Origin of the sequence: Pseudomonas sp. TTU2014-080ASC (genome assembly GCF_001446935.1) — a bacterium.
GTDB lineage: Bacteria > Pseudomonadota > Gammaproteobacteria > Pseudomonadales > Pseudomonadaceae > Aquipseudomonas.
On record NZ_LKKK01000002.1, the window covers coordinates 173015 to 230685 of the forward strand.

Consider the following 57671-nt stretch of genomic DNA (forward strand, 5'->3'; position numbering starts at 1 on the left):
GGTGAGGCGTCCAGCAGGGCCTGGATTTGCGGGTAGATTTTGCTGTAGTCGACCAGGTGATCGTAGAAGTCCACCTGAATCAGCGCCGAGCTCAGTTCACGGTCCACATACAGGCCGTAAACCATCGGATTGTTCAGCACCGCCTGACGCAGCTCGATGATTTCCGCCTCAGATGTCGGCACGTTCGGCCACATCATCGGCTTGGTCTCAATCCCTTCACTGGAGGCGTTAACGCGCTTGAGCTTCTTCGACGCCAGCGAGGTGATCTGCATCGGGTTTACACCTTCGACCTTCTGCAAGTCGTAGGTGATGCGCCGCACTTCTTCGAGGATCTCCGGTTTGAAGATTTCCCCTTCACGCGCTTTGACCAGAATGGTGACGCGGTTACTGGCAGCAAAGCTGTCCTGATACTTCTGATGCACCTGCACATACGGGTGATCGTGCGGGACCATGTCACTGAAGCGGGTGCGGATATCCAGGCCACTCAGCGACGCGGCAAACGCGATGGTCGCCAGAGCAATGGCGATACACACCGCAATGCGGTTGCGGATAGACCACGCGGCCAGGCGCGCGGTGTAATTAATAACGCCAGTCATTACTGGTTCTCCTTGATCAACAACCGGAGGTCTTCTGCGCCCAACAGGCCAACCTGCTTACCGATCAGCAGTACGCCGCGATCGGTATTGAGCAGACGGCTGTGGTAGCTCTTGTCGAGCCCGGCAGGGCTCCAGCGTTGCCAGCCTTTGGCAGGAACAGCCTCACGGCTCTGATACAGGGCACCGCGGTCGCCGGTGACGATCCAGCGGCCCTCGTTAAAGGTCACGTCGTAGAGATGCTCTTCGGTAAAGGCGGGTACTTCGCGCCAGCTTTCGCCCGCGTTCTCGCTGAGGTAGAAGCCACCGCGGTTGCCCACGGCTACGCCCACCTGGCCGTTGAACTTCAGAGCACGCAGGCTCTCGCTGCCCAGCTCTTGCACCTGCCAGCTCTGGCCGTGATCGACGCTGTGCAGCAGGCGGCCAAACTCGGCAGCAATCCACAGGTCATCGTTGGCACCGGCAGTAATGCTGTTGAGGGTGACGTCTTCATCAATGCTCAGCTGCTGCCAGTTAGTGCCATCGGCATCGCCACGCAGCAGGCTGCCGATCTCACCGACCACCCAGAAGTGGTTGTCGATAAAGGTGACGTCCAGCAGCTTGGCCACGGTGTCTTCACCCAGCACTTGCTGCTCTTTCCAGCTGCCGTCGTCCTGCTTAACCCACAGACGACCCTGGTTACCGACCACCACCACAGTGCCTTGCGGAGAAACCGCAATACCTTGCAAGTTATCTCGGCCCGGCACCTCTTCGCGGCTCCAGCTCTCACCGTTATCCAGCGACTCCAGCAGTGCGCCGTTCTGGCCAACCGCCCAGATGTGCTGGCCGTAAACTTCGGCATCAAAGAATGCATCGCGGTTTTCCAGCAGCGGCTGGTTCAGCGGATGCGGATTAACAGTGGGTTGTACGAACAGTGCAGCGTAAGAAAGGCTGCCGATGATCATCCACGGCGACAAACGCCCAACCCAGCTCAGACAGGTATTAAGCATGCTGCACCCCCTGCGCAACCTGGCGCTGTAACCAGCGGAAGGAATGGCCACCCAGCGGTGTTTCAGTCAGCGCCTCCACACGCTTGACGGCATCAACCAGTGCCAGACTGTCGATACCGGTTTCAAAGCCCATGGCATTGAGCATCAACACCAGGTCTTCAGTGGCCAGATTGCCGGTTGCGCCCGGTGAGAACGGGCAGCCGCCCAGACCACCGATAGAGCTGTCGAACTCACGCACACCGGCCTGCAATGAGGCCAGTACGTTGGCCAGAGCCATGCCGCGGGTGTCGTGGAAATGGCAGGAGAGGCGGCCAGCTTCGCTGAACGCCTGCAACGGCGTCAGCACCTTGCGCACCGCCAGCGGGTTAGCGGCACCAATGGTGTCGGCAATGATCACTTTGTCGGCACCGGCATCGAACATGCGCTGAGTCAGGGAGATCACGCGCTCAGCCGGAGTAATACCTTCAAACGGACACTCGAATGCCACCGCCACATAGGCGCGCGCCTCAAGCCCGTCCTCACGCGCACGCTGCATCAGCTCCGTGCACACCGCAGTGGTCTCATCCAGACTCATGCGGATATTGCGCTGGTTCATGGTTTCAGTGGCTGACAGCACCACCGCCACAGACTTAACCCCAGCCGCCTTAGCCAGCTCGTAGCCTTTGGCATTGGGGATCAGCGCCGAATAAGCGACCTGATCTGCCATCGGCAGCTGACCGAACAACTCATCAGTGCCGGCCATCTGCGGGACCGCTTTTGGCGATACGAAACTGCCGACTTCAACGCTGCGAATACCGGTATTGAGCAGCATCTGGATCATCTCCAGACGCTGCGCCACGCTCAGGGTCTTACCCTGGCTTTGCAGGCCGTCACGCGGCCCGACTTCATTAACGATTACGCGCTCGACCATGGCTCAGCCCACCACTTTTGCAGTGCGCAGCTCAGCGATGCGCGAATCATCCAGACCCAGCAGCGACTTCAGAACTTCGTCGGTGTGCTGGCCCAGCAGTGGCGGCGGGGTGTATAGCTCTTCGTTATCCACAGAGAGCTTGATTGGGTTGCCCGGTGCGTTGACCTTGCCACCTTCTGGGTGCTCAAGCTCAACCACCATCTTGCGATGCAGCACCTGCGGGTCAGTCAGGGCCTGCTCGAAGTTATTAACCGGGGCACACGGCACCCGTACGGAACTCAACTTCTCTACCCAGTAAGCGGTTGTCTGAGTCGAGAACACATCGTTGAGGATGCCTTCAATCAGCGCCTTGTTGGCGAGACGTTCAGGCTGCGTCTTGAACTTAGGGTCCTTGAGCGCTTCGATATCGAACAGGCTGATCAGGTTGTCCCAGAAGCTGTCGAAAATCACCGCGATGATCACGAAACCATCGCTGGTCTTGAAGGTGTTGTACGGCACGTGAACAAAGTGGCCGTTGCCCAGCGGCGTCGGGTTCTGCCCGCTGAGGAAATACATGGTGGCCATGTAGTTGAGCATGCTGATCTGGCAATCCAGCATGGAGATATCAACGTGCTGGCCGTGGCCTTTACTGGTACGCGATTGCAGCGCCGCCAGAATGCCCATTACCGCAAACATACCGCCGCCCAGATCACCAATCGGGATACCGGCGCGGGTTGGTTTGTCGGCGTTTTCACCGGTGATCGACATACCGCCACCGATGCCCTGTACCACCTGATCAAACGCCGGACGCTGGAAGTTCGGGCCGTCCTGACCAAAGCCGGTCACGGAGCAGGTGATGATGCGCGGGTTGACTGCTTTGAGGTGCTCGAAGTCGATCTTCAGCTTCGCTGGTACACCGGCACTGAAGTTATCCAGCACCACATCAGCGTTGCGCACCAAGTCATAGAAAAGCTCAAGGCCTGACTCGCTCTTGAGATCAATGCACACGCTCTTCTTGTTACGGTTAAGGGTCAGGAAGTACGCGCCCATACCCTTCAGAGAATTGTTTGGGTCTTTCGCCAATAACGCGCGAGTCCCCTCACCTGCCAGCGGCTCCACCTTGATGGTTTCAGCACCGAGGTCTGCCAGGATCATGCCGGCGTAAGGACCGGACAGCATGTGGGTCAAGTCAATGACCCGAATCCCCTCTAACGGCTTGCTCATATTGTTTCTCTTATTGGTGAGACTGGTGGTTCTGAGCAAGCCATTGCAATTGCATTGCCAACTTTTCTTATTTCATTTAACCAACTGATTTATATGTATTTTTTATTTGTATGCGCGATAAAAAAGAGCGACCTGCAACAGGCTTCATTTCAAGCTGAAAAGGTGAATTTCAGAGTGAGTGCAAAAGCTGGAGAAACTAAGGAACGCGCCTGGCGTTATTTACAGAAGGCTCAGCGAAACAGCCTAAGCAGCGCTAAAAGGGCTACTGGATGAAGGGCACTTCAAACGCCAGTGAATGGGGTATATCTGTGAACATCTGAGGAAGGATGACGTCTCACCACAACAGCACAGCGCAGACCTTGGACAGACACTGCTAGCCCTACCTCCTACCTGAAGTAGCGTTACACACAACAAGGAATCCAACCGAGTGAGTCTGGTGCAACGCCTTCGTGGCTGGGCCAAAGCCCTCAAGCGGCAAGTCATGGTGCTTTGGTTCAGCTGCCGGCACCCTGAAACGCCCTGGCTGCCCAAACTCGTTGCGCTCTTTGTCGTGGCTTATGCCCTGAGCCCGATTGACCTGATCCCCGACTTTATCCCGCTGCTGGGCTATCTGGATGACGTGATCCTATTGCCTCTCGGCATTGCCCTGGTGATCCACCTGCTCCCTGCACACGTGCTTGAAGACTGCCGCCAGCAAGCAGCGCAATGGGAGCACAGCCGGGCAAAACGCCCTGTAAACCGAATCGCTGCGGCCATAATCATCCTGATCTGGCTTACGTTGCTCGGCGCACTCTGGGTTTGGCTTAGTCGCCAGCTTCAATAGTGGGTGGTGTTTGGCTAAATGCCGCGATGTGCTGAGGAATTAAAAAACGCTAACGATGTGCCATCTATCAGCAATAAAGACTCAATTGAACTTTGCATTAAGCAAAACTAATTTACCCGATCGCTATGGGAGTCTCTGGCCCCGCAGTTGAAGCCGTCCGCTGCTAGAGTCCCGCACACTGGCCAACTTTATAGAGCGCAAATCATGAGCAACGCATATGCAGAAACTAACCACGCACTGGCTGCGCTCTATCTCGAAAGAATCGGCTTTAACGGAGCGTTTTCGCCCACGCTGACTAACCTGCAAAAGCTGCTGTTCCAGCATGTCACCCATATCCCGTTCGGCAACACTGCATCCTTCCTTGGCGCAGGCGTACCGCTGGACACAGAACACCTGCAAAACAAACTGCTGGTGCAGCACCGGGAAGGCTACTGCTTCGAACAAAGCCTGCTGGCTCAGCAAGCCCTAAGCGCCCTGGGCTACAACGCTGTAAACCGCCTGGGCCGTGTGTACTTTATGGCCACGCCGGACCAAACACCGTCGCTATCCCACCTCGTCACTGTTGTGGACGTGGATGGCGAAGAGTACCTCTACGACCCTAACTTCGGCGGCATGAGCCCATCCGCGCCACTGTCCCTGAGCCGCATCGGCGAAATACAAGAAACACCCCACGAACCCTATCGCCTGATCCCCGTCAGCGAAAGCGGCCTCAACCCCGACACCCTCACCGGCATGCGCTACATGCTCCAGGCCTGCGTACTGGACGAGTGGATCAACCTCTACGCCTTCGATCCCGAGCAGCCAGTGGCAGCTAACGATGTAAAAGTCGCTAACTGGTACATCGCCACCTCACCCGATTCCCTCTTCACCCAACACCTGCTCATGGCCCTCGCCACCCCGGACTCACGCATCAACCTGATGGACAACAACGTAAAAATCCACAGCCCGGCAGGCACCACACAGCAGCTGCTGGAGACGGCGGAAGACTTTAAAGCGTTCCTCGAAGAAAGCCTGAAGATTGCCCCGGGGCATATCGATTACCAGGCGCTGGCAGGAAAAATTGCAGACCTGCTGAAATAAATTCGCGACCTGGATTGCATACACCCAGGTACACCCCAGCAACTAATACAGCGCGAACAGAAATAGGACCAGATGCTCCTCGCAGACCTTTGCGCCAACAGCGCAACAGTGCTGCATGAATCATTTCTGAACATTATCCCGTTATTAATTCGCAACTTTTCCGGATACAGAGGCTCCTAGAACTCCCGTGCGCGTTACCCCACGCGCCAAAAGAGTTTGGAGTACATGATGTTTAAGGTTCGCCTACTGAGCCGTTTCAGCCCCCGACAGCGCATGAACACGCTGTTTGGGCTAACGCTGACGGCGCTAGTGGTTTGCGCAGCGACAGCACTGATGCAACCCCAGGAAATTGAAGACTTGTCTGAAGACAACAGGCACGAGCTGCCCCATCTGCTGGATCAGTGGGAAGACGGAAATGTCATCGTCCTGCTCAGACACTTAGAGCGCTGCGATAAGGAAGACTACCCCTGCCTGCACGGCAACAAGGGTGTTACTTCAAGATCCTTATCTGTTGGCCACGGCCTGGCTCAGAGCTTCAGCCAGCTAGGCTTGGACAATGCCGATATCTACAACAGCCCGCTTACCCGGACAGCACAAACGGAATCGATCGTCTTTGGCGATGCAGGCATCGATAAAGATTGGTTGTACAAATGCCGGGAGTCCATGTTGGAAGATGCTCTAAAGACTAAAACCCCCGGTAAAAACCTGATCCTGGTTACCCACAGCAGTTGCATTTCAAGATTTGAGGAAGCGCTGGGATACGAAAGTGAGCGGCCTGAATACGGCACATCTCTGTTCTTTACCGAATCTGCTAAACCTGACGAGCTGGATGTATTGGGCTTTCTCGACGCAAACGACTGGACGGTTGCGCTGGAGGCTCTGGGGCGTAAAGCAGAAGACACTAACAATCGGTCATAACTGCTGTGATCAACCAATTCTGGATACCGGTTTAAACCGCTAGGTTTGGCTGCGGTGGCTTCTCGGCGAGTCGCCGGCAAAACGGCGAAACACCCGGCGAAATGCCGCCGGATCGGCATAACCGACCCGCGCCGCCACTTCTTCCACCGAGGCCGCGCTGGTTTCCAGAAGGTGTGAGGCGTGGGCAACGCGCAAACGCTGCACCAGTTCATTGGGCGTCATCCCCAGCCCGGCATGAATGCGCCGGGCAAGGGTCCGTGATGACACCGCTGCTACGCTGGCCAGCTCATTCAAGCTGATCTGCCGATGCAGGTTTTCGGTGACATAGCGCTCTACCTTCTGCAACGCCGGGTCCGACACGCGCAAGTGCTCAATCGCCATATATCGGGACTGTGAGGGTCTGTTATCGAGCAGCAGGTAGCGCGCCACCCATTGCGCCAGTGTTGGGCTGGCGATCCGCGCCATCACAGCCAGCATCAAATCGGCATGATCAAAAGCTGAGCCGGCCGTCAGCACATGAGGCGCTTCGACTACCATGCGCTCCGCTGTCAGAGACACCAGCGTTCAGGGGCTGGCCGCATTACCACCCGCATTTACGGCGTTGGGCAGTACAACGCTGGGGCCAGACGATACAACGCTGGATCAGATCGCCCTGGCCGCCTATCCGCAGGCTGGCGTTCTCCGCCATGTGCACACCGCCGGTAACTCCAGCGGCATTGTCGATGGAGCCGCCGCAGTGGCTGTTGCCTCCCATGACTATATCCGGGCCCATGGTTTAACCCCGCGTGCGCATATCCGGGCTGTCGCAACCGTAGGCAGCGAGCCACTGATCATGCTGACTGCGCCGGCTTCAGCCAGCCAGAAGGTGCTGAAAGCTGCCCGCATGCAAGCCAGCGACATTGATCTGTGGGAGATCAACGAAGCCTTCGCTGCGGTTGTATTGCAGACCATTCGCCGCCTCAACATCGACCCGGAGCGGGTCAACGTCAATGGCGGGGCCATTGCGCTGGGGCATCCGCTGGGTGCCACCGGAGCCATTCTGATCGGCACCGTTTTGGATGAGTTGGAACGACGCGACGCCTCAACCGCACTGGTGTCGATGTGCATCGGTGGCGGCCAGGGCATTGCCACTTTAATCGAGCGTCTATAGCGCAAGGAGACACATCATGTCCCTACACACACACGCAAGTCCTCTGCCTGTGCTGGCCAGCCTGGCGGCGCTGACCATGACATCGTCTTCCCTGTGGAATACTGGTACGCCCTCAATGGGCAGTTGCCAACCCTGCAATTGGTCACCTTCCCATGCGCCTGGCATGGACCTCAGCAGCAGTATCCATTGGCTGCTGCCGGCTATATCGCCAGTTTCGTTAAATCCAGCGACGGCTAAGCGCTTACGCAGGGCCCAGGGAAAATAAAAAAACCTGCCAGCTTCTGTCGGAAGACAGCGAGCGTGCTGGCAGGGAGGGAAAGCTTAAGTACGGGCAACCGCAGACGGTTGCAGCTGGCTGAGCAGAATCCCGGCGAACACCACAACCGCGCCTACGATCTGCCACAGCGTCAGCGCCTGCCCAAGCAGGAGGAAGCCGATACAGATGGCAGTTAACGGGCTCAGCAGAATAAATACCGACAGCTGAACCGGATCGAGTCGCGGCAACGCCTTGAACCACAGGTAATACGGCAATAGCGTGCCGAACAGGGTCAGGAATCCGTAGCCGGAGACCTCACGCCAGGTGGGCAGCGGCAGGGGAAACTCAAACAAGGCGGCGAACGGCAGCACCATCAGGCCTCCGAGAAACAGCTGCCAACCCACAAACGGCAGCGGCGCAATCTCCAGCTTCCAGCGTTTCATCAGCAACGTGCCCAAGCCCATGCTGGCGGAGGCCAGCAGTGCAGCAATCGCCGCCGGCATATCCCACTGCATGCGGCTTGGAGCAACCAAAACCATAGTTATGCCGAAGAAGCCCAATAACGCGCCGCAACTGATAATCCAGTTGGTCCGCTGGCGAAACAGCACCCAAGCCATCACCCAAACCAACAACGGTTGGGTACACACCAGCAATGCAGCCAAAGGACCAGCCAAACGCGATGCGCTATAGAACAGGCAGGCGTGCATCAGCCCCATGCACAGCAGGCTGATCAATAGCAGCGGCCGCCAGTGCTGCGGGCGCGGCCAATAGCGCAGCAGGCACAGCAAAATCAGTCCCGGCACCAGCAGACGAATCATCGCCGTGGTCAACGGGCGCTCAGTCCACAGCACTTCTGTGGTCAGCCAGTACGTAGTTCCCCAGAGAATCGGCGGGATGACCGCACACAACAGCAAACGGATCGACATGACAGATACTCACCCACACAGGCGGTATTGCGGGACCACTTGGTCCCGCAATTGATGGACGATCAGCAGGTCAGCTTCGGCATGACCTTTTCACCGAACATGCGAATGCTCGGGACGAAGTCCGGGATGCTGAAGAGAATGCCGTCGACACCGGTTTCTGCAGCAATGTCATCGATCTTGCTGGCAACAGTGGCGGGTGAGCCGTGGATAACCGGCATGCCCATAAAGGCCAGGTTGCCGTCTTCGAAGTTGCGCTCAAGGCCAGTCAGCATGCGGTCAGCGGTGCCGCCCGGGTTGGAGTCCAGCGCAGCACTGGCGAGGATGTTGGCAATCGCGCCCTGATCAGCACCGGCAACGATGGCTTCACACTGCGCCTGGGCTTCTGCGTCGGTCTCAGCCAGCACCAGCTGGAACAGTGCGTAGATACCAACCTTGCGACCGGTTTTACCGGCTTCGCTGCGCATCAGATCGCAGGCGTTTTTCAGTGCGGACTTCTCTGCCATGATGAAGCTGTGATCACCGTGCTGAGCGGTGAACGCCAGACCAGCCGGGGATTGGCCCGCGCACACGATTGGAATCTGACGGCCCGGACGCGGGTTGACCACGCAATCCTTCACATCGAAGAACGGGCTCTTGTAGGTGACGGATTCTTCCGTCCAGAACTTCTTAACCAGCGACAGATAATCTGCCGCGTACTCATAACGACGACCGTAGTAATCATCGCCCGGCCATACGCCCATTTGCGTGTACTCAGGGCGGTTCCAGCCGGTCACTACGTTCAGACCGCAACGACCGCCGCTGATGTCATCAATGGTTGCCACCATCCGCGCGACAACAGCCGGATGACGTGCCAAAACAGTCACAGTTGGGAACAGACCAATCTTGTCTGTCACTGCTGCCAAACCCGCCATCAGGGTGAAGGTTTCCAAGCAGGAATCCCAGTAGCCGGTCTCACCGCCAAAGCCTTTGAACTTCATCATCGACAAAACAAAATCGAGCCCCTGACGCTCCGCCTCCAGGGTGATTTGTTTGTTGTGCTCAAAGGTTGGCAGATACACCGGGCTGCCCTTGGAAGGGATGTAGCCATTACTGCCATTGGGGAGAAAAATACCGAACTTCATTAACGCACCCTCATTGTTATTAGCGGTAGTTTTTGGACTTATAAGCCGTATTGGAACGCGGGAATCTTTTCAGGCAGTACGCTGCGAATACAGGTAAAGCCTTTGATATAGGCCTGCAATAACTGCAAGGTGTGATCGATACGCTGGCGTGTTTTCAGTACTTCTTTATCCGCCTCAGTACTGCCGATAACGGCTTGCACATCGCGAATAACCAAGTGATCCGGCATGTAATTGGGGCGGAAGTTCTTAAAGGAAAACGTACGCAATTCGAGCACCGGATACAGACCACCGGCACCACCGGAAACACCACACAGCAATACCGGCTTATGCGCCAGCCACTCCAGGTCCAGATACAAAAACCAGTTCTTCAGCGCAGGTGTCGCCATGCCGTGCCATTCCGGGGAAATCAGGATCACCGCGTCTGCATCAGCCATGCTCTGGGCGTGGGCATAACGTGCGCCCTCCTGCCAGAGCGGCAAAGGCTCAGCGCCCAGATCATGCACCGTGACATCCTCTGCAGCGCTGATTGCCAACTCCTGCAGACGCGCCTTCAAGTAACCTGCCAGGCGCGCTGACTGGCTGTCTGGGGAATGACTGCCTGAAACAATCACGATTTCATTGGACGACATGAGCGGCGTATTTCCATTAAGTTAAAAATGACTTAATGGGATTCAGCAATTATCAGGCCACTCAGAAAAGTCCATTCAATTCATTAACTTACGCAAATAGTAAGAACAGTTAGCGCGCACTTTGAAATCGATATTGCAAAGTGAAAGAAGGCATCTGTATTACACGCCCCAGACCTTTGCAGCACTGCTGTGGCGCATTTGAATATGCGAGAATAATCCACTTATAACGTCCAACTGACAGAGATTTGTACATGACCTACAACGGGGATGACGCGGAAAGTTCGTTAGTCGATAAAGCCGTCAACGGCATTCTCGAAGGGATCATGGAAGGACGTTTTGCTCAGGGCCAGCGTCTGGTCGCAGCCGACCTTGCCGAGCAGTTCAATGTCAGCCGCGCGCCGATACGCGAAGCCTTACAAAAGCTGGCCGGTGATGGTGTTGTCGAACTGCTGCCAAACCGTGGCGCTCGCATTCGTCGCCTGAGCCTTGAAGACCTGGTCGAGTTCCTTGAGTTTTCCGAAGCGATCTTGGTGCTGGGTATTCGTCTGGCGGCCCCAAAACTCAAAGAGCAGGACAACTACGCGGTGCTGGTGGAGGCCTTTAACGAGATCGAAGCCACCGCCCAGGCCCGTGAGCCCTTTGCCTTTGTACGGGCGCTGTATCAATACCATGTGAAGCTGCACGGACTGGCGGGCAACGGCTTTCTTGAATTGTTTTACCGCCGCCCGGAGATTCGTTTCTATTCGCTGTTTCTGGCCAATATCGTGCCGGGGGAATCATGGGAACGGTATCTGGAAAACTACCGGCAGATTCACGAAACCCTGCTCGAAGGCGACCCCCATACGGCGGTAGTGACCTTCAGCTCACACCTGCGCTGGGTGGTGAGATTGATGCGGTCGCAGAATCCTGAGATTTAAGATCTGAGCGCGCCTTGTTGGGAAAACTTTGTGGAGTGTGTTGGGCGCTGCTCTTTCGGTCAGCAAGCAACTGAGTTGCTAGCGTCTGAGTGCTCAATCCAACGGTGGGTAAACTGCTCCGCAGTCTTACACCACCCTACAGCACGCAGGCGACTTGTAGGGTGGTGTAAGGCCGTCAGGCTTACCCACCACGGGCAGTTGATTCAATACAACACTTGCCTTTTTCACCGTCTTTAAAGCACCTTCCGATAAGACAAAAAGGCCGACCTGATCGACTGCAAACTGATCAGGCCGGCCTTTGTACTGCTACAGCGGTTTACTGCTCGACTTGTGTCACCACCGACAGATACGCATCGTCGTTCGGCTTGCCGGCATCCGGGTCTTCGTGGTCTTGGGCGATGATGCGCAGGACGTTGCGCAGCAGTTGCTCACGCTTAGCGTCACGCTGATCACGCACCGCAGCATCAGCCACGTAGCCATCCACGCAGCCTTCAGGCAGCACACCTTTGCTCACCAGCAAACGCTCCAGTGTATCCACACGGTCTGCCAGTACCGAGACTTCACCTACCAGCCCCATAAGCATGGCCAGCAGCTTGTCTTGCGCCGGGTCTTCAAAGAAGTAAGGGCGAGCGCCTTTGGCTTTTTTCGGCAATACAGCTTCAACTTGCTCAGTCATTATTTCCACGCTCCATACACATACCACTGACCACCACCGCCAAAGTCACCGCCCTGGAAGACATGGGTGTAACGCTGGCTGAGTTTTGCTTCAAAGGCGCTCGGCGCCAGGATTTCGAAAACCTTGTCCTTGCTGAAACCCGCTTCAACGCAATCGCTGAACGGATCGATCAGATGGCTGCCGCGCCAGAACGGTTCGTTGTTGTTGCGGGTATCCCAATCGAGCATGAAGGCATCGTAGGGCGGCAAGTCCTTGTAGGGCGGGGTTTCGCCATGAAGCATCACGCCGCCTTCGCGCAGAACGCGGTGGCATTCCTTGAAGATATTGCGCGCCGCTTTCTTCGAGGTTTCGTGGATCAGGATGCTGCCGTTGACCACGTCGAAGTGATCATCCGGGAAGTCCAGGAACTCAGCGTTCATCTGGATGAAGTGTACTTTCACGCCCAGCGATTCAGCACGGGCATGGGCATAGCGCAACACCGGAGCACCGACGTCAATGGCGTAGATTTCCGCATCCGGGTAGAACTCGGCCCAGGCCAATGTGGAGTGACCTACGGTGCAGCCCAAATCGAGGATGCGCTTAGGCTGGAAGTCCGGGTAGTTCTCCTTCAACCACTTAGCAGTGGAGGCACCGATGTCGTCGTTCAGCGGGCCCATACGGCCCATGGCGTAGACATACACCGCGCGGTCGTAGACAGCACCAGCCGCCACGTCGTCTTTGCAGAATTCAGAGTGATAACCGCCCGGCATGCAGTGAATGTCGATGGCAGTGTGATAATCCGGCGTTTTCAGTTCCGGATTCAGCTTGAGGCTACCCAGCTTCGGTTTGGCCTGAGCAGCGCTGGCTTTCTCAACCAGTTTCGGCAACTGGCGCTGCACCGGAATCTGTACCGAGTTCCACATCATTTCCTGACTGCAGCGCTGCAGGCTGCTCCAGAACTGGTAGTACTCCTGCTGTTTCATCAGACGGTCGATCTCAACCAGGCTCTGGGCCTTGCCCGAGGCTTTCAGTTGCGGCTCGACTTTCTCTTCGAAGACCTTTTTGTTGCCGGGGGATACGTTCTGGGCCAGATAGAGCTTGAAGCAGCGCACGAAATCCTGACGTGCTTCTTCATCGTGGGTCATCTGAACCAGTACGTCGTGACGATACTGCGAAGTGGTGTCATTTATTGTTTGCATTGTTTTTACCTCGTCTGCGAACCGCCATTGTCAAAATAGCCTGCCTATCGGAAGTACTCGCGGATCACTTGAGCCATATAGGCAGGCTCCTGATCCAGCACATACGCACCTGCTTTGAGCTCCAGCACCTGAGCATCCGGGCGCGCATCACACGCACGCTGGAAGTAGGGATAGAGCACATCAGCTTCACCGCAGATCATCAGCAGGGGGCATTGAACCTGCGCCAGATATGCCGGGAAGTCTTGGTTAAACACCGCTGCGTAGGCCTCGTGCCAGCGATCGCCGGCGATCAGCGTGTCGATCGCCTCGCGGGTCGCCAACGCCACTGATGGCGGATACGCAATGGGTTGTTGATCTAGGTGGGTTACACGCTGCCAGACCTCATTAAGGTGCGTGGCTTGGGCGTCGATAGTCAGCGGTTTGACCGCGCTGCTGCGCCACGCGCTGCGCTCTTGTTCGGTAAGTTGGACCGGGCCGATCATGGCCAACTTACGCACGCGCTGCGGATACTTGGCCGCCAGCTCGCAGGCCAGTGCCGCGCCGGTGTGGTGGCCGAACAGGTTGAACTGTTCGATGCCCAGCGCATCAATCGCCTGCAGCAGGCTATCGACGTAATACTCGGTCGTCGGTGCTTGCGACGGGCGATAAGAGCCACCAAAGCCGGGCGTATCCAGTGCATACAGCGGAGCCAGGTCTTCAAGCTGTTCCATCACAGCCTGATACATGGCCGATGAGCTGGCAGTCTGGTGCAGGAACACCGTCGGCACGGCACCGTTGCCGCTGACATAACGCAGGTGAATCTGCCCGTCAGCTACGTCTACGTAAGCCTTCTTAACTGTCATGGTCTTACTCCAGCCCCAACGAACCGGGGTTCATCAGACCTTTTTCATCCACCGCACGCTTCACCTTCTGCAGCAGCTGACCGGTGGCCGCGTTGCCGATGGACTCTTGGTACGGGTAATACTTGCCCAACTGCAAATGGCAGGCACCGAGTTTGTAGTACAGCTCGCGCAAGCCTTCGCGCAGCTTAAGCGCCACTTCACGGGTCTTCACATCAGCCGGGATCGCGCCCCATTCTTCACGGTATTCAGGCTCGATCAAATCAAGTCGGAACTCACCCAGTTCATCGAACCAATACAAGCTCGGCTCAATCACAAATTCGGCACCGGAGAAGCAGGTGAGGTAGGAGGACTTGATGTTGTAGGTCCTCATTAACTCAGCATGTTCAGCAAAATAACGCTCGGTGGTCAGCGCAGCATCGACAGCACGGGAGAGCGGGAAGAAACCATGTACCGGAATCCAAACTTCACCCTGGCTGCCCAGCAAAATCGTGCGCACTCCGCCGAACGGTTGAGCCCGGAAAGCCAGCGGAATCGCATTTCCAATCGGTGCGCCGCCGTTTCTGGTGACGATGTTTTCAGCAATCAGCAACATGCTGGCGGCGGCTTCTTCGGTCGGGCCATCCACCGCAATGTGCAGGGAATAGTTGATGTTGCTCAGAACCTTTTTGCCCTGAGTCGCCATCTTCACCGCGTTCTTAAGACCACTGAGCAGACTCTTACCTGAGCTGGCCACATCCGCCAGCACTGACAGGCCTTCTTTCAGGGTAAAACCTTTGTCTTCAAAACCGGCGTTGTAGAACGGATCGAAGCCGTAGCATTCGCTGGCGATACCTTCTCGGGCGATGGCCGTTTGCGCTTGCAGCATGGCCTCCAGGGTTTCAAAACCGTAGGAAGCACACAGGGTCGCCGGAGGCATCTTGATCAGACGCAGGCAGGCTTCGACTTTAACCCCGAACGCGCCGGTGTCGGCGGTGAATAGCCCAGTCAGGTCAGGGCCAAAGTGGCGGTAAAAACCATTGCTGTGACGGTGCGCCGACGATCCTGTCTGCAAAATCTGCCCGTCTGCCAACACCACCTTCAAACCCAGGCAGCTTTCTGCTGCGGTGTGATGGATACCCGAGCCATGGAACAGACTGTTTTGCGAAAGGGCACCGCCCACAGTGGCATACATACCGGAAAGCGGACCGTAGTAGGGCGTACGCAGCCCTTTAGCTTTTAGTGCCTCGTACAGGTCACTCCAGGTGCAGCCGGTCTGTACCCGTACGTACATATCCTGTTCATTGATTTCGAGAATCTGATTCATCCCGCGCATGTCGATCAGCACGCTGTTCTCACGGGTAGGCACATAGCCGCGGGTGTAGGACATACCGCCGCCACGCGGCACCAGTGCAATGTCATGCTCGTGGCAATAGGCGGCTGCCTTTGCCAGGGATTCGACTGAGGTGGGTTTTAGCACCGCTGCGGCAACAGCCTCAGGCTCAAAGCTCAAGTCTGTTGAAAAATAGAGACGGGAGGCTTCGTCAGTGAGTACTGACTCCTGCCCGAGGATGCTGCGCAAGTATTCGATATGGCGTGTTTCCAGCATGTGCCTGTTCCTAATCAGTCAACGTTCAGGTCAGGAGCCTCATTAACAGCGCTCTTAGATTGCATACAATTTATAACCAGCACATTAGCGCCAGTCAACGCTTTGCATGCAATATATCTACTAAAACCACTGAATAGCTTAAAAAACACTCAATCCGCACAGCAAAACGACCAGCAATCACAGATTGCCGGTCGTATTTTTGCATACAATATTTGCCATCCTTGGCGAGCACATCTAATAAATCAATATCGTTACTCGAATGCCTCGCGGGACAGCGGACCGTTGAACTGCTCAATCGCACCCGGCTCGATGTAGCGCTGCCAGTTGTCGAAGATCTCGCGCCCAGCCAGGAAGCCTTCGAAAATCGCGTGGTCGGTACGGCGCGGCGTCACGCAGTCGCCAACACGGTGAACATTCGGCAGCGCGTCTTTAAGGTCGAAATACAGCTGCTGCTGCGGCAGATGACGGATGCACAGGACGATGCTGTCGAAACCGCTCAGGGTTTCTTCGTCGGCGGTGTACAGGTTGAAGATATCCACATCGCCGCCACGAATCTGGCTGACCCAGGCGTTCAGGGTGTAAGTCAGGCCCTGAGCAAACAGGTTGGCGTACACAATCGGCTGATCCAGCGTCACGCCCAGCTTGTGGAACAGCGCGTTCCAGCGAGTCAGTACGTGCACCTGATGACCGTTCTCAACCAGCTTCTCGGTGATACCGGCGGAATAACGGGTGCCTTCATCGTCGATGACCAGCACGCGCTTGCCGAGTTTTTCCGGGTGATCCAACACGTCCAAGGCGGTGAAGACGTGATCGGCGTCGATACCCGGCACTTGATCCACCAGCGGGTTCACATCGGAGTAACCGCTGCGATCCGGCAGGGAACCGGTAGCCACAATCACGCCGTCCGGCGCCAGTGCTTTAACCGAATCCACAGTCGCAGTGTGATTCAGACGCACGGTGACACCGGCCTTGGCCATGTGCACTTTGAGGTCTTCGGTGATCCAGGCGAAGGAGTCACGACGTGGCATGCGAATCACGTAGTTAACCTGGCCGCCCAGCTCGTTGGATTTCTCCAGCAGGGTGACGCGGTGGCCACGCTTGGCCAGACCTTCAGCCGCCTTCATACCTGCAGGGCCGCCACCAACCACCACCCAGTGTTTCTGCGCCGGTGCCAGTTTTAGGGTCTGCACGCCGAACACTTCTTCACGACCGGTGCCTGGGTTGATCTGGCAGGTCATGGAGGTGCCTTGGAACAGACGCCCTACGCAACCTTGGTTACAACGCAGGCAGTGATAAATTTCATCTTCACGGCCTTCTTTGGTTTTCTTGGCAAATTCCGGGTCAGCGATCTGAGCACGGGTCATGGCCACCATGTCGGCGTCGCCACGGGCCAGAATCGCTTCCGCTTCGCCCGCGCTGCCGATACCGGATACCACGAACACCGGAATGTTGACCGAGCGCTTCAGGCGCGCAACCGGATCAGCCAGCCAGCCATTCGGTACGTCGTACGGCGGCATGATGTAAGTGGCGGACTGATAAACACCCGCGGTGGTCATCACATAATCGATGTCGCCGGTGGCTTCGACGGTTTGTGCGACTTTGATCCAGTCCTGCACTTCCATGCCGCCCGGAACCATTTCATCAGCACTCATACGGATGCCGACAACGAAGTCCTTGCCGACTTCTTCACGCACCGCACGGATCACTTCCAGCGGGAAGCGCATGCGGTTTTCGTAACTGCCGCCGTACTCATCAGTACGCTTGTTAAACAGCGGCGAAATGAACTGGTGTAGCAAATAGCTGTGGGCCAGATGCACTTCTACGCCGTCAAAGCCAGCCTCTTTCGAGTACCGCGCCGAGCGCACCCAGCCTTCGACGATTTCGTCCATGTCCGAGCGTTCCATGGCCTTGGCCATTTCACCGAACACCGGAGACTTAATGTTGGAGGACGACCACAGCACGCGGTAGTCGTCCATTGCATGGGTTTCACCCATCACGCCGAAGTGGTTGAGCTGGGCAATGATGTGCGAGCCGTATTCGTGCACGGCGTCAGTCAGCGCGCGGTCGCGCTCAACCATCTCAGGACGATAACCGTAGGAGTATCCCCGGCAGAAGGTGTTGGAGGTCGGATGGATCAGGCGGTTGCCGGTGATCATCAGGCCGATGCCACCTTTTGCACGAGCCACGTGATAGTGGATATCACGGTTGTTGGTCAGGCCGTCCGGTGAGTTGAACGACATGGCGTGCGCAGACTGCATGATGCGGTTGCGAACAGTGATATTGCCGATCTTCAGCGGCTCGAACAGGTGAGGATAACGCTCTACGGTCATGGTCTTTGTCTCATCAATCAGACAGGTAAATTTGTTTTTATCGGGTACTGCTAATCAGGGTCTCTCGCCACTGAAGGTCAAAGCCTTCGAGCTCGCCCTGTTCAATAAAGCGATTCGGGTCATCCAGAATTTCGCGACCGGCCAACATGGCCTCATAGATGCTGTCCTGCAGCGGACGCGGCAGACGCGCATCACCGATGCAATACAGCTTGTTCACGCGGCCTTGCAGCTGCTGATAGAGGTCGTCTACTGAGCGGTGGCCGGCGGCGATGATGAAGCTGTCGGCGTCCAGCACGGCTTCGTTCTGATCAGTAAACAGGTTGAAGATCTGTGCCTTGTTGCCGTCGATGCTACGCACCCAGCTGTTGAGGGTGTAACGCAGGCCTTTGGCGAACACGTGGCGGTAATTCACCGGCAGGTCCAGGGTCAGGGCCAGATTGGGTGACAGCGAGATAAAGCGGCTGATGATGTGCACATCATGGCCACGATCGAGCAGGTACTCAGCTGTGCCCAGCGCATAGCGGCCGCCGTCCTCATCGAACAGCACCACACGCTTGCCCAGCTGAGCGCCTTGCAGCACTTCAACCACGCTGAACACGTTGTCCTGTTCGGTGCCTGGCACACGATCCACCGCTGGGCGGGTCGAGGTGAAGGCAGTCTTAAGCGGTGTAGAACCGGTGGCGATGATCACGCCATCAGCCTTAGCCGCGACAATTTCATCTGCACTCAGGCGTGTGTTCAGGCTGATCTCGACACCAGCCTTACGCAGCTGACGCTCAAGGTCGCGGGGGATAAAGCCAAACTTGTGACGACGCGGCAGTTTTGCTGCCAGATTGATCTGGCCGCCCAGCTTGTCGCTGGCCTCTACCAGGCGTACGGAGTGACCACGACGGGCCAGCTCAAGGGCAGAACGCATACCCGCCGGGCCACCGCCCACAACCAACCATTTGGCGGCTACGCTGGCTGGCTTGAAGGTATGGCTACCAAAGCGTTGTTCGCGTCCGGCTGCCGGGTTAACCACACAAGAGATGGCATTTCCCGCCATCAAGCGAGCAATACAGGCCTGGTTACAGCGGATGCAGTGGTTGATCTCGTCTTCACGGCCTTGCAGCAGCTTATTCGCAAACTCTGGATCGGCAATCTGCGTGCGGGTCATGGCGATCATGTCCGCAGCGCCTTCAGCCACCAGTGACTCGGCTTTGGCCGGGTCGACAATGTGACCCACGATAAACACTGGGATATCACGAATGGCTTTAACCGCTTTGCGCAGGCGGGCGCCGTCTTCCACCAGCCAGTTTTCCGCGTAATCGCCTGGCGGAATCTGGTCTGCGTGAGCCGCGTAGGTTCCCGCAGTGGCGCTGACGTAATCAATCAGGCCGGTCTCAACCAGCTTGCAGGTCATTTCGGTGGCCACATCGGCCTTCATGCCATCGACGCTGCACTCGTCCATAGACACGCGAATGCCGACGACAAAATCCGGGCCGACGGCATCGCGCACCGCCTGCATGGTTTCAATCGGGAAGCGCACGATGTTATCCAGCGTGCCGCCGTATTCGTCGGTGCGTTTGTTGTAAACAAAAGAAAGAAATTGCTGGTGCAGGTAACCGTGGGAGTAGTGCAGCTCGACGCCATCAAAACCGGAGGCCTTGGCATTCATTGCGGTCTTGGCAAAGTACTCGGAGACTTCCTGCATCTGCTCACGGGTCATTTCCCGCGCCCACTCGTTATAAGCCGGGGACTTCATAGTGGAAGGGCCCCACAGCTCACGGTAATCGTCCAGTGCACCGCTGCGACCCTGCGGGCCAAAGTGGATGATCTGGGCAATGATGCGGCCGCCAAACTCATGCACCGCCCGCACCATCTCGGCGTCGCGCTCGATGATCTCTTCGCGGTTACCGCGGGCCAGCGAGCGATTTGGGCCAGTTGAGGTCGGGTGGGTGTGGCGGGCGCCGGTGACGATCAGGCCAATGCCGCCTTTAGCGCGCTCAGCCTGGTAATAGATATCGCGGTTGTTGGTCAGCCCTGCGCCTGAGTGGAAGCCTTTGGCGTGGGCCGTTTGCATGAGTCGGTTACGTACAGTGATGTTGCCAATGCGCAACGGTGAGAACAGATGGGGATAGGTGTTTTCACCCGGATTCTTATTGTTCTGTGTCATGTCGTGAACCTTGCTTTTGAGAAAAAAACGGGCCGTTACCGGCCCGGAAGCACATCAGCGGAGCACGTTTTCACCACTCATGAAGACAAAAACACGTTTGAAGCGACCGTCTTCGACGTACCAGAAGTTGCAGTTACGCAGACGGGTTTCATTACCTTGTGGGTCTTTCAGGTACACGTTGAAACGGGCACAGACTGTTTGAGTTTCCTCATCGGCTGCGGTCTCAAAGTCGCCGTGCCAGATCTCGTCGTAGTTGGAGAAGAGGTTGTCGAACATCTTTTCCACACCGGCCACACCCGGGTGGGTCAGGTTGTCGGTCTGGATGGTGAAAGCGACATCGTCGTGGAAGCAGGCCAGCACACCAGCCATGTTCTTGTTGTCGACGTTGGCAAAGTATTTCTGCTCAGCCAGTTCAATCAGTTGTGCGCGGGTCAAACGGGACATGCGTAATTCCTCTCAATCGAGCGTCAATCAAAGGCCAGTAAATGCGTGGTAAGCCGCATCATTGGGCGCTTGCGGAGCGGGATAGGCTTTGCGGCTCTGTTTCAAACCGAGCGACAACATCAACTCACAGAGCTTGTAGGAAACCTGGCCGGGGTTGATCACCGGGATCGGCAGGCGCTCGCTCAGGTAGGCGTGCGATTGGTGCATGGTGGTGGAGCCGAGCACGATCACGTCGGCGCCATCTTCTTCCATGGCTTTGCGCGCTTCGGCTTCCAGCTTGGCGAAGACAACCTCTTCTTTACCTGCCAACAGTTCTTTCAGATCCGGGCGGGTCTTGATTGAGCGCAGCGAAGCAACACGGGGCCACAGCTGATATTCGGTGAGGGTTTTTTCGTAGAGCGGGAACCATTCATCCCACATGGTGATGACGCTGAATTTCTTACCCAGCATGCAAGCCATGTGGAAGGCCGCCATACCCGGTGCAATCACCGGAATGTTCAGGCGCGAGCGCAGGGCAGCAAGCCCTGAATCACTGACGGTGTCGATACAAACGGCGTCGTAACCTTCTTCCTCGGCGCGGATGCCGGCCTGCACCACAGAGAAGTCCATCAACAGTACGTCGAAAGCAGAGTCGGCCAGGGAGGCGCCGCGCGCCACAGGTACGAATTCGGGGTGAAAACCAGGGAGAATCAGGTGAGATGGAAGCTGGCTGGCGCGATTATCAGCACCGGCTTGGTCCATAGGGATCGGGATGATGACCTTGATACGTTTCATCACGTAAGCATCCTGTCGGTTATTGTTTTTGTATGGGCTGATGCCGATTGCCCGTCACGACAGGAGCAAAGAACTTGCCAACTAAGCCAACATGTTGATTTTTATGAAGAAACAAAAAATGGCGGCACATTTGGCCGCGCTCTTCATTTCACTCTGAAACCTTGCGTCGCAAAGTGAATGCCCTAGGCCGGTTTGGTCTGCAGCCTCGGGCAATGTTTTAGCTGTCGGCCACCTCGGCCTGCGCCTGCGGGACAGGCGAATGCACATGCTGTTCGCGGCTGTCTCCGAAGGAGACCTTTTCCGAGCCGTCGGCGTTGAGCTGAAAAATTGCACACGGCTGGCCCTGCTCATTGAAGAACACCTGACCAATACCGGAGCCATTCCACAGACGTTCACCGGACTTACTGCGCGATGGGATGCGCGGTTTAACTTCCATATCGCGGCGCTTGGTCAGCCAGTTCAGCGGCGAACGTGGCGAGTAGAGCCAACGGTTAAGGCGGTCGAACCAGTCCAGCAAACGCCGCGGAAACTCGTTTTTGATGCCGCTGCTGGTGATCTGCCAGATTCTCGGGCCGCTCTGGCGATAGCGGATATGCACCTCATAGACGAACGAGTAATGCACATCGCCGGAGAGAATCACGTAATTACCCGGTGTGCGCGAGTGTCGGAAGATATTCAGCATCACCTGCGCCGCGCCGCGATGAGCCATCCAGTTTTCCGCATCCACCATCAGCGGGTGTCCGGCCCAAGTAAATATCCGCTGCACCGTTTCGATCAGCTTTACACCGAACATCGGTGCCGGGGACACGATAATGGCTGAAGGATGATCCAGGAGGTCTTGCTGAAATTCGCTGAGGCCTTCCCAGTCGATCAGTCCGGATGGCCGCTTGAGCTTGTACTCACTGCGCCAACGCCGAGTGCGGGTATCCAGCACCACTAACGCAGGAGTGGTTGGCAGCACGTAATGCCAGTTATGAAACTGATGAAAGCGCTGAATCAGGGTGTCCTGCTGTTCGCAGTCATAAAAGTTGCGCTCGTCACGCCCTTCGACCATCTCGCGAAATATCTTCAGCAGATCAGGAAAGGCCTCAGGCTTGTTGCCCCAGGCCTGACAAAGCATGTAGCCGATCAGACCGTTGCCAATAATGCGCCGGGAGAAGGGATGCCCGTAGGCTGTAAGCTCCCACTGCGCAGACAGGTTCCAGTCATCGGTGATGTCGTGATCGTCAAAGATCATCAGCGTCGGCATATGCGCCAGCGCCCGTGCCACTTTATCCAGGCCTTGGCGGAAAGCATCAATCCGCTCACGCTCTTTTTGGTAGCGCTGCTGCTCCTCCTCGGTCAGCGAGGGTTGCGAATAGTCCAACAGCGTCCAGGGCACAGGCGACCATACCAACAGGTACATAGCGAGCACTTCGGCGCAGGTCACCAGATGATTGTCGGCACTACTACTGGTAAAAATCGGCTTTTTTACCCCGCCGAAAAAACGCTTGGACAGGCCATCGTTGTTCTCGGTGTCCGGCAATAATTCGGGGCGGTCGTAGTAACCGGCAGGGTGCACGTACAGCTCATCGCTGTTATCCACAATCGCGCCGTGCAGGTGCTCGCCAAACAGCCCCAAACGCTCGATCACCTGATGAATCGCATAGAGCATGGGCCCGGCGACATCGTCGGCATAAATCTGGTCGCCACTCATCAGCAGCAGAGCTGGGCGCTGTTCGGCCTTATGCGGCTCGGCCAGCAAACGATCAACACACAGCAGGCCATCGGCTGATGCGTGATGCGGTTTACGACAGGAGCCGTGGAGCAGCTGATCAATGTGGCTGCGCAACACAAAGTTGGGTAGCTGATTACCGTCGTAGAGCAGATGAGGTGCCCACTCAGCAATGCCTTGCTCACCCACCTCCGGCAGGTTGATGAGCAGGTCGTAATGGATTTGCGCGTCCTCAGGCAGGGGCTCGTCCAGCTTAAGGTCGATCAGGTGAATAAAGGCCCGCTCACCGATCTGCACAATCTGGAGGCTGTCACCCTCCAGTGGATGGCGCTGCTCGTGGTTATCCACAAGCAGTTGCAAGGTCAGATTCAATGGCTCACGCCCGACCAGCCACAACACCAGCCGCTGCGCTTGCATCAGGCGCAACAGTGGACCGGAGAGTACAGGCGGCAAAGGAGCAGCGTTGTAATCAGAAAAGGACATGAACAGGCGGATCTCCACAACTGTGCGGGCGATAACGGATAGACGCCCATACACAGTCTGGGTTCAGAGTTGAGCGGCGTGTTGCAGTCGCTGCAGATCGACGATTTCGATCTCTGCGTAATTCAAGCGCAGGATACCCTGAGTCTCCAGTTCCCGGAGTATCTGATTGGTGGTCTGCCGGGAGATCGCCAGCATCAGCGCCAGTTGCTCCTGCGGCAGGCTGATCACCTGCTTGAGCTCTCCTTCGCCGTAATTACTGGCGATCGACAACAGCCGTCGGGCCAGGCGTACCGGTGCCGGGAGTAGGCTCATGTCTTCCAGATGGACGAAGGTCTGGCGCAGCTTCTGGCTCATCAGCAGGGCAAAGTCGCGCCAGTAGCGGGGCTCCTGATCGAGCAGGGCGAGCAACTTGCTCTGGCTTATCCACAGCAGTGTGGTGGCGCTGTCGGCAAATACATCATGGGTACGCGGTTGGCCGTCAAACAGGGAGATTTCGCCAAACCAGTAGGGCGGTTCAACGCGGGTTAGCAAGGCTTCTTTGCCGCTGCTACTGACCGCACCGACGCGCACGCCGCCTTCCACCACCGCATACAACCCACAGGGTTTGTCGCCACGGCGGAACAGCACCTGCCCGGCATCCAGATGCTGCACCTGAGCCGCCGCCAATAAGGCCTGCTGCAAATCCCCTGGCAAGCTGCTAAACCAGTTACCTTGAAGCATTCGCGCCTGATAACGCTGCCTGTCGTTCATCGCTGACTCACTGTTTGTCGGCTAGGCGACAGTGCCGGGCTGGCAGCTTGTTCATGCTGAAGACCTGTACCGCCTGAGGAGAATAATTATGAAAACTCTGGTTGATCATCTGTCGCAATACGCGGCTTACCACCGCGACCAACGCAATATCATCACCCACTTTATCGGCATTCCGATGATTGTGGTGGCTGTAGCCATCCTGCTTTCGCGTCCCGGCCTGGAAGTCGCGGGGCTGTGGCTTTCCCCTGCAGCGGCTGTGGTGGCCATTGCCAGCTTGTTTTACCTGCGTCTGGACCTGAAGCTCGGTGTGGTAATGGCACTGCTGCTGGTGCTGACCCTCTGGGTCGGCGCGGCGGCAGCCGGCCAGAGCACAACCGTCTGGCTGTCCAGCGGTATCGGTCTGTTTGTGGTGGGCTGGATCATCCAGTTTGTCGGTCACTATTACGAAGGTCGTAAACCCGCGTTCGTGGATGACGTCATGGGCCTTGCCATCGGGCCGCTGTTTGTCGTGGCTGAAGCAGGCTTTCTGCTGGGCCTGCGCAAAGAGGTGGAGCAGGTTGTGGTGGAGCGCTCCGGCCCAGTGTGCATCCGCGACAAGAGCGCTGCAGCCTGACGCTTTGACATCCATCCGTCACAAAAGAACCCGCCATGTGCGGGTTCTTTGATTTTGCAGAAATGCAGCGATCAGTTCTTCGCCATCCACTGATTGGTGAAAGAACGTGTATGGCGGTACACAGTCAGCGGCGCAAACGGGCGTCCTGAGGCACTTTGCAAGGTATTGCTCTGGCTGTTCAGGTCGACCAACGCTGCGCGCAGATAATCCCAGCGGGTGATCAGCTTGTTCAGCTCGGGGTTGTCTTTAACCGAGAGAGACTTCAGCTCCTGATCCACAGCCGGAACGATTTTGCGCTCATCCTGACCGAGGTAAGTATCCGGCTGCTCGCGCGCTGTTTCGAAGCTACCCAGATAGGCGCGGCTCATGTACTGCACGGAGAGATATTCAACCTGCGCCGCCAATTCGCTTTGACCCGGCTCGGCCAATTTACGCGCCTCGGACAGCACCGCCAGCAGCGCCAGGCTCAGGTCGGAAGGGTAACGCCAGGGCATGTCTTCCTCATTGGGACCGAATGAGATACCCAGCCGGATCTGCTTAACCAGTTCCTCATGGGCTTTGCTCAGGCTTTCACTGCCCTGAGGCAATTCTGCAACCGCCTTATTCAGTGCCCCGAGATCTGCTTCAAGAATCTCCAGCTGACGGGTCTGAAAGCCTTCCCCACGAAGCATCATCAGGCTGCTGGTGGCACGGCTGGCCTGCACCTGCACCATCTCCTGAGGTGTGATTGCCATGGCCGCATGCGCTGGCAGAAGCATGCCCAAGGCGGAGAGCAGTAGAAAAACACATGAACGAAACAAACGTGAGGGACGCATAGCAGGTGCTCCTTATTATTTTTGTGAGCCACTTAATACAAGCCATCCTTGTATATTTGCGTCCAAAAGGGTACTGCAGTGCCTGCCCGAAGAAAGCAGCCAAAAGAGTGATTTTGGCTGAAAGTTAGGGTCGTTTGTGCCGATTATGAGCACGAATAACCTTACGCTTTGTGGGAGAGCGGGAGAAATCGACACACGCGCAATCACTGCGCATGAACAGGAAGGGGCGCAGAGAACCCGCGCCCACGGCGTTACCTTCAGCCCAGCGCCAGCAACCTGCGCAGTTCAGCCAGCACGATCTGGCTGGTCGGGCGCACATCGCGCCAGACAAAGAACGCCTCAGCCGCCTGCTCCACCAACATCCCCAAACCATCCAGGGTGCGCGCCGCGCCGTGCTCAGTGGCCCAGCGGTTAAAGGCAGTCATGTCTTTGCCGTACATCATGTCGTAACACACGGTATGCCCCGGCTTGATAAGGCTCGGCGCAATCGGCGGCAACTCACCGGCCAGACTTGCTGAAGTACCGTTGATGATCAGGTCTACCGGGGCATCAATCCAGTCGAAGCCGCTCGCCACCACCGGGCCCAGATCGGCAAACTCACGGGCCAGTTGCTCGGCCTTTTCCACCGTACGGTTAGCAATCACCAGCGACTCAGGCTGCTCCGCCAGCAACGGCTGCAATACGCCACGCACCGCACCGCCAGCCCCCAGCAACAGAATGCGCTGGCCTTTTAGGGTGACCGCATTGTTGACCCGCAGATCACGAACCAGCCCGGCTCCATCGGTGTTGTCACCGAGCAAGCTGCCATCGCTGAGTTTCTTCAAAGTATTCACCGCACCGGCGCGTTGTGCGCGGGCAGTCAGGTTGCAGGCCAGAGTAAAAGCCTGTTCCTTGAAGGGAACCGTCACGTTAGCCCCAAGGCCGGTACGGAAGAACTCACGGGCAAAGCCGGGGAAATCCTCCAGCGGCGCCAACAGCGCTTCGTAGCTCAGATCTTCACCGGTCTGATCAGCAAACTGGCGGTGGATAAGCGGAGACTTGCTATGACCAATGGGGTTGCCGAAAACAGCGTAGCGATCCATGGAACATCCTTAAAAGCAAAACCTGAGACAGCAAAAGGAAACTTCTAAAAACGTAGGCGAGGCAGTCAAAGCAAGGCAAAAACAGGCGAAAAAGCGCAGTTTACAAGTGGTAAATGAGCATTTTGAGACTGTTTTTAACGCGGCGTTGGCAACGCAGGTAGTTTTTAGATGTGCCTAAACGGGGCCATCAGGCCCCGAATCAGTGCGGTGCAACTTAGCCCTGCAGTTTGAGCCAGTCACGGTCCTGAAGGAAATACTCCGTAAGGCGGGCTTCTTCGCTACCCGCCTCTGGCTTCCAGTCGTACCCCCAACGAACATGTGGCGGCAACGACATCAGAATCGACTCAGTACGGCCACCGGATTGCAGGCCGAACAGGGTGCCCCGGTCAAACACTAGGTTGAACTCGACGTAACGGCCACGGCGATAGGCCTGGAACTCGCGCTCACGCTCGCCATAAGGCGTCAGCTTGCGGCGCTGCACAATTGGCAGATAAGCCTTGATGTAGGCGTCACCAATAGCGCGCATAAAGGCAAAACTGGTGTCGAAGTCCCACTCATTCAGGTCATCGAAGAACAAACCGCCAATGCCACGCGGCTCACCACGGTGCTTGAGGTGGAAGTAGCGATCGCACCAGGCTTTAAATTTCGGGTAGACGTCATCGCCAAACGGCTTGCAGGCATCGAACGCCACCTGATGCCAGTACACGCAGTCTTCTTCATTGGCATAGTAGGGCGTCAGGTCGAAACCACCGCCGAACCACCAAACCGGCTCTTCACCTTCTTTCTCGGCGCTGAAAAAACGCACGTTGGCGTGGGAGGTCGGCACGTACGGGTTTTCCGGGTGGATAACCAACGACACGCCCATGGCCTGAAAACCACGGCCCGCCAGTTCCGGACGGTGCGCACTGGCCGACGGCGGCAGGCTGTCACCAAAGACATGGGAGAAGTTAACCCCGCCCTTTTCGATCAGCGAGCCGTTTTCGATCACACGGGTGCGGCCACCACCACCGGCAGGGCGCTCCCAGGACTCTTCAAAAAACTCAGCACCGCCATCCTCGGCTTGCAGGGCATTGCAGATACGGTCTTGCAGATCCAGCAGGTAGGCTTTAACAGCCTCAGTACGGTTACTCACGGCGGCACCTTGAAAAATCGGTAAGTGACTCGGTTGCAGGGCAAGCGAGTGACGAAATCGGCGGCAAGCATAGCATTTGCCGTCTGGCCCCAGCAGTTGACGTCCGTCAATGAAGGCGATTGGATAGACCTATGCCGCGCCCTTAAGCGCTTTTTTCGAACAGTTTGCACACGAAGGAATGACCATGGCCAAACGCATTCAATTCAGCCAACACGGCGGCCCGGAAGTACTTGAGTATGTTGATTACGAGCCGCGCGAACCGCAGCCAACCGAAGTACGGGTGCAGAACAAAGCCATCGGCCTGAACTTTATCGACACCTATTTCCGCAGTGGCCTGTATTCCACCGGTAGCCTGCCATCCGTACTGGGCAGCGAAGGTGCCGGTGTGGTCGAGGCCATCGGCTCCGCTGTGACCGACTTCAAAGTCGGTGACCGCGTCGCCTACGCCACTGGCCCGCAGGGCTCCTACAGCGACCTGCACGTCCTGCCCGCCGACAATCTGGTGAAGCTGCCGGACTCGGTGAGCTTCGAGCAGGCCGCAGCGGTCATGCTCAAAGGCCTGACTGTGCAGTACTTGCTGCGCCAGTGCTATGACCTCAAGGGTGGAGAGACCATTCTGTTCCACGCCGCCGCCGGTGGCGTCGGATCACTGGCTTGCCAGTGGGCCAAAGCGCTGGGCGTCAAGTTGATCGGCACGGTCAGCACCGATGAAAAAGCTGAACTCGCAAAACAGCTAGGTGCTTGGGCCACCATCAACTACAGCCACGAGAATGTCGCCCAGCGCGTGCTGGAACTGACTGACGGTAAGAAATGCCCGGTCGTCTATGACGGCGTTGGCAAGGACACGTGGGAAACCTCACTGGACTGCGTAGCACCACGCGGCCTGGTGGTCAGCTTCGGCAATGCTTCTGGTGCGGTGACCGGCGTCAATCTCGGCATTCTGACGCAGAAGGGCTCGCTGTTCGTCACCCGTCCGAATCTGGCCGGTTACGCCGACACCCCACAACGCCTGCGCAGCATGGCAGACGAACTGTTCGAAATGATCGGCAGCGGCAAACTGCACGTGGATATCAGCAACCGTTACGCACTGAAGGAAGCCGGTCTTGCCCAAAGCGCACTGAGCGCCCGGCAAACCACCGGCTCAACCATTCTTCTGCCGTAACCTGACGCCTGACCCTGCGGGGTCAGGACGGCCTGATCACATCCCCAGTCACCAGATCACGAATCAGGCTGGGGTTTTTACGCCCGCCCAGGCTGCCGCCAAGAACCATATCCAGCTGACGCGGGAAGTACTGCTCCACACGCAGGCGACTGCGGGCAGAAGGACGACCAGCTGGATTGGCTGAGGTCGATACGATCGGCCCGGTGTGGCGGCATAGCGCCTGTACCAGTGGGTGATCAGTTACACGCAGGGCCACGCTGTCGTGCTCACCAGTGATCCACTCCGGCAGCAGGTTCTGGTGCGGCACCAACCAAGTGTTCGGCCCCGGCCAGCTGTCTTCGAGGCGCTGAATCCAGGCATCCGGCAAACCATCAAGAACAAAGTCGAACTGATCGATATGCCCGGCCACCAGAATCACCCCCTTGTGCTCAGGGCGACTCTTCAGCGCCAGCAGCCGCTCCACAGCCAAACCATCCCACGGGTCACAGCCCAAACCCCACACCGCTTCGGTTGGATAGGCAATCACGCCACCGGCTCGAATCACTTGGGCTGCCTGTTGAATCTGCCAGTTGCTGGCCATTGCTTGCACTCCACAAAAACACCGGCGCAGTGTAACCAAGCTGTGCAGCCCGTCCCAGTTCGGTTTGCGGCTTTCTGACCGATCACGCAGCAGCGGTCAGCCTCAGAGGTTTCCCCGCAGCATCCACAAGCCCGCCTCACAGATCACACGCCCCTCCAACTCCAGCTCAGTCAATTGCACCAGTACTTCACTGAAATTGCTCTCCAATGTGAACGCCAATGCTTCACTGCTGTGGGGCGCTACGCGTAACAAGCTGAGGATAGGGTGTTCTGCAGGATCATTCAGCGGTAAGTCTGCTTGCGGATGAACAGTGGGTATTGCGCTGTGCCAACCACGCAGAGCCTGCATGATGTCTTCTATCGACTCTACCAGCGTCGCCCCTTCTCGAATCAGCTGATGGCAGCCTTTAGCGCCGGGGTGATGGATCGAACCCGGTATCGCGTACACCTCGCGCCCTTGCTCAGCCGCCAGACGCGCAGTGATCAACGAACCGCTGGCAGGGCTGGCTTCAACTACCAACACGCCCAATGACAGGCCACTGATGATTCGATTGCGACGGGGAAAGTTGCTCGCATGGGGCGCACAGTCCAAGGGCAATTCGGAGACCAAGGCACCACCGCTGCAGACAATCTCCTCGGCCAGCCGCTTGTGCCGCGCCGGGTAGATGCGCTGCAAACCGGTACCGAGCACTGCAACGGTCTTGCCGACTGCATCAAGCGCGCCCTGATGCGCAGCGCCGTCCACACCAAGCGCCAAGCCACTGGTGATGACAAAGCCGCCAGCTGCCAAGCTGCGAGCAAAGCTGTGCGCCGTATCCAGCCCCGGTTTGGATGCATTGCGGCTGCCGACCATGGCTAACTGCGGCATCTCCAAAATACCGGGATCACCCGCGACAAACAGTAGCGGCGGGGCGTCACTCAGTTCACCTAGCAACGCTGGATAGGCCGGATCATCGCGCACCAACAGATGATGCCGTTCCTGCTCCAACCACAGCAGCGCAGCGGCTGCCTGCTCACGTACCTGCGGACTGCGCCGCGCATCGCAACTCACTTGGGGCATGCCCAGCGCACGCCAGGCACTGGCTGGCGCACTCAGCGCGGCAGACGCACTATCGAATGCGGTAAATAACTTGCGAATCCGTTTGGGGCCCATTTCCGGCAGGCTGTGCAAACGTAAACGGGCTTCAAGTTCAGCGGGGGAAAGACAGGCGGCCTGCATATGATCATCCTTGACCTACGCCGTTAAACGGCAAAACATGCGGGCAATAAAAAGCCCCGCATTTACGGGGCTTTTCAGCTTAAAGCATTATGGATTGGTGACTTTATCCATAATCGCCAATTGGCGAGTGGCTCGCAAAACCAGCCCATAACTGAGCTTGTCGTAAGCGCGGAAGACCATCAGCAGCCCGGAGTTCTCATCCGGAATCTTCACCGCCTCACCCGTTACGCGATCGCGTACGGTCTCACCGGTTTTCATAATGGCCAGCACGTTACCTTCCTTCAGACCGTCACGCAGCCCCTTGTTGATGGTCACCACATCAAACTGGCCAACCTGAGTCACGCCACGCGGCACGTCCAGAATCAGGCCGTTGATCTCGCCTTGCGGCTCGCTCGGCATAAAGGTGGAATTAATCGGGCGCTCTTCGGTTGGGAACAGGCGGTCAGCCAGACGCACTTCCTGAGTTGAACGGGTCAGCTGCAGGGTGCCGACGTCGCCTTCAGTCGCAACAATTTCACCGGAACCGATGTCGTCCGCGTTGATCCCCAAAAACTCTTTGGTTTCAGGATCGATATAGGTTTTGCCCTGACGGAAGATGCCGTATATCGGAGCATTGGCATCAAACTGACCACGCGCATAAACGCGGTCACCGGCACCGCTGACCACGCGCTCGGCATTACCGGCAACAATGTACGGTGCACGCTCGAACTGCTCAGGGGTATCTACAATGCGGTTTACCAGCAGGAAGCTGTTGATGGCCTCAAGTGGAATAGTCGGAATCGCTTCAGCCATCGGCGTGCTGCGAACCTGAGGGGAAAGCTTGATGGTGCCACGGGAAGCACCGCGGTTAAGCATGAGGCGCGGCTGGCCATCGATGTAAACCAGACTAAGCTCATCACCAGGGTAGATCAGGTGAGGGTTTTTAACCTGAGGATTGGCGTGCCAGATTTCTGGCCACTTCCAGGGTTTGGTGAGAAATTTCCCCGAAATATCCCAGAGAGTGTCGCCCTTAACCACTGTATAACGGTCCGGGTGGCCGTCTTTGAGTTGCACTTCGGCCTGAACCAAGCCACTTGCGGCAAGTAGCAGCAAGGCCAGTAGTGATTTCCTCATGCGGTGAATCCCTTTATTATGTGTCTTCACGTTGATCGCCCTAGCGCCGCGATAATCAGTCGTGCTGCGGCGTGAAGCCGTTTTTTTGGTTGCTGCGTCCCATCTTAGCAGCGGATTTTGTCTATATTCCACAAGTGCATCACAAACGCCATGGCGATTCTTAATATCCTCGAATTTCCCGACCCTCGCTTGCGCACCATTGCCAAGCCTGTGGAGGTGGTCGATGACGCCTTGCGTCAACTGATCGATGACATGTTTGAAACCATGTACGCCGCTCCAGGCATTGGTCTGGCCGCGACACAGGTTAATGTACACAAACGTCTTGTGGTTATGGACCTCTCCGAAGACAAAAGCGAGCCTCGGGTGTTTATTAACCCTGAGTTCGAGCCGCTGACTGATGAGATGGACCAGTACCAAGAAGGCTGCCTGTCCGTACCGGGCTTCTACGAAAACGTCGACCGCCCGCAAAAAGTCAAAATCAAAGCCCTTGACCGCGATGGCCAGCCGTTCGAGCTGATCGCTGAAGGCCTGCTCGCCGTGTGCATCCAGCACGAGTGCGACCACCTCAACGGCAAGCTCTTTGTTGATTACCTGTCCAATCTGAAACGTGACCGGATCAAGAAGAAGCTGGAAAAACAACATCGCCTGAACGGCTGATGCCACACCCAAAGGCTTGCTGCGGCAAGCCTTTTTTCTATGCAAGAGACCCGAACATGACCGAGCCACTGCGCATTGTCTTTGCCGGCACTCCCGAGTTTGCCGCCGAGCACCTCAAGGCCTTGCTCGACACGCCACACCAGATCATTGCTGTTTACAGCCAGCCAGACCGCCCGGCCGGACGCGGTCAGAAGCTTACGCCCAGCCCGGTCAAACAGCTGGCCGTACAACACGACATTCCCGTGTACCAGCCGCTGACCCTGCGCGATCCTGACGCACAAGCGGAACTGGCAGCACTCAAACCGGATTTGATGGTGGTGGTCGCTTACGGCCTGATCCTGCCGCAGGTGGTGCTCGATACCCCGCGCTTGGGCTGCATCAACAGCCACGCTTCGCTGCTGCCACGCTGGCGCGGTGCCGCGCCCATCCAGCGCGCGGTGCAGGCCGGTGATGCCGAGTCCGGCGTGACCGTCATGCAGATGGAAGCCGGTCTCGACACCGGCCCGATGCTGCTCAAAGTCAGCACGCCGATCAGCGCAGAAGACACCGGCGGCACGCTGCATGATCGTCTCGCGACACTCGGCCCGAAGGCCGTGATCGAAGCCATCAGCGGCCTCGCCGACGGCAGCCTGAAAGGCGAAGTGCAGGACGACAGCCTCGCCACCTACGCACACAAACTGAACAAAGACGAAGCCCGTATCGACTGGACGCGTCCGGCCGTTGAGTTGGAACGTTTGGTCCGTGCCTTCCACCCCTGGCCGATCTGCCACAGCACCCTGCAAGGCGAAGCGCTGAAAATTCACGCGGCCGAAGTAGGTGAGGGCAAAGGCGTTCCCGGCACTATCCTCAGCGCGGACAAACAAGGCCTGACCGTGGCCTGTGGCGAAGGCGCACTGCGTCTGACTCGTCTGCAGCTGCCCGGCGGTAAGGCGCTGAATTTCTCTGATCTGTTTAACAGCCGCCGCGAGCAATTCGCACCGGGGCTGGTGCTGGGCGCATGAATCCGCGTCTAGCCGCTGCCCGCGCTCTGGCTACCGTACTCAACGGCAAGGCCTCGTTGGGCACCAGCCTGCCGCCGTTGCTGGACAAGGTAGAAGTCCGTGATCGCGGCCTGACTCAGGATCTGGCCTTTGGCACCGCCCGTTGGGAGCCGCGCCTGAGCCTGATCGCCGGCAAGCTGCTGCAAAAGCCCTTCAAGGCCGCCGACCGTGACGTCGAAGCACTGTTGCTGGTGGGTCTGTATCAACTGTTCTACACCCGCATCCCTGCCCACGCGGCAATTGGCGAAACCGTCGCCTGCATCGACAAGCTGAAGAAGACCTCGCTCAAGGGCCTGCTCAATGCAGTGCTGCGCAATGCCCAACGCGACGGTGAGCAGATCATTGCCGAACTGGAACGCGACCCGGTGCTGCACACCGCTCACCCGCGCTGGCTGCAAAAAGCCCTGAAAGCGCAGTGGCCGGAGCATTGGCAAGCCATCTGCGCCGCCAACAATGCTCACCCGCCGCTGATACTGCGGGTTAACCGCCTGCGTAACAGTCGTGATGAATACCTGGCCGAGCTGCATCAAACCGGTATCGAAGCCGAACCTTGCCAGTACAGCGCAGACGGCATCCGCCTGCTGCAGGCCTGCGATGTGACCACATTGCCGGGTTTCGCCGAAGGCCGCGTCAGCGTGCAGGACGAAGCCGCGCAACTGGCAGCAGGACTGTTGCAGTTAGCGCCCAACCAACGTGTACTGGACGCCTGCTGCGCCCCCGGCGGCAAGACCTGCCATATCCTCGAAAGCGAACCGAAACTCAAAGGTGTGGTCGCACTGGATCTGGAAGAGAAGCGCTTGCAGCGCGTCAGTGAAAACCTGCAACGCCTGAACCTCAGCGCCGAACTGATTGCCGCCGATGGCCGCGATATTGCGATGTGGTGGGATGGCGTGCCGTTCCAGCGGATTCTGCTGGATGCACCCTGTTCCGCTACCGGCGTAATCCGCCGTCACCCGGACATCAAACTGACCCGCCAGGCAGAAGATATTCCGGCGCTGGCACAGTTGCAGGGCGAGCTGCTCGACCAGATCTGGCAAACGCTCGAAGTCGGCGGCATTCTTGTGTATGCCACTTGCTCGGTGATGCCAGCGGAAAACAGCGACAACATTGCCGCGTTTTTGGCCCGGACGCCCGGCGCACGTGAGCTGGATATTGGCGGCCAGTTCGGCATAAAGGTGCCCCATGGACGACAATTATTCCCTCAGGTAGACGGCCATGATGGCTTCTACTATGCCAAGCTGATGAAAATCGCGGCCACGCCACGCGGCTAAGGAACAGACTGCATGAAGATCATCATTCTCGGTGCTGGCCAGGTTGGCGGCACCTTGGCGGAACACCTGGCCAGCGAGGCCAACGACATCACCGTGGTCGATACCGACGGTGATCGTCTGCGCGACCTGGGTGATCGCCTGGATATCCGAACGGTGCAGGGCAAGGGCTCGTTTCCCACCGTTCTGCGTCAGGCTGGGGCTGATGATGCCGACATGCTGGTGGCCGTCACCAACAGCGATGAAGTGAATATGATCGCCTGTCAGGTGGCCTACACCCTATTCCGCACCCCGACCAAAATCGCCCGCGTGCGTGAGTCAGCCTACCTGACCCGCAGCGGCCTGTTTGATAACGAAGCGATCCCGGTAGACGTGCTGATCAGCCCGGAGCAGGTGGTCACCAACTACATCAAGCGTCTGATCGAATACCCCGGTGCGCTGCAGGTGCTCGACTTCGCTGAAGGTAAAGCGCAACTGGTGGCGGTGCGCGCCTATTATGGCGGCCCACTGGTGGGCCAGCAGCTAAAACAGATCCGCGAACACATGCCCAACGTCGACACCCGCGTGGCGGCCATCTTCCGCCGTAACCGGGCGATCATGCCCAAGGGCGACACCATCATCGAAGCGGACGACGAAGTCTTCTTCATTGCTGCCAAGGCTCACATCCGCGCAGTGATGAGCGAAATGCGCCGCCTTGAAGACAGCTACAAAACCGTGGTGATTGCCGGTGGCGGGCAGATCGGCGAGCGTCTGGCTGAGGCCATCGAAAGCCGTTATCAGGTGAAGATCATCGAGATGAATCCGGCCCGCTGCCGCTACCTCTCGGAAACCCTCGACAGCACCATCGTGCTTCAGGGCAGTGCTTCTGATCGCGACCTGCTGGTAGAAGAGAACATCAGCGACGCCGATATCTTCCTCGCGCTGACCAACGACGACGAAGCCAACATCATGTCTTCCCTGCTGGCCAAGCGCCTGGGCGCGGGCAAGGTGATGACCCTGATTAACAATCCGGCTTATGTTGATTTGGTCCAAGGCGGCCAGATCGACATCGCTATCAGCCCACAGCTGGCCACCATCGGCACCCTGCTGACCCACGTACGCCGGGGCGATATCGAAAGCGTGCACTCGCTGCGTCGCGGTGCCGCTGAAGCCATCGAGGTGATCGCCCACGGTGACGCCAAATCAAGCAAGGTTGTCGGCCGCGCCATCGAACGCATCGACCTTCCACCGGGTACCACCATTGGTGCCATCATCCGCAATGATGAAGTGCTGATCGCCCACGACGATTCGGTGATCGAATCCGGCGACCACGTGATTTTGTTCCTTGTGGATAAAAAGTACATCCGCGACGCCGAACGCCTGTTCCAGGTCGGCCTGAGCTTCTTCTGATCTGGTTATTCCGAGGAGACAGGCATGAGCCGCGAAGCACTGGAAAAAATGCTGGCCAAAGGCATGGACAACTCTCTGCTGCGTTTTGGTCTGGGCAAAGCCTGCATGGATGAAGGCAACTTGGAGCTGGCGGCTGAGCACCTGCAGCGCTGTGTCGGCTTTGACGGTAAGTACTCAGCAGCGTGGAAGTTGTTGGGCCAGGCCCTGAACAAACTGGAGCGTTACGACGAGGCACGCAGTGCTTGGGAAAGCGGGCTGGCGGCAGCCAGGGAAAAGGGCGACAAGCAGTCAGAGAAAGAAATGACGGTGTTTCTCAAGCGCCTGGACAAACAGGCCCGCTGATTCGCGTCAGACGTAACGCAGGCCGACACCCAACGGCTCGGTACGCACCACTTCAAGTGTCAGGATAGGCGCTTCCATCGGCAGCCCCTGTACCTGACCACGGACATGTTCGCCAATCTTGAGCAGATCCTGAGCCTGATCCATCAAGACATAAACGCCGCATTCGGAAATATCCCGGGTAGTGACCATCAGCTCGCCATGAACGGGATGATCAATCTTTAACCGCATTTTTATTGGAGTTCGCGGGTGCTGGCGGGAGTTTGTCATGACTAACCCGGTGCAGTTGAGTTACACCAGACTAGTCGAGGCAGTGCCTGGCCGGCAAGACAGCAATTGCTAATTGCTATCAGTACCACTTAGCTTCGCCCTCTGGACGCTTCTTAAAGCGCTTCATGCTCCACATGTACTGGCTCGGGTACTCACGCACATAGCGCTCCACCACTTTGCTCATACCGGCCACAGATACTTCAGCATCTGTGCTGTACATCTCTTCCGGAGCGGCTTCGAGGATGACCTTGAAGCCAGAACCATCCGGCAGACGCAGGGCGTGTAGGAATACACCGCGGGCTTTACCACCGCTAAGCATGCCGGCAACAAACTTACTGGTCAGTGCCTGAGTGCCAAGGAAAGGAACAAATACTCCGGAAGAACGGCTCGGTTCCGGATCAGCCGGGATACCGACAGCACCGCCTTTACGCACCTCTTTGATCACACTGAGGATGCCTTCCTTGGTGGAGGGCGCAACACGGTTACCCATCTGTACACGTTGCTCGCGCAGCAGATCATCCACCGCTTTGAGTTTCGGCGGACGGTAGAAAATGATCGGTTTGCACTGTGAGCAGTAGAAGTGGTTGAGCACTTCCCAGTTACCCAAGTGGCTGGTGATACCAACAACGCCTTTGCCGCTGGCCAATGCTTCGTGCAGGACGTCCAGACCTTCGACCTCTTTGACCAGATCAATGGACTTCTGCGCCGGCCAGATCCAAGCGCAGGCGCTTTCGGTCAACGTCCGGCCAATATCTTTCAGCGCTCTGCCCAGCAGTTGCTGGTGCTCGGCCTCAGTCAATTCCGGGAAGCATTTGCGCAGGTTGATGCTGGCCACGTCGCGCGAGCGATTCGGCACCTTCCACATCAGCCAGCCAATCGCCGAGCCCACTGCCTGCACAGCGCGCCACGGCAACAATGCGAACAAACGCAGGAAGCCTACAACCAAGGCACCTTTGAGCTTATCCACAGATCACTCCTGCACATTCAAAAGGGCAGCATTGTAACCCTGCCGGTCAAAAACTGCTCAGCTGCACGCCAGAAGTGGATAGCGATCACAATCTGTTGTGTGGTCCATCACCATCCCTGTGGCCTGCATAAAGGCGTAGCAGATGGTAGGGCCAACGAAGGTGAAGCCGGCTTTTTTCAGCGCCTTACTCATAGCCTCAGCTTCAGGCGTCACAGCAGGCACGTGGGCCGGAAGGCTGAAATGGTTGATCTTGGGCTCGCTGCCGACGAATGACCATAAAAAGCCCGCCGGGTCGTGCAAACGCAGCCACGCCTGAGCGTTCTGACGGACGGCTTTGAGCTTGAGGCGATTGCGGATAATGCCGGGGTCCTGCATCAGGGTTTCGATATATTCATCACTCAGCGCTGCCAGGCGTTGTATATCGAAGCCAAACAGCACCTCGCGGTAGCGCTCACGTTTCTTCAGAACGGTGATCCAGGACAAACCCGCCTGAAAGCCCTCCAGCAACAGCATCTCGAATAATGCCTGTGGGTCACGCTGAGGCACGCCCCATTCCGTATCGTGATAAGCGATGTAAAGCGGATCTTCGTTACACCAGAAACAGCGCGGCATGCGGCTTTCCTTGTCCTTCGGTATACTGGCGGACTTTCTCAAGCCGCCAATGTACGGGTGAAATTTGTGAGCCAGACTACGCCTGCCGTGCGCACCTTCCAAGACTTGATCCTCGCCCTGCAAAATTACTGGGCTGAGCAGGGTTGCGTCGTGTTGCAACCTTACGACATGGAAGTAGGCGCGGGCACCTTCCACACCGCTACGTTTCTGCGCGCCATCGGCCCGGAAACCTGGAACGCCGCCTACGTGCAGCCATCGCGCCGTCCTGCTGACGGCCGCTACGGTGAAAACCCGAACCGCCTGCAGCACTACTATCAGTTCCAGGTGGTCCTGAAGCCGAACCCGGAAAACTTCCAGGAGTTGTACCTCGGCTCGCTGAAAGCCATTGGTATCGACCCGCTGGTCCACGACATCCGCTTCGTAGAAGACAACTGGGAATCGCCAACTCTTGGTGCCTGGGGTCTGGGTTGGGAAATCTGGCTCAACGGCATGGAAGTGACTCAGTTCACCTACTTCCAGCAAGTCGGCGGCATTGAGTGCTACCCGGTGACCGGCGAAATCACCTACGGACTTGAGCGTCTGGCCATGTACCTGCAGGGCGTTGATTCGGTCTACGACCTGATCTGGACCGACGGCCCGTTCGGCAAAGTGACTTACGGCGACGTGTTCCACCAGAACGAAGTGGAGCAGTCCACCTACAACTTCGAGCACGCTAACGTCGACAAACTGTTCGAGCTATTCGACTTCTACGAGTCCGAAGCCAACCGCCTGATCGAGCTGGAACTGCCGCTGCCGACTTACGAGATGGTGCTCAAGGCATCCCACACCTTCAACCTGCTGGACGCCCGTCGCGCCATTTCCGTGACTGCCCGTCAGCAGTACATCCTGCGTGTCCGTGCGCTGGCCCGTGCAGTGGCGCAAAGCTACCTGCAGGCACGCCGCAAGCTGGGCTTCCCACTGGCGGCCCCGGACCTGCGTGATGAAGTATTGGCCAAGCTGGAGGCAGCAGAATGAGTGCGCAAGATTTTCTGGTAGAGCTGGGCACCGAAGAGCTGCCACCCAAAGCCCTGAAATCCCTCGGTGAAGCCTTCCTCGGCGGCATCGAAAAAGGCCTGAAAACAGCAGGTCTGAACTACACCAAAGCCCGTGTTTATGCCGCACCTCGCCGTCTGGCCGTGCTGGTTGAACAACTGGCCACGCAACAGCCTGACCGCACCCTCAGCCTTGATGGCCCGCCCGTACAGGCAGCCTTCGACAAGGACGGTAACCCGACTCAGGCCGCTCTGGGCTTCGCTAAGAAGTGCGGTGTTGAGCTGAGCGAAGTCGACCAGAGCGGACCGAAGCTGAAGTTCAGCCAGACCATCAAAGGTCAGCCTGCTGCTAGTCTGCTGCCGCAGATTGTTGAAGACTCTCTGAACGACCTGCCGATTCCGAAGCGCATGCGTTGGGGTGCGCGCAAGACTGAATTCGTGCGTCCGAGCCAGTGGCTGGTGATGCTGTTCGGCAACGACGTGATCGATTGCGAGATTTTGGCGCAAAAGGCCGGCCGCACCTCCCGCGGTCACCGCTTCCACGCCAACCACGAAGTGAATATCACTGCACCGGCCAACTACGCCGAAGACCTGCGCAGCGCTTACGTGATTGCCGACTTCGCCGAGCGTCGCAAGCAGATCATCGCCCGCGTTGAGCAGCTGGCTGCCGAGCAGAACGGCAAGGCCATCGTGCCACCGGCGCTGCTGGACGAAGTCACCGCGCTGGTTGAGTGGCCGGTGCCGCTGGTGTGCACCTTCGAAGAGCGCTTCCTGGAAGTGCCGCAAGAAGCCCTGATCAGCACCATGCAGGACAACCAGAAGTACTTTTGCCTGCTGGACGCCAACAACAAGCTGCTGCCGCGCTTTATCACCGTGGCCAACATTGAAAGCAAAGACCCGAGCCAGATCGTTGAAGGTAACGAGAAGGTCGTGCGTCCGCGCCTGACCGACGCCGAGTTCTTCTTCAATCAAGACAAGAAGCAGAAGCTGGAAAGCTTCAACCAGCGTCTGGCCAATGTGGTGTTCCAGGCTCAGCTGGGCACGGTGTTTGAGAAGGCTCAACGTATTTCCGCACTGGCAGGCTTTATTGCCGGCAACATCGGGGGTGACGCTAAGCGAGCAGCCCGCGCTGGCATCCTCAGCAAATGCGATCTGGCCAGTGAAATGGTCGGCGAATTCCCGGAAATGCAGGGCATTGCCGGTTACTACTACGCCAAGCACGACGGTGAGCCGGAAGACGTAGCCCTGGCCCTGAACGAGCAGTACATGCCACGCGGTGCCGGTGCTGAACTGCCGGAAACCCTGACCGGTGCTGCTGTAGCGCTGGCAGATAAGCTGGACACCCTGGTGGGTATCTTCGGTATCGGCATGCTGCCAACCGGCAGCAAAGACCCGTACGCACTGCGCCGTGCTGCGTTGGGTGTACTGCGTATCCTGATCGAGAAGAAGCTGGACCTGAACATCGTCGCCGCCATTGAGTTCGCCATCGAGCAGTACGGCGCGAAAGTGAAGTCAGCAGGTCTGGCTGCTCAGGTGCAGGACTTTATCTTCGACCGCCTGCGTGCGCGCTATGAAGATGAAGGCGTGGACGTGTCGGTTTATCAGGCTGTGCGTGCCGTCAGCCCGAACTCGCCGCTGGACTTCGATCAGCGTGTGCAGGCTGTTCAGGTATTCCGCGCCCTGCCGCAAGCCGAAGCACTGGCTGCCGCTAACAAGCGTGTATCCAACCTGCTGAGCAAAGCCGAAGGCAGCGTACCGAGTGCGGTTGAAGCTCATCACTTCGACAACCCCAATGAGTTCACCCTCAACGCCGCCATCCAGAAGGCCGAACAAGCGGTTAAACCGCTGGCTGCGAGCCGTGAGTACAGCCAGGCGCTGACTCAGCTGGCCAGCCTGCGCGAGCCGGTGGATGCGTTCTTTGAAGGGGTGATGGTCAACGCAGAAGACCCAACCGTGCGTGCCAACCGCTACGCACTGCTGGCCAAACTGCGCGGCCTGTTCCTCGGTGTGGCCGATATTTCGGTACTCAGCTGAGGCCTGAACATAAAGTGGGCTTAGCGCAAGCGAGGCCCACTGTTTCTTCTTCCCGGCAGACAGCTACTGTCTGCCGGTTTCGGATTGGCCCATGAAACTGCTGATTCTTGATCGCGACGGTGTCATCAACCATGACTCCGACGATTACATTAAAAGCCTCGATGAGTGGATTCCCATTGAGGGCTCCATCGAGGCTATTGCCCGTCTTTCCAAGGCTGGCTGGACAGTGGCTGTGGCCACCAACCAATCCGGCATCGCCCGCGGTTATTACCCGCTCAGCACGTTGGAAGCTATGCACCAGCGACTGCGCGATCTGGTCGCGGAGGAAGGCGGCGATGTGGGTCTGATCGTCTATTGCCCGCACGGCCCGGATGATGGCTGCAACTGCCGCAAACCAAAGCCCGGCATGCTCGAACAGATTGCCGCGCACTATGGTGTGCAGCTTGAAGGGGTGTGGTTTGTCGGTGACAGCAGCGGCGATATCAAAGCCGCACAGGCTGCCGCCTGTCAGCCGGTGCTGGTCAAAACGGGCAAAGGTGAACGCACTCTGGCCAAACCATTGCCAGCGGGTACGCTGATCTTCGATGATCTGGCATCAGCCGCCGATCACCTACTTCACCAATAAGAATTGCAGGCGCTGCCTGTGACGGTAAACGCTCCCATGTCGATAGTGCAGACCCTCAGAACGATTGTTTTCTACATTTTGCTGGCCTCCAGCTCACTTATCTGGTGCACCATCAGCGTGTTTATCGCGCCCTTGTTGCCGTTCCGCGCCCGCTATCGCTTCATCAACCAAGCATGGTGCCGCTGCGCTGTGTGGCTAACCAAGGTGTTTGTCGGTATTCGCTATGAAGTGAAAGGCCTGGAGAACATCCCGCAGCAGCCCTGTGTGATTCTCGCCAATCACCAAAGCACTTGGGAAACCTTCTACCTGTCTGCGCTGTTCGAGCCGCTGAGCCAGGTGATCAAACGCGAGCTGCTGTACGTGCCATTCTTTGGCTGGGCCATGGCTATGCTCAAACCCATTGCGATTGACCGCAGCAACCCCAAGGCGGCACTCAAGCAACTGGCGAAGCAGGGCGATGAATGCCTGAAGCAGGGCTGCTGGGTATTGGTCTTCCCGGAAGGCACACGCTTGCCGCCGGGCCAACTGGGTAAGTTCAGCCGTGGCGGTGCATCGCTGGCAGTGAATGCCAACCTGCCAGTGCTGCCAATCGCCCACAACGCCGGTGAGTTCTGGCCGAAGGAAGGCTGGAGCAAGAAGCCGGGCACAATCCAAGTGGTGATTGGCCCGCTGATGCACGCTGAAGGCACCGGCCCACGGGCGATTGCCGAGCTGAATGATCGCGCTTATGAGTGGGTCCGTCAGGCCCAGATCGAAATGGGTTCGCTCTCCCCAGACAGTGCTGCACAGCCTACCGAGGCAGCCTGAACCATCGTTTAACCCGGCAGTCCTTTGCCAAGGTGCTGCCGGGGCGCTCCTTCTCTGCCAGCCATCGCCACTGAACTGCAATAACTAGGCGCCCGGCCCACAACAGAGCCCTGCATGCGCGTCAAACAGCCTCGCTGATAGCCTGTTGCACACGACTCAAGCTGACGCTGGCGTGACCGCTGAGCAACGCTGCAGCCTGCTGCGCATCTCCGTTACTTATCGCCTGAACGATGCTGCGGTGTTCGTCCAGCGACACTTCCAGATTATGTGGCAGCTGGCGAAAGCTGTGGCTACGCACCAATTTGAGTTGTACTACCAGTCGCCGGTACGTCTCGTACAGTGCTTCATTTCCAGTGAGCTGTGCGAGCAGATCGTGAAAACGGAAGTTAAGTTCGGTGTAGCCGCTGATATCGTGTTGCTGCACCGCCGCGTCCATAGCTTCGATGATTGCGCCCAAGCGCTCCCGCCCACTGTCCGTCAGCGACAGCGTCACCAATTCAGCAATCAACGCCTCCAAAGGCACCCGAATCTGATAGATCTGCCGCGCCTGCTCCAGCGCCAACTCGCGCACCCGTACGCCGCAGTTCTTCTCGAACTGCACTAAGCCGCGCTCTTCGAGCATGCGGAATGCCTCACGCACAGGCCCTCGGGAAATACCCAGCTCATTGGCAATGCTGGCCTCACGCAGCGGCATACCGGGCTGCAAAATACCGTCGATGATGCGTTGCTCCAACTCATTCTGAACCACCGTGGTCAGCGATTGGGTGCGTAGCAGGTTGAGGGCGTCCTGGGAGCTCATGGGGTCATCCTTTGGGTGGGGGCGAAATCGTACAACGAAAAAATGATTTTGAAAATTGTCAACAATTTGCAATATCAGCTTCGTAGCATCCGTCCTGTCCCTCATCCCTGAACAGGTACTTTTACATGCTACGCAAGATGGTTACCGGTGCCACCCTGGCACTCTCGTTATTGGGCAGCGCTGTCAGTGCCCAGGCAGAAAGCATCAAACTGGCTGTTACCGATCTGGTAGGCCTTGAAGAACTGCAGCGCGAATTTGGCCCGTTCAAGGCTGAACTGGAGCGTACCAGCGGTCTCGAAATCGAGTTCCTGCCGGTGACCAACCGCACCGCTGCGCTTGAGGCCCTGCGCTTCAAGAAGGTTGATTTTGTGTTGGCCGGCCCAGCTGAATACGTGGTGATGCAAAAGCGCGCCAACGCCAAAATCGTCACCGGTCTGTACCGCCCTAACTATTTCTCGCTGATCGTGGTGAAGGCTGACAGCCCGATCTATTCCCCGCTGGAACTCAAAGGCAAAAACATTGGCTTCGGTTCTGTTGGTTCTACCTCCCGTCATCTGGGCCCGATTCAACTGCTGAGCGATGCAGGTCTTGAGCCGGCTAAAGACACCAAAGCTGTCCACACCAACCTGCGCCTGGCTTGGGAAGGCCTGAAAAAAGACGACCTGCAAGCCGTTGGCATGGGCCGCTCAGACCTCGAAGGTTTCCTTGCCCAAGAGCCTGAAGACCAGCGCAACGCTTACCGCGTTCTGGCCCGTGGCGGCGACCTGCCTAATGACCTGCTGATGGCCGGTGAGCATGTGCCTGAGGCGACCGTAGAAACCCTCAAACGCGCCATTGTGGATAACTCTGACAGCCTGATTGCCAGCATCAGCCAGGGCGGCGAGCACACCACACGTTATGTCGGCATGCGTTTCCTGACCAGCATCGCTGATAAGGATTACAACGTGGTGCGCTCGATGTATCGCACAGCGGGCTACCCCGAATATTCCGACTTTATTGGTGAGTGATATGGCGATCGCCATAGCAACCGCCACGCCAGAGCCTATGGCTCTGCGCGTGCGCGGCCTGAGCAAACGCTACGAAGGTGCCGTCAGCCCGGTATGGTCGGGGATATCCTTTGATGTACCACACGGCCAACGCCTGGCAATCATCGGCGGCAACGGCGCAGGTAAAAGCACACTCCTGCGCTGCTGCATGCGCTTGATTGAGCCCAATGCCGGTCAGGTATTACTCGACGGTCTGGAGCTGACCCAGCTGCGTGGCGCAGCGCTGGCGAAAGCCCGTGCCCGGGTCGGCTTTGTGTTCCAGAAACACAATCTGGTGGGACGTTTGTCGGTGCTGACCAATGTGCTGCACGGCGGTATGGCACGCGCCAGTTCGCCACGCATGTGGTTTCAGGGATTGGCCAGCGCTGAGGATCGTGATTACGCCATGCACTGCCTGGAGCAGGTCAACTTGGCCCACTTGTGCAAGCGCCGTGCAGATGAGCTCTCCGGCGGCCAGTCACAGCGGGTTGCGATTGCCCGAGCGCTGATGCAAAAGCCGCGGATGATCTTTGCCGATGAACCCGTCGCCAGCCTTGATCCACAGGCCGGTGAAGATGTCATGCAGGTGTTCTCAGATCTGGCTCAGCAGCAGGGCATGACGCTGGTGTTCGTCACGCACCACCTGGATCACGCTCTGAACTATGCCGACCGCGTCATCGGTCTGCAGCAGGGCAACCTGCAACTCGATTCAGCCGCCATCCGGCTTAACGCTCACCAGCTGCGGGGGATGTATGCCGAAGCCGCTGCGTGAGATGCCGGACCGCTTCGAGCGCCCGTCGTGGGTCTCGCTGGCGCTGTTCCTGGGCTTTATCACGCTCTTCAGCTGGTCAGTAGCCGCTGCTGGCATTTCGGTCTCCGAGCTGCTCAGCGGCTTGCCTAACATGGGCCAGATCGCCTCTGAGATGGTGCCACCGGCTACGGATCGCATCGCACCGATGCTGCAATCGGTGCTGGTGACGTTTCAGATGGCGCTGGTGGGTACGGTGATCGGCATTGTCATCAGTCTGCCGCTGGGCGTGCTGATGTCACGCAACCACACCCCACACAAAGCTGTGCGTTCTTGCGTGAGGAGTTTGGTCAGTTTTATCCGCACCATCCCTGATCTGGCCTGGGCTCTGTTTTTTGTGGCCTCTGTGGGCCTCGGCCCGTTTGCCGGAACCCTGACACTGATCATGGACACCATCGGCTTCTGCGCTCGTTTTTTTGCCGAAGCGATTGAGGAGTCTGATGAAGGCCCCTCCGAAGCGCTCAGTGCTATTGGTGCTTCACCAGTGTCGGTGATCGCTTGCGCCACGCTGCCGAACATCATGCCCAGCCTGATCAACACCAGCCTGTTCGCGCTGGAAAAGTCCGTTCGCGCCTCCGTGGTGCTGGGGCTAGTTGGGGCAGGGGGGATTGGTTCGGAGCTGGCGACCTCGATGGAAATGTTCCGCTTCGATCAGGCGGCCACCATCATTCTGATGATTTTTGTTCTGGTGCTGGGCGTTGAGAAAGTCTCTTCCCACATCCGCCAGGCCCTCATGAAAAAGCGTCCGTGACGCCCCCAAATAAGTAAGGAAGTGTTATGTCTGCACCTGTCACCATTAACGGCAAATCTTATCAATGGCCCCAGCGTCCAACCGTGGTGGTCTGCATTGATGGCGGTGATCCGGCTTACCTTAAGCAATACTTGAGCGAAGGCATCATCCCCAACATCCAGCGTTTTATTGAGCAAGGCTTCGCTACCGTAGCCAAAGGCTCAATGCCGTCGTTCACCTGCCCCAACAATATGTCGATCATCACCGGCACCCCCACGGCTGAACACGGCATCAGCGGTAACTACTACCTGGACACCAGCACCTGGCAGCCAGTGGTGATGACCGGCCCTGAGCTGCTGCGCGGCCAGACCATCCTCGCGGGATTCGCGGAGCAGGGCGCCAAGGTGGTGAGCATCACCGCTAAAGACAAACTGCGTAAACAGTTGGGCAAGGGCCTGGATGTCAGCCAAGGCCACGTATCGTTCTCATCCGAGTTTGCTGATGCCTGCACATTGGAAGAAAACGGCATTGAAAACGTACTGGAATACGTCGGCATGCCTAAGCCGTCGATGTACTCCATGGAGCTATCGCTGTTCGTTCTTCAGGCAGGTTTAAAGCTGCTGCGTGTGCGTCGCCCGGATCTGCTGTTCCTCTCCCTCACGGATTACGTCCAACATAAATGCGCGCCTGATGACGACCAGGCCCGTCAGTTCTACCGTCAGTTGGACTCACTGTTCGGCGAGTTGGCAGAGCAAGATATCGTGCTTGGCCTGATTGCAGACCACGGCATGAACGACAAATGCAATGCGGCAGGCGAGCCTAACGTGATTTGGCTGCAAGACGTGCTGGATGAGGCATTTGGCGTAGGCGAAACCATTGTCGTGTGCCCGATCACCGATGCGTTTGTCGGCCACCACGGTTCGCTCGGCAGCTTCGTGCGGGTGTGGAGCAAAGGGCGCATCAGCGATGAGCAAATCATCCAGCGCATTCAAGGCCTTGATGGGGTTGATCTGGCTGTGGATAAACCAACAGCCTGCCGCCTATTCGAGTTGCCCGCTGACCGTGAAGCCGATGTGGTCGTGGTGGCTCGCCACGACTATGTGATCGGCACCACAGCCGCCGCGCACAACCTTGAAGGGTTGAACGGCCAGCGCCTGCGCACCCACGGTGGCATCAGTGAAACGGACATCCCGTTCATCCTCAACCGCCCCCTCAATGCACACTATCAACATGTGGCCGCCACCCAGGTGATCAACAGCTACCAGATCTTCGAGTTCGCCCTCAATGGCATCCTAGCCGACTGATCATCCGTGCAATCCTCCGGTTAAGGACACTGGGGGATTGCCGATCCGGTTTTGCTTATTTTGCAACATCGTGCAGTTGTAACTTCAAGGTCATCTTGGCTGTTTAGGCTCACGACACGACGTTTGTCCTGGCTGCAATACAAACAGGGTAACGCCACACCTCTTTAATCTGTAAAAGGACTTCTCAGATGACTAAAGCTGCTCCAAAGGCGCTTTCTCTGGCAGTATGCGCCGCCACTATTTTCACCTCATCCCACACGTTCGCCACAGGTAACCACCACGAAGGCAACCTCTTCAACCGCCAGGCGCGGGGTGATATCAGCGAATATGCCGGTGCGCGCCGACTTGATGCCGGCCTGACCAAAGCCCTTAAAAAATCCCTCTCTGACCACAAAGCCAAAAACGTAATTCTGTTGATTGGTGATGGCATGGGTGATTCTGAAATCACTCTGGCCCGTAACTATGCAGAGGGTGCCGGCGGATACTTCAAAGGCATCGACGCCCTGCCGCTAACCGGCCAATACACACACTATGCACTGGATAAAGATACCGGCTTACCTAACTACGTTACGGACTCGGCAGCTTCGGCTACCGCTTGGGCCAGCGGCGTTAAAACTTACAACGGTGCCATTGGGGTAGATATTCATGAACGGCCGCATAAGAGCCTGCTGGTGCTGGCTAAAGAGCGCGGTCTGGCGACCGGCAACGTCTCCACTGCAGAGATTCAGGATGCTACACCGGCAGCGATGTATGCCCATGTAACCAATCGCAGCTGCTACAGCCCGTCGTCCACCACAGCCACTTGCCCGACCAATGCCCTTGAGAACGGAGGCCAGGGCTCCATCAGCGAACAACTGCTCAATGTACGCCCAGATGTAACCTTGGGAGGCGGCGCGAAGAGCTTTGATGAGTCAGCCAAAGCAGGGCAGTGGGCTGGCAAAACATTGCGCGAACAAGCTGCGGCCCGTGGCTTCGTACTGGTTAACGACGCCGCATCCCTTAGCCAGGTGCACAGCGCCAACCAGAAGCAGCCCCTGCTCGGACTTTTCAGCACAGGCAATATGCCGACTCGCTGGCTCGGCCCTAAAGCCAGCTACAACGGCAACTCGGCAGCTGCTGTGACATGCGAGATTAACAAGGACCGTCGTTCGTCCATCCCAACGCTGGCTCAGATGACCGACAAGGCCATCGAGCTACTTAAGAACAACCGCAATGGCTTCTTCCTACAGGTTGAAGGTGCCTCCATCGACAAGCAAGACCACGCCGCTAACCCGTGCGGTCAGATCGGTGAAACCGTCGATCTCGACGAAGCCGTGCAGGTAGCCCTGGCCTTCGCCAAAGCCGATGGCAACACACTGGTGATCGTGACCGCCGACCACGCCCACTCTAGTCAGATTATTCCGGTGAAAGCTCAGGTCCCTGGTCTCAGTCAGACCCTGATCACTAAGGACAACGCCCCGATTGCAGTTAGCTACGGCACCTCCAACGACTCCTCACAGGAGCACACAGGTAGCCAGCTGCGTATTGCCGCCTATGGGCCCAAAGCTGCCAACGTCACCGGTCTGACCGATCAGACAGACCTGCACTTCACCATCCTCAATGCTTTGGACCTTAAATCACCAGAGCAGTGATGGTCGTTGTGACGCTCAAACGAAACCCCAGCTTGCTGGGGTTTCGTTTATCTGCATATTCACGCGTATTCGGCCCCCAGCAATGAGCTGATCGGCTGTCTAAACCAGCAACCGCCACCCGCTACTCTGTCGTATAGCTCTCAATTAATGCTTATTTACTGGACGTTAGTACACCAATCGTTAATCTAGAGGATAAGAATCTGTTCTCATCAAAATGATGTTGTCAGAGCAACTATAAAAATGATCGCTCATACACAAACACTTTTCGGCTCGATGGCGCTGGTTGCAGTGATCACGGGTATCTGCCTAATCCTCGCCGGCCAGTTCAACCGACGTGACGGCACTCTCACCATCGGTCTGGGCATGCTCTCCCATGCCTTGGCTTACATCTGTTTCACTCTGTTCGGTCAAGCTAGCTTGTGGGTCAGCTACGCCTTGGGCAACACACTACTGTCCACAGCCCTGGCCCTGTACTGCCTTAGCATTCCGTTAATCCGAGGACACCATCCGCCCTGGCGTCTGGTCCTGGCATTTCCAGTCCTGCAACTGCTGCTGCTCACCCTATTGATCGATACTCAGGCTCCCCGTCAGTTAGTAGCCTGCGCCGTCCTACTGTCGCAGTGCGCCATCATCATGAGATACAGCCTTCGCTACGCTCTGCCTAATGGCAGAGCGCATCGCGTGCTGATCATCGGCTGCCTGATCAGCCTTGCTGGCTTAGGTATTCGCGTAGTGGTCATCCTCAGCGGAGCACCGGTGGAGATGCACTACGACGTCAGCAACCTGAAGCAGACCATCTCGATTGCCATTGGCGCTGTGACCATCATCATGCTGTCCTTCGGATTGGTTCTGATGTCTCGGGAGCGCATTGAAGCCGACCTGCAAAAAACCGCCTTGCGTGACCCGTTAACGGGGACTGAGAACCGCATGTCCATCCTCCACAATCTGGAGGAGGAGGTCGCCAGAAGCCGACGCAGCGGCACGCCTCTATCGATTGCTATGCTCGACCTCGACTACTTCAAGCAGATCAATGACCGCTATGGCCATCTCGCTGGCGACCATGTTCTGCGCCACTGTGTACAGCACCTGCAGCAGAGACTACGTAGTACCGATAAGCTCGGGCGCTATGGCGGTGAAGAGTTTCTGCTGATTCTGCATGGCACCGATGCCCTTGGGGCTCTCGACCTCGTGGATGACCTGCGACAATCCCTGGCACGTAACCCGGCTCAGATAGGAGATACCCAGATTCCTATCAGTTTTAGCGCAGGCATTTGCAGCTTCACTCCCACGGAGGAGATAGACGTTACCAACATGCTGCTTCGGGCAGACACAGCACTCTACAAAGCCAAAAACTCCGGACGAAACACCCAAGTGCTGGCTGATACCATCTAAACAATCAGGCATAAAAAACGGGCCTCACGACCCGTTTTTTATACTCAACGCCAATGTTCCACATGGAACATCATCACTGCTGCACAACCTTAGCTGCATGCCGACGCAGCAGAAACGTCCTAAGCATCAAAACAACAGACATTGCCAACTGAAGTGCCAAAGCCCCCATCGCAATAAAGACACCATCACGTTCGTACACAATAGGCTGTCCCGCACTCTTTAACAGAGCCTCAGCCTGGACCTTTGAACTGTTCCAGATGTTGGTATAGAACAGCTGTACGTCATTGACGTGGAAGTATGCGCCCCAGGTTTCGTAATAGCCGCGATGGCTTTCCCCGACATAGCGGCTGTATTCATCCCAGAAACCATCCTGATTACTCAGCTTCCAGCTCGGCGCATCGAAGGCTGCCTGACGCGCAGCCCATAACTCACCTTCTTCCGACAGGTTATGCGCGAACACCAACACACCAGCAATCATCACTATTGGCAAAAGGCTTAACCTGCTCGCAATATCCGCTCGCAGCTTGTCAGCCAAAAGCGCAAACAAAGCGACCAACAACGCAATGCCATAGCAAACGAAACTGTGCGGCGTGACGATGCTGTAGGTGTACCCATGATTCGTATTCACCACTGGGAAGTACGCGACAGCGGCTACGAATGCCGCCGCACTAAGCCCCATAAACAGAGCCAAAACTGATATCGCTGTAGTACGCACAAATAACTCCATTGCTCGCAATATATTTGTGAAAAGTAAGGTGTTCCACGTGAAACATACCCGCTCTTAAATAAGACGGCTACAAACCTCAGCAAGTTAAAAGCAATCTACTGAGCATAAAAAACCCGGCTCTAAAGCCGGGCTTTTTAGCCACGCTACCGCTATCTAAGGATCAGAAGTCCAGGTTAGACACAGCCAACGCGTTGGTCTCGATAAAGTCACGACGTGGCTCTACCGCATCCCCCATCAGGGTGTTGAAGATCTGGTCTGCTGCAATCGCATCTTCGATCCGAACCTTGAGCATACGGCGGACTTCCGGGTCCATCGTGGTTTCCCACAATTGTTCCGGGTTCATCTCACCCAACCCCTTATAGCGCTGAATGCTGTGACGCTTGGTGCTTTCAGTCATCAACCACTCAAGTGCCTCTTTGAAAGTGCCGACATGCTTCTTACGCTCTCCGCGCTGCACAAATGCACCGTCTTCCAGCAGGTTATTCAGCTTACTGCCCAGGGTGGTTACCGTGCGGTAATCGTTACTGGCAAAGAAGTCGCGGTTAAAGGTGATGTAGCTCGAAACGCCGTGAGAAATCAGCTCGACCTCAGGCAACCACAGATGGCGCTCCTGGTCTTCGCGCAGGTTGGTTTTATAGACCAGCCCGGACTTCTCCATACCCTTGAGGCGAGCATCCAACTTACCTAACCAGGATTCCATAAGGGCTTTGTCAGCAAGTTGCTCAGGCTCAACGCGATCGAGGTAAACAAAGTGCTCGGTCAACTCAATCGGGTACAGACGCGACAGGCGCTTAAGCGTCTTCATCACACCACGGAATTCGTTAACCAGCGTTTCCAGAGCCTCACCTGACATACCCGGCGCGCTTTCATTCACATGCAGGCTGGCGTCTTCAAGAGCCGACTGGGTCATGTATTCTTCCATGGCCTCGTCGTCCTTGATGTATTGCTCCTGCTTGCCTTTCTTCACTTTATAGAGTGGCGGCTGAGCGATGTAGATGTAGCCACGCTCGATCAGCTCAGGCATCTGACGGAAGAAGAAGGTCAGGAGCAAGGTGCGGATGTGCGAACCGTCAACGTCAGCATCGGTCATGATGATGATGTTGTGATAACGCAATTTGTCGATGTTGTATTCCTCACGCCCGATACCACAGCCCAGTGCAGTAATCAGGGTGCCGACTTCCTGAGAGGAGAGCATCTTGTCGAAGCGGGCCTTCTCAACGTTAAGGATCTTACCCTTAAGCGGCAGAATGGCTTGAGTCCTGCGGTTGCGGCCCTGCTTGGCAGAACCGCCCGCGGAGTCACCCTCCACGATGTACAGTTCGGAAAGCGCTGGGTCTTTCTCCTGGCAGTCAGCCAATTTACCCGGTAGTCCTGCGATATCCAGTGCGCCCTTACGGCGAGTCATTTCACGGGCTTTACGGGCGGCTTCACGGGCACGCGCAGCGTCGATCATTTTGCCGACTACAGCCTTAGCTTCGTTGGGGTTCTCCAGCAGGAAGTCAGCAAAGTACTTGCCCATTTCCTGTTCAACTGCGGTTTTAACCTCAGAAGACACCAGCTTGTCTTTAGTCTGCGAGCTAAATTTCGGGTCCGGTACTTTCACCGAAATAATCGCTGTCAGGCCTTCACGGGCGTCATCGCCAGTGGTGGAAATCTTGTGCTTCTTGGCCAGACCTTCCTGCTCAATGTAGTTGTTCAGGTGGCGGGTGAGGGCAGAGCGGAAGCCCGCCAAGTGGGTGCCACCATCACGCTGTGGGATGTTGTTGGTGAAACACAGCAAGCTTTCGTTGAAGCTGTCGTTCCACTGCAACGCCACTTCAACACCCACGCCATCATCCCGCTGAACGCTGAAGTGGAAAACTTGGTTGATCGCAGTTTTGTTCTGATTCAAGTACTCAACGAAGGCACGCAGGCCCCCCTCATACTTGAACAGCTCTTCTTTACCGGTGCGCTCGTCACGCAGCAGGATACCAACACCTGAGTTGAGGAAGGACAACTCACGCAGACGCTTCGCAAGGATGTCCCAGCTGAAGTGAATGTTGGCGAAGGTTTCTTCTGACGGCTTGAAGTGAATCTGCGTACCAGTCGTCTCACTGTCACCAACCGGGGTGATTGGTGCCTGGGGAACGCCGTGATGGTAGGTCTGTTCCCAGATTTTTCCAGCACGGCGAATGGTCATCACCAGCTCTTTCGACAGGGCGTTAACTACAGACACACCCACGCCATGCAGGCCGCCGGAGACCTTATAGCTGTTGTCATCGAACTTACCGCCTGCGTGCAGAACGGTCATGATCACTTCTGCTGCCGAAACGCCTTCGTCTTTGTGGATATCGACGGGAATACCACGGCCGTTATCACGAACCGTGATGGATTCGTCCGGGTGGATGGTGATAACGATTTCACTGCAGTAGCCAGCCAGAGCTTCGTCAATCGAGTTATCGACCACCTCGAACACCATGTGATGCAGGCCGCTGCCATCGTCTGTATCGCCGATGTACATACCAGGTCGCTTGCGTACGGCATCCAGGCCCTTAAGGACCTTAATATTATTGGAGTCGTACGTTGGGTTGTCGCTCATGCCTTCACTCCCGGTGGTCGTGGGTCTGGGTGATACCACCATGTTCCACGTGGAACATGGTAACTGGCGTATCCGTGCGCCAGCCTTCCCTCAACAATTCATGATCTACACAGGTAATAAATACCTGGCAGTGCAAGTCTTCTAACAATCGGCACAAGGCACGACGGTGATGCTCATCCAGCTCAGACGGTAAGTCATCCACCAGATAGATGCATTGGCCGTGCTTGGCCTCATTCAACAAGTGCCCTTGCGCTATACGCAGAGCGCACACTACTAATTTCTGCTGCCCGCGTGAGAGAATCTCAGCCGCATTATGTTGGCCCAGTCTCAAACGCAGATCAGCACGCTGCGGCCCGGCTTGGGTATGCCCGATTTGTTGATCCCTCTGCAAGGTCGAGGAGAGCACATCACTTAATGCTCGATCCTTATCCCAACCGCGGTAATAACTTAGGGTCAGACCTTCAAGCTCTACGAGCTCGCTCAGCGTCTTTTCAAAAACAGGTTTAAGCGCCTGAATGTAAGCTCGCCTATAGCTATCAATCTCATCACTAGCCAGGCACAACTCACGGTCCCAGGCCGCTTGTGATGCGGCGTCAAGTGTACCATGTCGTAGCCATGAGTTCCGCTGACGCAGGGCCTTCTGTAAACGCTGCCACGCAGAGAGAAATCGTTGTTCCACGTGGAACACTCCCCAATCCAAAAATTGCCTGCGAATTTTTGGAGCCCCTTCAAGCAAACGAAAACTGTCCGGATTGATCAACTGAAGCGGAAGGGCTTCTGCCAGCTGGGAAGCGCTACGCGCATTCTGACCATCAATGCGAATTTGAAATTCCCCCTGACGATCACGCGAAATACCAAGATTAGCCTGACGACCATCCGCCATTTGCACTTGGCCAAACACCGTACAGGCGGGTTGTTCATGCTGAATGACAGGCATCAGTCGCGTGCTTCGAAACGAACGGGCCAGCCCCAACAGATGAATTGCTTCAAGCACGCTGGTTTTTCCGCTGCCGTTATCGCCGGAAAGGATGTTAATGCGCGGAGAAGGAGAGAGCGTTACAGGCTGCAAATTACGTACAGCGGTAATCGTGAAACGAGTAAGAGCCATTAACAACCAGACTGTGTGAAATGATAGTGAGGGTAAGCTAAAGACCGCCAAATAAAAAGGCGAGCCGCGCAGGGATAAACACCACCTGTTTGGCTCGCCTTTGAAGTTTACTGAACGTGATTATCCGTCACTCAGCACACCTCGAATCAACGCCTCAAATCACAGACGCATCGGCATCACTACATACGAAGAGTCATCATTGCCGGCCTCTTGCAACAGCGCACTGCTGTTAGCATCCGAGAGAATCAAACGTACTTGTTCGGTGGTCATCACGCTCAACACATCCAGCAGATAGCTGACGTTGAAGCCGATTTCCAACGCGCTTCCCTTGTAATCCACCGCAATTTCTTCTTCAGCCTCTTCCTGCTCTGGGTTGTTAGCCTGAATTTTCAACAGACCGGATTCCAGTTGCAGACGGATGCCGCGGTATTTTTCGTTGGAAAGAATCGCAGTACGACTAAAGGCTTCACGCAGCCCCTGGCGATCCGCAACCACCAGCTTGTCACCGCCGCGAGGCAGCACACGCTCGTAATCCGGGAATTTGCCGTCGACCAGCTTAGAGGTAAAGGTGAATTCGCCGGTAGTAGCACGGATGTGATGCTGTCCGAGAACAATGCTTACCATGCCGTCTTGCTCAGTCAGCAGACGCGCCAGTTCGAGAATACCCTTGCGCGGAACAATGACCTGATGGCGTTCAACCTGCTGAATATCAGCCTCCATCGAGCACATCGCCAAGCGGTGGCCGTCAGTGGAAACTGCACGAAGAATACCGGTTTGTACTTCAAGCAGCATACCGTTGAGGTAATAACGAACGTCCTGCTGGGCCATGGCAAAGCTTGTGCGTTCAATCAGACGACGCAATTTGCTTTGCACCAAATTAAAGGTCAGAGAACCTGGACCTTCCTCGACAGTAGGGAAATCGTTAGCAGGCAGTGTCGAAAGCGTGAAACGGCTACGGCCAGCCTTAAGCAGAAGCTTCTGATCATCAATGCGAATATCGATAAGCGCATCAGTCGGCAGGCTCTTACAGATATCCATCAGCTTACGAGCCGGAACAGTGATCTCACCGGATTCAGCCGGTTCTTCAAGAGTCACCCGCCCGACCAGCTCAACTTCCAGATCGGTACCGGTCAAAGACAGCTGCTGGCCTTCAACTACCAGCAGCACGTTAGACAGTACCGGCAAGGTCTGGCGGCGTTCCACGACGCCTGCGACCAGTTGCAGAGGTTTCAACAAGGCTTCGCGTTGAATAGTGAAATGCATGGTCTAGTCCCTTGCCTAGTGGAATTGCGTAATTAGGTTGTCAGTGTACGCAGTAGGTTCTTGTAATCTTCGCGAATATCCGCGTCAGATTCTTTAAGTTCAGCAATCTTACGGCATGCATGCAAGACCGTAGTATGGTCGCGACCGCCGAAAGCATCGCCGATCTCAGGCAAACTGTGGTTAGTCAGCTCTTTCGACAAGGCCATCGCCACCTGCCGTGGCCGTGCGACAGAACGTGAACGGCGCTTTGACAGCAGATCGGAAATCTTGATCTTGTAATACTCAGCCACAGTACGCTGAATATTATCGATGCTGACCAACTTATCCTGCAAAGCCAGCAAGTCCTTGAGCGACTCACGAATAAGCTCGATGGTAATGTCACGTCCCATGAAGTGCGAGTGGGCGATTACGCGCTTAAGCGCGCCCTCCAGTTCACGCACATTAGAACGAATACGTTGCGCAATAAAGAAAGCCGCATCATGAGGCAACTCAACTTTTGCCTGATCCGCCTTCTTCATCAAAATCGCAACGCGGGTTTCCAACTCTGGCGGCTCAACCGCCACCGTCAGGCCCCAACCAAAACGTGACTTCAGCCGCTCTTCAAGACCTTCAATTTCTTTCGGGTAGCGGTCACTGGTGAGAATTACCTGTTGGCCACCCTCAAGCAGGGCGTTAAAGGTGTGGAAAAACTCTTCCTGAGAACGCTCTTTTTTAGCGAAGAACTGAATATCGTCAATTAACAGAGCATCGACCGAACGGTAGAAACGTTTGAATTCGTTAATCGCGTTCAGTTGCAACGCCTTGACCATGTCCGCGACGAAACGCTCGGAATGTAGATAAACCACTTTCGCGTTCGGGTTTCTCTGCAGCAGATGGTTACCCACAGCATGCATCAAGTGGGTTTTACCCAAACCAACGCCACCATAAAGGAACAGCGGGTTGTAACCGTGCTTCGGGTTATCCGCCACTTGCCAGGCAGCAGCACGAGCCAATTGGTTGGATTTACCTTCAACAAAGTTATCAAAGGTAAAGGTGCGGTTCAGGTAGCTGGTGTGTTTCAGGCCACCTTCAACCTGAACTGTTCGCTCTGCGCGCACTGGCTGCGA

55 protein-coding genes (2 of these 55 running past the window's edge) are annotated in these 57671 nt (G+C 56.8%); 22 read left to right on the top strand and 33 right to left on the bottom strand.

Annotated elements, in window-relative coordinates; genetic code table 11:
* The 4 genes in view from AO726_RS06350 to AO726_RS06365 are tightly spaced (at most 3 nt apart) and all read right to left on the bottom strand, a layout consistent with a single transcriptional unit that may run on beyond the window.
* On the bottom strand, positions 1-596 hold the start of the coding sequence (locus AO726_RS06350) for an efflux RND transporter permease subunit (RefSeq protein ID WP_058067238.1). It extends 1807 nt beyond the left edge of the window; the window shows 596 of its 2403 coding nt (coding positions 1-596); the start codon lies at positions 594-596; the stop codon falls past the left edge of the window.
* Complete coding sequence (locus AO726_RS06355) at positions 596-1582, bottom strand: WD40/YVTN/BNR-like repeat-containing protein (protein WP_058067239.1); 987 nt, start codon at positions 1580-1582, stop codon at positions 596-598. The genes AO726_RS06350 and AO726_RS06355 overlap by 1 nt, the downstream gene beginning before the upstream one ends.
* Positions 1575-2492 carry a hydroxymethylglutaryl-CoA lyase gene (locus AO726_RS06360; protein WP_058067240.1) on the bottom strand — a complete coding sequence of 306 codons (918 nt, stop codon included), beginning with the start codon at positions 2490-2492 and terminating at the stop codon, positions 1575-1577. The genes AO726_RS06355 and AO726_RS06360 overlap by 8 nt, the downstream gene beginning before the upstream one ends.
* A gap of 3 nt (positions 2493-2495) precedes the next feature.
* Positions 2496-3695, bottom strand: a complete 1200-nt coding sequence (locus AO726_RS06365) for a CaiB/BaiF CoA transferase family protein (RefSeq protein WP_058067241.1) — start codon at positions 3693-3695, stop codon at positions 2496-2498.
* Between the two features lie 481 nt (positions 3696-4176).
* On the opposite strand from AO726_RS06365, the gene AO726_RS06370 reads away from it, so the two are divergent.
* The 3 genes from AO726_RS06370 (at position 4177) to pmrG (ending at position 6516) form a co-directional block, all read left to right on the top strand.
* Positions 4177-4518: a YkvA family protein gene (locus tag AO726_RS06370; protein ID WP_058067961.1), complete on the top strand. Its 342-nt coding sequence runs from the start codon at positions 4177-4179 to the stop codon at positions 4516-4518.
* Between the two features lie 204 nt (positions 4519-4722).
* Positions 4723-5598, top strand: coding sequence for an arylamine N-acetyltransferase family protein (locus AO726_RS06375; RefSeq protein ID WP_058067242.1), 876 nt, complete (start codon positions 4723-4725; stop codon positions 5596-5598).
* A 228-nt stretch (positions 5599-5826) separates the two neighbouring features.
* The gene (gene pmrG / locus AO726_RS06380; protein ID WP_058067243.1) at positions 5827-6516 is read left to right on the top strand and encodes a lipopolysaccharide core heptose(II)-phosphate phosphatase PmrG; all 690 of its coding nucleotides are present in this window, start codon (positions 5827-5829) and stop codon (positions 6514-6516) included.
* Positions 6517-6555: 39 nt separating this feature from the next.
* Here the strand turns inward: pmrG and AO726_RS06385 are convergent, their stop codons facing one another.
* Positions 6556-7074: a helix-turn-helix domain-containing protein gene (locus AO726_RS06385; RefSeq protein WP_206542503.1), complete on the bottom strand. Its 519-nt coding sequence runs from the start codon at positions 7072-7074 to the stop codon at positions 6556-6558.
* On the opposite strand from AO726_RS06385, the gene AO726_RS06390 reads away from it, so the two are divergent.
* Positions 7052-7666, top strand: coding sequence for a hypothetical protein (locus tag AO726_RS06390; protein ID WP_082629076.1), 615 nt, complete (start codon positions 7052-7054; stop codon positions 7664-7666). The two genes, AO726_RS06385 and AO726_RS06390, sit on opposite strands and share 23 nt — an antisense overlap.
* Positions 7667-7987: 321 nt before the next feature.
* Here AO726_RS06390 and AO726_RS06395 read toward each other — a convergent pair whose 3' ends face one another.
* From AO726_RS06395 to AO726_RS06405, 3 genes are all read right to left on the bottom strand, one after another.
* Positions 7988-8848 (bottom strand): DMT family transporter, encoded by an 861-nt coding sequence (locus AO726_RS06395; protein WP_058067244.1) that lies wholly within the window; start codon positions 8846-8848, stop codon positions 7988-7990.
* A gap of 62 nt (positions 8849-8910) precedes the next feature.
* Positions 8911-9969, bottom strand: coding sequence for an LLM class flavin-dependent oxidoreductase (locus tag AO726_RS06400; protein ID WP_058067245.1), 1059 nt, complete (start codon positions 9967-9969; stop codon positions 8911-8913).
* Between the two features lie 38 nt (positions 9970-10007).
* Positions 10008-10598: an NADPH-dependent FMN reductase gene (locus tag AO726_RS06405; RefSeq protein ID WP_058067246.1), complete on the bottom strand. Its 591-nt coding sequence runs from the start codon at positions 10596-10598 to the stop codon at positions 10008-10010.
* Positions 10599-10849: 251 nt separating this feature from the next.
* On the opposite strand from AO726_RS06405, the gene AO726_RS06410 reads away from it, so the two are divergent.
* The gene (locus tag AO726_RS06410) at positions 10850-11515 is read left to right on the top strand and encodes a GntR family transcriptional regulator (RefSeq protein WP_058067247.1); all 666 of its coding nucleotides are present in this window, start codon (positions 10850-10852) and stop codon (positions 11513-11515) included.
* A gap of 316 nt (positions 11516-11831) precedes the next feature.
* On the opposite strand, the gene AO726_RS06415 is transcribed toward AO726_RS06410, so the two are convergent.
* The 10 genes from AO726_RS06415 to AO726_RS06460 all read right to left on the bottom strand — a co-directional run bounded on the left by AO726_RS06415 (position 11832) and on the right by AO726_RS06460 (position 24446).
* The gene (locus AO726_RS06415) at positions 11832-12191 is read right to left on the bottom strand and encodes a hypothetical protein (protein ID WP_058067248.1); all 360 of its coding nucleotides are present in this window, start codon (positions 12189-12191) and stop codon (positions 11832-11834) included.
* Positions 12191-13369: a class I SAM-dependent methyltransferase gene (locus tag AO726_RS06420; RefSeq protein WP_058067249.1), complete on the bottom strand. Its 1179-nt coding sequence runs from the start codon at positions 13367-13369 to the stop codon at positions 12191-12193. Before AO726_RS06420 ends, AO726_RS06415 begins: the two co-directional genes overlap by 1 nt.
* A gap of 44 nt (positions 13370-13413) precedes the next feature.
* On the bottom strand, positions 13414-14211 hold the full coding sequence (locus AO726_RS06425; protein ID WP_058067250.1) for an alpha/beta fold hydrolase: 798 nt from the start codon (positions 14209-14211) through the stop codon (positions 13414-13416).
* 4 nt (positions 14212-14215) lie between these two features.
* On the bottom strand, positions 14216-15796 hold the full coding sequence (locus tag AO726_RS06430; RefSeq protein ID WP_058067251.1) for an FAD-binding oxidoreductase: 1581 nt from the start codon (positions 15794-15796) through the stop codon (positions 14216-14218).
* A 251-nt stretch (positions 15797-16047) separates the two neighbouring features.
* Positions 16048-18126 (bottom strand): oxidoreductase, encoded by a 2079-nt coding sequence (locus AO726_RS06435; protein WP_058067252.1) that lies wholly within the window; start codon positions 18124-18126, stop codon positions 16048-16050.
* Between the two features lie 37 nt (positions 18127-18163).
* Entirely contained in the window at positions 18164-20281 is a 2118-nt protein-coding gene (locus tag AO726_RS06440) for an oxidoreductase (RefSeq protein ID WP_058067253.1), read from the bottom strand.
* 54 nt (positions 20282-20335) lie between these two features.
* Positions 20336-20725: a nuclear transport factor 2 family protein gene (locus tag AO726_RS06445; RefSeq protein WP_058067254.1), complete on the bottom strand. Its 390-nt coding sequence runs from the start codon at positions 20723-20725 to the stop codon at positions 20336-20338.
* A gap of 27 nt (positions 20726-20752) precedes the next feature.
* Positions 20753-21499, bottom strand: a complete 747-nt coding sequence (locus tag AO726_RS06450; protein ID WP_058067255.1) for an aspartate/glutamate racemase family protein — start codon at positions 21497-21499, stop codon at positions 20753-20755.
* Positions 21500-21716: 217 nt separating this feature from the next.
* Positions 21717-23696: a hypothetical protein gene (locus AO726_RS06455; RefSeq protein ID WP_058067256.1), complete on the bottom strand. Its 1980-nt coding sequence runs from the start codon at positions 23694-23696 to the stop codon at positions 21717-21719.
* A gap of 63 nt (positions 23697-23759) precedes the next feature.
* A complete protein-coding gene (locus AO726_RS06460) occupies positions 23760-24446 on the bottom strand; it encodes a Crp/Fnr family transcriptional regulator (protein ID WP_058067257.1) in 687 nt (228 codons plus the stop codon).
* 88 nt (positions 24447-24534) lie between these two features.
* Here AO726_RS06460 and AO726_RS06465 point away from each other — a divergent pair, with 88 nt between their 5' ends.
* Entirely contained in the window at positions 24535-25059 is a 525-nt protein-coding gene (locus AO726_RS06465) for an Mpo1 family 2-hydroxy fatty acid dioxygenase (protein ID WP_058067258.1), read from the top strand.
* Between the two features lie 71 nt (positions 25060-25130).
* Here AO726_RS06465 and AO726_RS06470 read toward each other — a convergent pair whose 3' ends face one another.
* From AO726_RS06470 to hemF, 3 genes are all read right to left on the bottom strand, one after another.
* Positions 25131-25874, bottom strand: a complete 744-nt coding sequence (locus AO726_RS06470) for a helix-turn-helix domain-containing protein (protein ID WP_058067259.1) — start codon at positions 25872-25874, stop codon at positions 25131-25133.
* A gap of 257 nt (positions 25875-26131) precedes the next feature.
* On the bottom strand, positions 26132-26956 hold the full coding sequence (aroE, locus tag AO726_RS06475; protein WP_058067260.1) for a shikimate dehydrogenase: 825 nt from the start codon (positions 26954-26956) through the stop codon (positions 26132-26134).
* A gap of 214 nt (positions 26957-27170) precedes the next feature.
* A complete protein-coding gene (gene hemF, locus AO726_RS06480) occupies positions 27171-28088 on the bottom strand; it encodes an oxygen-dependent coproporphyrinogen oxidase (RefSeq protein ID WP_058067261.1) in 918 nt (305 codons plus the stop codon).
* A 184-nt stretch (positions 28089-28272) separates the two neighbouring features.
* Between hemF and AO726_RS06485 the strand changes: the two genes are divergently transcribed.
* Entirely contained in the window at positions 28273-29250 is a 978-nt protein-coding gene (locus AO726_RS06485; RefSeq protein WP_058067262.1) for an NADPH:quinone reductase, read from the top strand.
* 22 nt (positions 29251-29272) lie between these two features.
* Here the strand turns inward: AO726_RS06485 and AO726_RS06490 are convergent, their stop codons facing one another.
* The 3 genes from AO726_RS06490 to AO726_RS06500 form a co-directional block, all read right to left on the bottom strand.
* Complete coding sequence (locus AO726_RS06490) at positions 29273-29830, bottom strand: L-threonylcarbamoyladenylate synthase (protein WP_058067263.1); 558 nt, start codon at positions 29828-29830, stop codon at positions 29273-29275.
* 102 nt (positions 29831-29932) lie between these two features.
* Entirely contained in the window at positions 29933-31048 is a 1116-nt protein-coding gene (dprA, locus tag AO726_RS06495) for a DNA-processing protein DprA (RefSeq protein ID WP_058067264.1), read from the bottom strand.
* An 87-nt stretch (positions 31049-31135) separates the two neighbouring features.
* Positions 31136-32161, bottom strand: a complete 1026-nt coding sequence (locus AO726_RS06500) for a LysM peptidoglycan-binding domain-containing protein (protein WP_058067265.1) — start codon at positions 32159-32161, stop codon at positions 31136-31138.
* A gap of 150 nt (positions 32162-32311) precedes the next feature.
* Between AO726_RS06500 and def the strand changes: the two genes are divergently transcribed.
* Genes def through AO726_RS06525 form a run of 5 tightly spaced genes read left to right on the top strand, consistent with a single transcriptional unit; the run spans position 32312 to position 36857 of the window.
* On the top strand, positions 32312-32818 hold the full coding sequence (gene def, locus AO726_RS06505) for a peptide deformylase (RefSeq protein WP_058067266.1): 507 nt from the start codon (positions 32312-32314) through the stop codon (positions 32816-32818).
* Positions 32819-32874: 56 nt separating this feature from the next.
* Complete coding sequence (gene fmt / locus AO726_RS06510; protein WP_058067267.1) at positions 32875-33819, top strand: methionyl-tRNA formyltransferase; 945 nt, start codon at positions 32875-32877, stop codon at positions 33817-33819.
* Positions 33816-35129, top strand: coding sequence for a 16S rRNA (cytosine(967)-C(5))-methyltransferase RsmB (gene rsmB / locus AO726_RS06515; protein ID WP_058067268.1), 1314 nt, complete (start codon positions 33816-33818; stop codon positions 35127-35129). The genes fmt and rsmB overlap by 4 nt, the downstream gene beginning before the upstream one ends.
* A 12-nt stretch (positions 35130-35141) precedes the next feature.
* Positions 35142-36515, top strand: coding sequence for a Trk system potassium transporter TrkA (gene trkA, locus AO726_RS06520; RefSeq protein WP_058067269.1), 1374 nt, complete (start codon positions 35142-35144; stop codon positions 36513-36515).
* Between the two features lie 24 nt (positions 36516-36539).
* Positions 36540-36857: a tetratricopeptide repeat protein gene (locus AO726_RS06525; RefSeq protein WP_058067270.1), complete on the top strand. Its 318-nt coding sequence runs from the start codon at positions 36540-36542 to the stop codon at positions 36855-36857.
* A 6-nt stretch (positions 36858-36863) separates the two neighbouring features.
* On the opposite strand, the gene AO726_RS06530 is transcribed toward AO726_RS06525, so the two are convergent.
* The 3 genes from AO726_RS06530 to AO726_RS06540 all read right to left on the bottom strand — a co-directional run bounded on the left by AO726_RS06530 (position 36864) and on the right by AO726_RS06540 (position 38703).
* Positions 36864-37124 carry a PilZ domain-containing protein gene (locus tag AO726_RS06530; RefSeq protein ID WP_058067271.1) on the bottom strand — a complete coding sequence of 87 codons (261 nt, stop codon included), beginning with the start codon at positions 37122-37124 and terminating at the stop codon, positions 36864-36866.
* 79 nt (positions 37125-37203) lie between these two features.
* Positions 37204-38091, bottom strand: coding sequence for a lysophospholipid acyltransferase (locus tag AO726_RS06535; protein WP_058067272.1), 888 nt, complete (start codon positions 38089-38091; stop codon positions 37204-37206).
* A 57-nt stretch (positions 38092-38148) separates the two neighbouring features.
* Positions 38149-38703 carry a DNA-3-methyladenine glycosylase I gene (locus tag AO726_RS06540; protein ID WP_058067273.1) on the bottom strand — a complete coding sequence of 185 codons (555 nt, stop codon included), beginning with the start codon at positions 38701-38703 and terminating at the stop codon, positions 38149-38151.
* A 66-nt stretch (positions 38704-38769) separates the two neighbouring features.
* Between AO726_RS06540 and glyQ the strand changes: the two genes are divergently transcribed.
* The 4 genes from glyQ (at position 38770) to AO726_RS06560 (ending at position 43200) form a co-directional block, all read left to right on the top strand.
* Positions 38770-39717, top strand: a complete 948-nt coding sequence (glyQ, locus tag AO726_RS06545; RefSeq protein WP_058067962.1) for a glycine--tRNA ligase subunit alpha — start codon at positions 38770-38772, stop codon at positions 39715-39717.
* Positions 39714-41768 (top strand): glycine--tRNA ligase subunit beta, encoded by a 2055-nt coding sequence (glyS, locus tag AO726_RS06550; RefSeq protein WP_058067274.1) that lies wholly within the window; start codon positions 39714-39716, stop codon positions 41766-41768. Before glyQ ends, glyS begins: the two co-directional genes overlap by 4 nt.
* Positions 41769-41859: 91 nt before the next feature.
* Positions 41860-42393: a D-glycero-beta-D-manno-heptose 1,7-bisphosphate 7-phosphatase gene (gmhB, locus tag AO726_RS06555; RefSeq protein ID WP_058067275.1), complete on the top strand. Its 534-nt coding sequence runs from the start codon at positions 41860-41862 to the stop codon at positions 42391-42393.
* A 36-nt stretch (positions 42394-42429) separates the two neighbouring features.
* Positions 42430-43200 (top strand): lysophospholipid acyltransferase family protein, encoded by a 771-nt coding sequence (locus tag AO726_RS06560; protein WP_058067276.1) that lies wholly within the window; start codon positions 42430-42432, stop codon positions 43198-43200.
* Positions 43201-43321: 121 nt separating this feature from the next.
* On the opposite strand, the gene AO726_RS06565 is transcribed toward AO726_RS06560, so the two are convergent.
* A complete protein-coding gene (locus AO726_RS06565) occupies positions 43322-43999 on the bottom strand; it encodes an FCD domain-containing protein (protein ID WP_058067277.1) in 678 nt (225 codons plus the stop codon).
* Between the two features lie 125 nt (positions 44000-44124).
* On the opposite strand from AO726_RS06565, the gene AO726_RS06570 reads away from it, so the two are divergent.
* The 6 genes from AO726_RS06570 (at position 44125) to AO726_RS06595 (ending at position 50889) form a co-directional block, all read left to right on the top strand.
* Positions 44125-45006, top strand: coding sequence for a PhnD/SsuA/transferrin family substrate-binding protein (locus tag AO726_RS06570; protein WP_058067278.1), 882 nt, complete (start codon positions 44125-44127; stop codon positions 45004-45006).
* A gap of 1 nt (position 45007) precedes the next feature.
* Positions 45008-45796 carry a phosphonate ABC transporter ATP-binding protein gene (locus AO726_RS06575; protein WP_058067279.1) on the top strand — a complete coding sequence of 263 codons (789 nt, stop codon included), beginning with the start codon at positions 45008-45010 and terminating at the stop codon, positions 45794-45796.
* Complete coding sequence (phnE, locus tag AO726_RS06580; protein ID WP_058067280.1) at positions 45777-46583, top strand: phosphonate ABC transporter, permease protein PhnE; 807 nt, start codon at positions 45777-45779, stop codon at positions 46581-46583. The genes AO726_RS06575 and phnE overlap by 20 nt, the downstream gene beginning before the upstream one ends.
* A gap of 26 nt (positions 46584-46609) precedes the next feature.
* Positions 46610-47866, top strand: coding sequence for a phosphonoacetate hydrolase (gene phnA, locus AO726_RS06585; RefSeq protein ID WP_058067281.1), 1257 nt, complete (start codon positions 46610-46612; stop codon positions 47864-47866).
* 188 nt (positions 47867-48054) lie between these two features.
* Positions 48055-49497 carry an alkaline phosphatase gene (gene phoA / locus AO726_RS06590; RefSeq protein WP_058067282.1) on the top strand — a complete coding sequence of 481 codons (1443 nt, stop codon included), beginning with the start codon at positions 48055-48057 and terminating at the stop codon, positions 49495-49497.
* Between the two features lie 240 nt (positions 49498-49737).
* Positions 49738-50889 (top strand): GGDEF domain-containing protein, encoded by a 1152-nt coding sequence (locus tag AO726_RS06595; RefSeq protein ID WP_058067283.1) that lies wholly within the window; start codon positions 49738-49740, stop codon positions 50887-50889.
* Between the two features lie 73 nt (positions 50890-50962).
* Here the strand turns inward: AO726_RS06595 and AO726_RS06600 are convergent, their stop codons facing one another.
* The 5 genes from AO726_RS06600 to dnaA form a co-directional block, all read right to left on the bottom strand.
* Entirely contained in the window at positions 50963-51604 is a 642-nt protein-coding gene (locus AO726_RS06600) for a hypothetical protein (RefSeq protein ID WP_152987253.1), read from the bottom strand.
* Between the two features lie 172 nt (positions 51605-51776).
* Positions 51777-54194 (bottom strand): DNA topoisomerase (ATP-hydrolyzing) subunit B, encoded by a 2418-nt coding sequence (gene gyrB, locus AO726_RS06605; RefSeq protein ID WP_058067285.1) that lies wholly within the window; start codon positions 54192-54194, stop codon positions 51777-51779.
* 4 nt (positions 54195-54198) lie between these two features.
* Positions 54199-55302, bottom strand: a complete 1104-nt coding sequence (gene recF / locus AO726_RS06610; protein ID WP_058067286.1) for a DNA replication/repair protein RecF — start codon at positions 55300-55302, stop codon at positions 54199-54201.
* A 159-nt stretch (positions 55303-55461) separates the two neighbouring features.
* Entirely contained in the window at positions 55462-56565 is a 1104-nt protein-coding gene (dnaN, locus tag AO726_RS06615) for a DNA polymerase III subunit beta (protein ID WP_058067287.1), read from the bottom strand.
* A gap of 32 nt (positions 56566-56597) precedes the next feature.
* Positions 56598-57671 carry the 3' portion of a chromosomal replication initiator protein DnaA gene (gene dnaA / locus AO726_RS06620; RefSeq protein WP_058067963.1) on the bottom strand. The gene runs 411 nt beyond the window's last position, so 1074 of the gene's 1485 nt are visible here — the last part of the coding sequence; the start codon falls outside the window, past its right edge; its stop codon occupies positions 56598-56600.

Coding starts and splice junctions, on each gene's coding strand:
- AO726_RS06355 (WP_058067239.1), bottom strand. CDS start 1,582: ATGCTTAATACCTGTCTGAGCTGGGTTGGGCGTTTGTCGCCGTGGATG.
- AO726_RS06360 (WP_058067240.1), bottom strand. CDS start 2,492: ATGGTCGAGCGCGTAATCGTTAATGAAGTCGGGCCGCGTGACGGCCTG.
- AO726_RS06365 (WP_058067241.1), bottom strand. CDS start 3,695: ATGAGCAAGCCGTTAGAGGGGATTCGGGTCATTGACTTGACCCACATG.
- AO726_RS06370 (WP_058067961.1), top strand. CDS start 4,177: ATGGTGCTTTGGTTCAGCTGCCGGCACCCTGAAACGCCCTGGCTGCCC.
- AO726_RS06375 (WP_058067242.1), top strand. CDS start 4,723: ATGAGCAACGCATATGCAGAAACTAACCACGCACTGGCTGCGCTCTAT.
- pmrG (WP_058067243.1), top strand. CDS start 5,827: ATGTTTAAGGTTCGCCTACTGAGCCGTTTCAGCCCCCGACAGCGCATG.
- AO726_RS06390 (WP_082629076.1), top strand. CDS start 7,052: ATGCGCTCCGCTGTCAGAGACACCAGCGTTCAGGGGCTGGCCGCATTA.
- AO726_RS06395 (WP_058067244.1), bottom strand. CDS start 8,848: ATGTCGATCCGTTTGCTGTTGTGTGCGGTCATCCCGCCGATTCTCTGG.
- AO726_RS06400 (WP_058067245.1), bottom strand. CDS start 9,969: ATGAAGTTCGGTATTTTTCTCCCCAATGGCAGTAATGGCTACATCCCT.
- AO726_RS06405 (WP_058067246.1), bottom strand. CDS start 10,598: ATGTCGTCCAATGAAATCGTGATTGTTTCAGGCAGTCATTCCCCAGAC.
- AO726_RS06410 (WP_058067247.1), top strand. CDS start 10,850: ATGACCTACAACGGGGATGACGCGGAAAGTTCGTTAGTCGATAAAGCC.
- AO726_RS06415 (WP_058067248.1), bottom strand. CDS start 12,191: ATGACTGAGCAAGTTGAAGCTGTATTGCCGAAAAAAGCCAAAGGCGCT.
- AO726_RS06420 (WP_058067249.1), bottom strand. CDS start 13,369: ATGCAAACAATAAATGACACCACTTCGCAGTATCGTCACGACGTACTG.
- AO726_RS06425 (WP_058067250.1), bottom strand. CDS start 14,211: ATGACAGTTAAGAAGGCTTACGTAGACGTAGCTGACGGGCAGATTCAC.
- AO726_RS06430 (WP_058067251.1), bottom strand. CDS start 15,796: ATGCTGGAAACACGCCATATCGAATACTTGCGCAGCATCCTCGGGCAG.
- AO726_RS06435 (WP_058067252.1), bottom strand. CDS start 18,126: ATGACCGTAGAGCGTTATCCTCACCTGTTCGAGCCGCTGAAGATCGGC.
- AO726_RS06440 (WP_058067253.1), bottom strand. CDS start 20,281: ATGACACAGAACAATAAGAATCCGGGTGAAAACACCTATCCCCATCTG.
- AO726_RS06445 (WP_058067254.1), bottom strand. CDS start 20,725: ATGTCCCGTTTGACCCGCGCACAACTGATTGAACTGGCTGAGCAGAAA.
- AO726_RS06450 (WP_058067255.1), bottom strand. CDS start 21,499: ATGAAACGTATCAAGGTCATCATCCCGATCCCTATGGACCAAGCCGGT.
- AO726_RS06455 (WP_058067256.1), bottom strand. CDS start 23,696: ATGTCCTTTTCTGATTACAACGCTGCTCCTTTGCCGCCTGTACTCTCC.
- AO726_RS06460 (WP_058067257.1), bottom strand. CDS start 24,446: ATGAACGACAGGCAGCGTTATCAGGCGCGAATGCTTCAAGGTAACTGG.
- AO726_RS06465 (WP_058067258.1), top strand. CDS start 24,535: ATGAAAACTCTGGTTGATCATCTGTCGCAATACGCGGCTTACCACCGC.
- AO726_RS06470 (WP_058067259.1), bottom strand. CDS start 25,874: ATGCGTCCCTCACGTTTGTTTCGTTCATGTGTTTTTCTACTGCTCTCC.
- aroE (WP_058067260.1), bottom strand. CDS start 26,956: ATGGATCGCTACGCTGTTTTCGGCAACCCCATTGGTCATAGCAAGTCT.
- AO726_RS06485 (WP_058067262.1), top strand. CDS start 28,273: ATGGCCAAACGCATTCAATTCAGCCAACACGGCGGCCCGGAAGTACTT.
- AO726_RS06490 (WP_058067263.1), bottom strand. CDS start 29,830: ATGGCCAGCAACTGGCAGATTCAACAGGCAGCCCAAGTGATTCGAGCC.
- dprA (WP_058067264.1), bottom strand. CDS start 31,048: ATGCAGGCCGCCTGTCTTTCCCCCGCTGAACTTGAAGCCCGTTTACGT.
- AO726_RS06500 (WP_058067265.1), bottom strand. CDS start 32,161: ATGAGGAAATCACTACTGGCCTTGCTGCTACTTGCCGCAAGTGGCTTG.
- def (WP_058067266.1), top strand. CDS start 32,312: ATGGCGATTCTTAATATCCTCGAATTTCCCGACCCTCGCTTGCGCACC.
- fmt (WP_058067267.1), top strand. CDS start 32,875: ATGACCGAGCCACTGCGCATTGTCTTTGCCGGCACTCCCGAGTTTGCC.
- rsmB (WP_058067268.1), top strand. CDS start 33,816: ATGAATCCGCGTCTAGCCGCTGCCCGCGCTCTGGCTACCGTACTCAAC.
- trkA (WP_058067269.1), top strand. CDS start 35,142: ATGAAGATCATCATTCTCGGTGCTGGCCAGGTTGGCGGCACCTTGGCG.
- AO726_RS06525 (WP_058067270.1), top strand. CDS start 36,540: ATGAGCCGCGAAGCACTGGAAAAAATGCTGGCCAAAGGCATGGACAAC.
- AO726_RS06530 (WP_058067271.1), bottom strand. CDS start 37,124: ATGACAAACTCCCGCCAGCACCCGCGAACTCCAATAAAAATGCGGTTA.
- AO726_RS06540 (WP_058067273.1), bottom strand. CDS start 38,703: ATGCCGCGCTGTTTCTGGTGTAACGAAGATCCGCTTTACATCGCTTAT.
- glyS (WP_058067274.1), top strand. CDS start 39,714: ATGAGTGCGCAAGATTTTCTGGTAGAGCTGGGCACCGAAGAGCTGCCA.
- gmhB (WP_058067275.1), top strand. CDS start 41,860: ATGAAACTGCTGATTCTTGATCGCGACGGTGTCATCAACCATGACTCC.
- AO726_RS06560 (WP_058067276.1), top strand. CDS start 42,430: ATGTCGATAGTGCAGACCCTCAGAACGATTGTTTTCTACATTTTGCTG.
- AO726_RS06565 (WP_058067277.1), bottom strand. CDS start 43,999: ATGAGCTCCCAGGACGCCCTCAACCTGCTACGCACCCAATCGCTGACC.
- AO726_RS06570 (WP_058067278.1), top strand. CDS start 44,125: ATGCTACGCAAGATGGTTACCGGTGCCACCCTGGCACTCTCGTTATTG.
- AO726_RS06575 (WP_058067279.1), top strand. CDS start 45,008: ATGGCGATCGCCATAGCAACCGCCACGCCAGAGCCTATGGCTCTGCGC.
- phnE (WP_058067280.1), top strand. CDS start 45,777: ATGCCGAAGCCGCTGCGTGAGATGCCGGACCGCTTCGAGCGCCCGTCG.
- phnA (WP_058067281.1), top strand. CDS start 46,610: ATGTCTGCACCTGTCACCATTAACGGCAAATCTTATCAATGGCCCCAG.
- phoA (WP_058067282.1), top strand. CDS start 48,055: ATGACTAAAGCTGCTCCAAAGGCGCTTTCTCTGGCAGTATGCGCCGCC.
- AO726_RS06595 (WP_058067283.1), top strand. CDS start 49,738: ATGATCGCTCATACACAAACACTTTTCGGCTCGATGGCGCTGGTTGCA.
- gyrB (WP_058067285.1), bottom strand. CDS start 54,194: ATGAGCGACAACCCAACGTACGACTCCAATAATATTAAGGTCCTTAAG.
- recF (WP_058067286.1), bottom strand. CDS start 55,302: ATGGCTCTTACTCGTTTCACGATTACCGCTGTACGTAATTTGCAGCCT.
- dnaN (WP_058067287.1), bottom strand. CDS start 56,565: ATGCATTTCACTATTCAACGCGAAGCCTTGTTGAAACCTCTGCAACTG.